The sequence below is a fragment of the Acinetobacter sp. WCHAc060006 genome, assembly GCF_004209135.1.
Classification (GTDB): domain Bacteria; phylum Pseudomonadota; class Gammaproteobacteria; order Pseudomonadales; family Moraxellaceae; genus Acinetobacter; species Acinetobacter cumulans.
Genome location: NZ_SGSS01000008.1, coordinates 1 through 57,671 on the forward strand (window position 1 = coordinate 1; position 57,671 = coordinate 57,671).

51 protein-coding genes and 1 pseudogene (1 of these 52 running past the window's edge) are annotated in these 57,671 nt (G+C 41.9%); 23 read left to right on the forward strand and 29 right to left on the reverse strand.

Going from position 1 to position 57,671, the window contains the following annotated elements; genetic code table 11:
• The first annotated feature begins 185 nt into the window (after window positions 1–185).
• The 6 genes from EXE29_RS06420 (at window position 186) to EXE29_RS06445 (ending at window position 4,784) form a co-directional block, all read left to right on the forward strand.
• On the forward strand, window positions 186–1,073 hold the full coding sequence (locus EXE29_RS06420) for an MlaA family lipoprotein (protein WP_106986204.1): 888 nt from the start codon (window positions 186–188) through the stop codon (window positions 1,071–1,073).
• A gap of 99 nt (window positions 1,074–1,172) precedes the next feature.
• Complete coding sequence (gene gigA / locus EXE29_RS06425; protein ID WP_106986205.1) at window positions 1,173–2,141, forward strand: RsbU family protein phosphatase GigA; 969 nt, start codon at window positions 1,173–1,175, stop codon at window positions 2,139–2,141.
• Window positions 2,142–2,253: 112 nt separating this feature from the next.
• Complete coding sequence (gene gigB / locus EXE29_RS06430) at window positions 2,254–2,775, forward strand: anti-anti-sigma factor GigB (protein WP_106986206.1); 522 nt, start codon at window positions 2,254–2,256, stop codon at window positions 2,773–2,775.
• A gap of 32 nt (window positions 2,776–2,807) precedes the next feature.
• The gene (locus EXE29_RS06435) at window positions 2,808–3,653 is read left to right on the forward strand and encodes a carbon-nitrogen hydrolase family protein (RefSeq protein WP_120364278.1); all 846 of its coding nucleotides are present in this window, start codon (window positions 2,808–2,810) and stop codon (window positions 3,651–3,653) included.
• A gap of 111 nt (window positions 3,654–3,764) precedes the next feature.
• Window positions 3,765–4,157, forward strand: a complete 393-nt coding sequence (locus EXE29_RS06440) for a DUF4951 domain-containing protein (protein ID WP_106986208.1) — start codon at window positions 3,765–3,767, stop codon at window positions 4,155–4,157.
• A 201-nt stretch (window positions 4,158–4,358) separates the two neighbouring features.
• Window positions 4,359–4,784 carry an organic hydroperoxide resistance protein gene (locus EXE29_RS06445; RefSeq protein ID WP_117008179.1) on the forward strand — a complete coding sequence of 142 codons (426 nt, stop codon included), beginning with the start codon at window positions 4,359–4,361 and terminating at the stop codon, window positions 4,782–4,784.
• Window positions 4,785–4,901: 117 nt separating this feature from the next.
• Here EXE29_RS06445 and EXE29_RS06450 read toward each other — a convergent pair whose 3' ends face one another.
• A complete protein-coding gene (locus tag EXE29_RS06450; protein WP_117008180.1) occupies window positions 4,902–5,600 on the reverse strand; it encodes a hypothetical protein in 699 nt (232 codons plus the stop codon).
• Between the two features lie 89 nt (window positions 5,601–5,689).
• On the opposite strand from EXE29_RS06450, the gene EXE29_RS06455 reads away from it, so the two are divergent.
• The 3 genes from EXE29_RS06455 to EXE29_RS06465 are packed head-to-tail and all read left to right on the forward strand — an operon-like array spanning window position 5,690 to window position 8,087.
• Entirely contained in the window at window positions 5,690–6,103 is a 414-nt protein-coding gene (locus EXE29_RS06455) for a DUF2345 domain-containing protein (RefSeq protein WP_228198724.1), read from the forward strand.
• Window positions 6,104–6,107: 4 nt separating this feature from the next.
• A complete protein-coding gene (locus tag EXE29_RS06460) occupies window positions 6,108–7,190 on the forward strand; it encodes a LysM peptidoglycan-binding domain-containing protein (protein WP_120364277.1) in 1,083 nt (360 codons plus the stop codon).
• A gap of 15 nt (window positions 7,191–7,205) precedes the next feature.
• Window positions 7,206–8,087, forward strand: coding sequence for a tetratricopeptide repeat protein (locus EXE29_RS06465; RefSeq protein ID WP_120364276.1), 882 nt, complete (start codon window positions 7,206–7,208; stop codon window positions 8,085–8,087).
• A 229-nt stretch (window positions 8,088–8,316) separates the two neighbouring features.
• Here the strand turns inward: EXE29_RS06465 and gspE are convergent, their stop codons facing one another.
• Window positions 8,317–9,804: a type II secretion system ATPase GspE gene (gene gspE, locus EXE29_RS06470; RefSeq protein ID WP_120364275.1), complete on the reverse strand. Its 1,488-nt coding sequence runs from the start codon at window positions 9,802–9,804 to the stop codon at window positions 8,317–8,319.
• Window positions 9,805–9,904: 100 nt separating this feature from the next.
• On the opposite strand from gspE, the gene EXE29_RS06475 reads away from it, so the two are divergent.
• On the forward strand, window positions 9,905–10,726 hold the full coding sequence (locus EXE29_RS06475; RefSeq protein WP_106986212.1) for a DUF432 domain-containing protein: 822 nt from the start codon (window positions 9,905–9,907) through the stop codon (window positions 10,724–10,726).
• A 9-nt stretch (window positions 10,727–10,735) separates the two neighbouring features.
• Window positions 10,736–11,659 (forward strand): mechanosensitive ion channel family protein, encoded by a 924-nt coding sequence (locus tag EXE29_RS06480; protein ID WP_106986213.1) that lies wholly within the window; start codon window positions 10,736–10,738, stop codon window positions 11,657–11,659.
• Window positions 11,660–11,752: 93 nt separating this feature from the next.
• Here the strand turns inward: EXE29_RS06480 and EXE29_RS06485 are convergent, their stop codons facing one another.
• Window positions 11,753–14,503, reverse strand: coding sequence for a DUF2339 domain-containing protein (locus tag EXE29_RS06485; RefSeq protein ID WP_120364274.1), 2,751 nt, complete (start codon window positions 14,501–14,503; stop codon window positions 11,753–11,755).
• A 161-nt stretch (window positions 14,504–14,664) separates the two neighbouring features.
• Here EXE29_RS06485 and polA point away from each other — a divergent pair, with 161 nt between their 5' ends.
• The gene (polA, locus tag EXE29_RS06490; protein ID WP_117007907.1) at window positions 14,665–17,430 is read left to right on the forward strand and encodes a DNA polymerase I; all 2,766 of its coding nucleotides are present in this window, start codon (window positions 14,665–14,667) and stop codon (window positions 17,428–17,430) included.
• A gap of 160 nt (window positions 17,431–17,590) precedes the next feature.
• Here polA and EXE29_RS06495 read toward each other — a convergent pair whose 3' ends face one another.
• Genes EXE29_RS06495 through ppx form a run of 5 tightly spaced genes read right to left on the reverse strand, consistent with a single transcriptional unit; the run spans window position 17,591 to window position 22,717 of the window.
• Window positions 17,591–18,160, reverse strand: a complete 570-nt coding sequence (locus tag EXE29_RS06495; RefSeq protein WP_106986216.1) for a YggT family protein — start codon at window positions 18,158–18,160, stop codon at window positions 17,591–17,593.
• A gap of 22 nt (window positions 18,161–18,182) precedes the next feature.
• Complete coding sequence (gene proC / locus EXE29_RS06500; protein ID WP_106986217.1) at window positions 18,183–19,013, reverse strand: pyrroline-5-carboxylate reductase; 831 nt, start codon at window positions 19,011–19,013, stop codon at window positions 18,183–18,185.
• Window positions 19,010–20,401, reverse strand: coding sequence for a tRNA lysidine(34) synthetase TilS (tilS, locus tag EXE29_RS06505; RefSeq protein WP_120364273.1), 1,392 nt, complete (start codon window positions 20,399–20,401; stop codon window positions 19,010–19,012). The genes proC and tilS overlap by 4 nt, the downstream gene beginning before the upstream one ends.
• Window positions 20,338–21,162, reverse strand: a complete 825-nt coding sequence (locus EXE29_RS06510; RefSeq protein ID WP_106986219.1) for an acetyl-CoA carboxylase carboxyltransferase subunit alpha — start codon at window positions 21,160–21,162, stop codon at window positions 20,338–20,340. Before EXE29_RS06510 ends, tilS begins: the two co-directional genes overlap by 64 nt.
• A gap of 34 nt (window positions 21,163–21,196) precedes the next feature.
• Window positions 21,197–22,717, reverse strand: a complete 1,521-nt coding sequence (ppx, locus tag EXE29_RS06515) for an exopolyphosphatase (RefSeq protein WP_106986220.1) — start codon at window positions 22,715–22,717, stop codon at window positions 21,197–21,199.
• Window positions 22,718–22,984: 267 nt separating this feature from the next.
• Between ppx and trxA the strand changes: the two genes are divergently transcribed.
• From trxA to EXE29_RS06530, 3 genes are all read left to right on the forward strand, one after another.
• A complete protein-coding gene (gene trxA, locus EXE29_RS06520) occupies window positions 22,985–23,311 on the forward strand; it encodes a thioredoxin (RefSeq protein WP_106986221.1) in 327 nt (108 codons plus the stop codon).
• A 329-nt stretch (window positions 23,312–23,640) separates the two neighbouring features.
• Complete coding sequence (rho, locus tag EXE29_RS06525; protein WP_106986222.1) at window positions 23,641–24,909, forward strand: transcription termination factor Rho; 1,269 nt, start codon at window positions 23,641–23,643, stop codon at window positions 24,907–24,909.
• Between the two features lie 408 nt (window positions 24,910–25,317).
• Window positions 25,318–25,563, forward strand: coding sequence for a hypothetical protein (locus tag EXE29_RS06530; RefSeq protein ID WP_106986223.1), 246 nt, complete (start codon window positions 25,318–25,320; stop codon window positions 25,561–25,563).
• Window positions 25,564–25,757: 194 nt separating this feature from the next.
• Here the strand turns inward: EXE29_RS06530 and EXE29_RS06535 are convergent, their stop codons facing one another.
• The 3 genes from EXE29_RS06535 to pheS all read right to left on the reverse strand — a co-directional run bounded on the left by EXE29_RS06535 (window position 25,758) and on the right by pheS (window position 29,554).
• A complete protein-coding gene (locus tag EXE29_RS06535) occupies window positions 25,758–26,054 on the reverse strand; it encodes an integration host factor subunit alpha (protein ID WP_004649746.1) in 297 nt (98 codons plus the stop codon).
• Entirely contained in the window at window positions 26,051–28,432 is a 2,382-nt protein-coding gene (gene pheT, locus EXE29_RS06540) for a phenylalanine--tRNA ligase subunit beta (RefSeq protein WP_120364272.1), read from the reverse strand. The genes EXE29_RS06535 and pheT overlap by 4 nt, the downstream gene beginning before the upstream one ends.
• Before the next feature lie 141 nt (window positions 28,433–28,573).
• Window positions 28,574–29,554, reverse strand: a complete 981-nt coding sequence (pheS, locus tag EXE29_RS06545; protein WP_106986225.1) for a phenylalanine--tRNA ligase subunit alpha — start codon at window positions 29,552–29,554, stop codon at window positions 28,574–28,576.
• 157 nt (window positions 29,555–29,711) lie between these two features.
• On the opposite strand from pheS, the gene EXE29_RS06550 reads away from it, so the two are divergent.
• Window positions 29,712–30,728, forward strand: coding sequence for a hypothetical protein (locus tag EXE29_RS06550; RefSeq protein ID WP_120364271.1), 1,017 nt, complete (start codon window positions 29,712–29,714; stop codon window positions 30,726–30,728).
• A gap of 76 nt (window positions 30,729–30,804) precedes the next feature.
• Here EXE29_RS06550 and EXE29_RS06555 read toward each other — a convergent pair whose 3' ends face one another.
• Window positions 30,805–31,017 (reverse strand): KOW motif-containing protein, encoded by a 213-nt coding sequence (locus EXE29_RS06555; RefSeq protein ID WP_106986240.1) that lies wholly within the window; start codon window positions 31,015–31,017, stop codon window positions 30,805–30,807.
• A gap of 122 nt (window positions 31,018–31,139) precedes the next feature.
• A pseudogene (locus tag EXE29_RS06560) lies at window positions 31,140–31,690 on the reverse strand (P-loop NTPase family protein).
• A 626-nt stretch (window positions 31,691–32,316) separates the two neighbouring features.
• Between EXE29_RS06560 and EXE29_RS06565 the strand changes: the two are divergent.
• Window positions 32,317–33,465 (forward strand): hypothetical protein, encoded by a 1,149-nt coding sequence (locus tag EXE29_RS06565; protein WP_120364270.1) that lies wholly within the window; start codon window positions 32,317–32,319, stop codon window positions 33,463–33,465.
• An 87-nt stretch (window positions 33,466–33,552) separates the two neighbouring features.
• Here the strand turns inward: EXE29_RS06565 and EXE29_RS06570 are convergent, their stop codons facing one another.
• From EXE29_RS06570 to rpmI, 4 genes are all read right to left on the reverse strand, one after another.
• A complete protein-coding gene (locus EXE29_RS06570) occupies window positions 33,553–35,229 on the reverse strand; it encodes a ShlB/FhaC/HecB family hemolysin secretion/activation protein (RefSeq protein WP_228198723.1) in 1,677 nt (558 codons plus the stop codon).
• Window positions 35,230–35,301: 72 nt separating this feature from the next.
• Window positions 35,302–40,842, reverse strand: coding sequence for a YDG domain-containing protein (locus EXE29_RS06575; RefSeq protein ID WP_120364269.1), 5,541 nt, complete (start codon window positions 40,840–40,842; stop codon window positions 35,302–35,304).
• 152 nt (window positions 40,843–40,994) lie between these two features.
• On the reverse strand, window positions 40,995–41,354 hold the full coding sequence (gene rplT, locus EXE29_RS06580) for a 50S ribosomal protein L20 (RefSeq protein ID WP_004723060.1): 360 nt from the start codon (window positions 41,352–41,354) through the stop codon (window positions 40,995–40,997).
• An 11-nt stretch (window positions 41,355–41,365) separates the two neighbouring features.
• Window positions 41,366–41,560, reverse strand: a complete 195-nt coding sequence (gene rpmI / locus EXE29_RS06585) for a 50S ribosomal protein L35 (protein WP_004804484.1) — start codon at window positions 41,558–41,560, stop codon at window positions 41,366–41,368.
• 231 nt (window positions 41,561–41,791) lie between these two features.
• On the opposite strand from rpmI, the gene EXE29_RS06590 reads away from it, so the two are divergent.
• Together EXE29_RS06590 and EXE29_RS06595 are read left to right on the forward strand one after the other, a co-directional pair.
• Entirely contained in the window at window positions 41,792–43,045 is a 1,254-nt protein-coding gene (locus tag EXE29_RS06590) for an MFS transporter (protein WP_106986232.1), read from the forward strand.
• Between the two features lie 100 nt (window positions 43,046–43,145).
• Complete coding sequence (locus tag EXE29_RS06595; protein WP_120364268.1) at window positions 43,146–43,883, forward strand: energy transducer TonB; 738 nt, start codon at window positions 43,146–43,148, stop codon at window positions 43,881–43,883.
• A 66-nt stretch (window positions 43,884–43,949) separates the two neighbouring features.
• On the opposite strand, the gene EXE29_RS06600 is transcribed toward EXE29_RS06595, so the two are convergent.
• The 5 genes from EXE29_RS06600 to thrS form a co-directional block, all read right to left on the reverse strand.
• Window positions 43,950–44,375 carry a YqaA family protein gene (locus EXE29_RS06600; protein WP_106986234.1) on the reverse strand — a complete coding sequence of 142 codons (426 nt, stop codon included), beginning with the start codon at window positions 44,373–44,375 and terminating at the stop codon, window positions 43,950–43,952.
• A gap of 28 nt (window positions 44,376–44,403) precedes the next feature.
• The gene (locus EXE29_RS06605; RefSeq protein ID WP_106986235.1) at window positions 44,404–44,688 is read right to left on the reverse strand and encodes a hypothetical protein; all 285 of its coding nucleotides are present in this window, start codon (window positions 44,686–44,688) and stop codon (window positions 44,404–44,406) included.
• A gap of 95 nt (window positions 44,689–44,783) precedes the next feature.
• On the reverse strand, window positions 44,784–45,401 hold the full coding sequence (locus tag EXE29_RS06610) for a glutathione S-transferase N-terminal domain-containing protein (RefSeq protein WP_106986236.1): 618 nt from the start codon (window positions 45,399–45,401) through the stop codon (window positions 44,784–44,786).
• A gap of 339 nt (window positions 45,402–45,740) precedes the next feature.
• Window positions 45,741–46,289 carry a translation initiation factor IF-3 gene (gene infC, locus EXE29_RS06615; protein ID WP_106986237.1) on the reverse strand — a complete coding sequence of 183 codons (549 nt, stop codon included), beginning with the start codon at window positions 46,287–46,289 and terminating at the stop codon, window positions 45,741–45,743.
• 5 nt (window positions 46,290–46,294) lie between these two features.
• A complete protein-coding gene (thrS, locus tag EXE29_RS06620; RefSeq protein ID WP_120364267.1) occupies window positions 46,295–48,217 on the reverse strand; it encodes a threonine--tRNA ligase in 1,923 nt (640 codons plus the stop codon).
• Between the two features lie 340 nt (window positions 48,218–48,557).
• Between thrS and EXE29_RS17620 the strand changes: the two genes are divergently transcribed.
• The 3 genes from EXE29_RS17620 (at window position 48,558) to EXE29_RS17630 (ending at window position 50,179) form a co-directional block, all read left to right on the forward strand.
• Entirely contained in the window at window positions 48,558–48,866 is a 309-nt protein-coding gene (locus tag EXE29_RS17620; RefSeq protein ID WP_213072629.1) for a Rieske (2Fe-2S) protein, read from the forward strand.
• 175 nt (window positions 48,867–49,041) lie between these two features.
• Complete coding sequence (locus EXE29_RS17625) at window positions 49,042–49,461, forward strand: glutamate synthase-related protein (RefSeq protein WP_213072628.1); 420 nt, start codon at window positions 49,042–49,044, stop codon at window positions 49,459–49,461.
• A complete protein-coding gene (locus tag EXE29_RS17630) occupies window positions 49,376–50,179 on the forward strand; it encodes an FMN-binding glutamate synthase family protein (protein WP_213072339.1) in 804 nt (267 codons plus the stop codon). Before EXE29_RS17625 ends, EXE29_RS17630 begins: the two co-directional genes overlap by 86 nt.
• 62 nt (window positions 50,180–50,241) lie before the next feature.
• On the opposite strand, the gene EXE29_RS06630 is transcribed toward EXE29_RS17630, so the two are convergent.
• Complete coding sequence (locus EXE29_RS06630; RefSeq protein WP_120364280.1) at window positions 50,242–51,396, reverse strand: alanine racemase; 1,155 nt, start codon at window positions 51,394–51,396, stop codon at window positions 50,242–50,244.
• Window position 51,397: 1 nt separating this feature from the next.
• Complete coding sequence (locus EXE29_RS06635; protein ID WP_120364266.1) at window positions 51,398–52,684, reverse strand: D-arabinono-1,4-lactone oxidase; 1,287 nt, start codon at window positions 52,682–52,684, stop codon at window positions 51,398–51,400.
• 423 nt (window positions 52,685–53,107) lie between these two features.
• Between EXE29_RS06635 and EXE29_RS06640 the strand changes: the two genes are divergently transcribed.
• A complete protein-coding gene (locus EXE29_RS06640) occupies window positions 53,108–54,748 on the forward strand; it encodes an acyl-CoA synthetase (protein WP_120364265.1) in 1,641 nt (546 codons plus the stop codon).
• Window positions 54,749–54,874: 126 nt separating this feature from the next.
• Here EXE29_RS06640 and yjgA read toward each other — a convergent pair whose 3' ends face one another.
• The 5 genes in view from yjgA to panB are tightly spaced (at most 25 nt apart) and all read right to left on the reverse strand, a layout consistent with a single transcriptional unit that may run on beyond the window.
• A complete protein-coding gene (gene yjgA, locus EXE29_RS06645) occupies window positions 54,875–55,408 on the reverse strand; it encodes a ribosome biogenesis factor YjgA (protein ID WP_106986111.1) in 534 nt (177 codons plus the stop codon).
• 2 nt (window positions 55,409–55,410) lie between these two features.
• Window positions 55,411–55,680, reverse strand: coding sequence for an HPr family phosphocarrier protein (locus EXE29_RS06650; RefSeq protein ID WP_026438354.1), 270 nt, complete (start codon window positions 55,678–55,680; stop codon window positions 55,411–55,413).
• The gene (rapZ, locus tag EXE29_RS06655) at window positions 55,677–56,528 is read right to left on the reverse strand and encodes an RNase adapter RapZ (protein ID WP_106986110.1); all 852 of its coding nucleotides are present in this window, start codon (window positions 56,526–56,528) and stop codon (window positions 55,677–55,679) included. Before rapZ ends, EXE29_RS06650 begins: the two co-directional genes overlap by 4 nt.
• 25 nt (window positions 56,529–56,553) lie before the next feature.
• Complete coding sequence (gene panC / locus EXE29_RS06660; RefSeq protein WP_106986109.1) at window positions 56,554–57,402, reverse strand: pantoate--beta-alanine ligase; 849 nt, start codon at window positions 57,400–57,402, stop codon at window positions 56,554–56,556.
• A 3-nt stretch (window positions 57,403–57,405) separates the two neighbouring features.
• Window positions 57,406–57,671, reverse strand: partial view of a 3-methyl-2-oxobutanoate hydroxymethyltransferase gene (gene panB, locus EXE29_RS06665; RefSeq protein WP_120364264.1) — the 3' portion only. 544 nt of this gene lie beyond the right edge of the window; only the last 266 of its 810 coding nucleotides appear in the window; its start codon lies beyond the right edge, outside the window — the gene reads right to left on this strand; its stop codon occupies window positions 57,406–57,408.

Genomic DNA, 57,671 nt, shown 5'->3' on the forward strand with positions numbered 1-57,671 from the left:
CCCTATTTTTTATTTTTTTTGAAAAATAACAGTTATACGTATGCTTTTTAGCCATTTTTCATTTTTTTGATTCATTTTTTAGGCAAATTTGCTTTAATGGTTCGATATTCAAGACTATTAAAGCGATTTTATTTATGATTGAGTCAGCTTTATTAAGCCAATAATAAATTTTGGGATCATTCTATATGCATCATTTTTCTTTTTTATCTGCAAGTTTGCTATTCACCCTTGCGATTTCACCTGCATTTGCAGCTGAGCCATCAGATGAATCTATCTCATCTACGACTTCGTCTAATTCGAAGTTTGCAACAAAATCTAGTGAAGTCGTAAAAAAACTCACTGTAAATGCTTCAGCATCACAAGCAGATGAAGAAAAAGATCCTTTTGAAGCATGGAACCGTAAGGTTTATCAGTTTAACGATGTATTAGATCGTAATGTTGCACGTCCTATTGCAGTGCAGTATTCAGAAAAAGTACCCGAGCCTGTTCGTGGCTCATATCGTCAATTTCGTAAAAACTTAAATGAGCCTTGGAATGCGGTGAATCAACTGGTTCAAGGTCGCCCGATGCATGCTGCTAAAAGCTTAGGCCGTTTTACCATTAATACACTAACCACTTTAGGCTTTGCAGACCCTGCACGTCGCTTACATTTAACAGCAGAAACCGAAGGCTTTGGCACAACTCTTGGTTATTATGGTGTGCCTACTGGACCTTATTTGGTTCTTCCTATATTAGGCCCAAGTACAATTCGTGAAACGGTAGGCTTTGCTGCTGATAGTTTTGCGCGCCCACAACGCTATATATTAGAAGACCATAAAGGTGTCTTTTGGGCTGAACAAGCCTTACGTGCTGTTGATAGTCGTGCGGAATTGCTCGATCTTGAAAAAGTCCTACAAGGTGATAAATATGCTCAAATTCGTGATATTTATCTACAACGCCTAAACTTTATTGTTGCTGAGAAAAAGGGCCTTGCAGATGAAAATATGTTTATTAGTGATGAAGGCGACGATCCAGAGGATGAATCTTCAGATCCAGTAGACACTGATTCTTCTGACGATCACGCCACAGAATAGTTTTAATTTAATTGCGGGGGATGATGATTTTCTCCTCCGCCCTGCGAATGCTTGTTATAGTATATTGCTCATGATACTTCAGGATCATCTTATTTCTTTATGTATTTCATTCAACCGACCCGTGATATTCCACATCTAGATCAGGTACTAGACACACTTCCCAGTGTTCAAATGATTCGCATTGAAGATCTCCATTTGTATGATCCGACTATTATTGCAATTGCTGATGTACAGGATTATCTAACACATCAGTGGACTTTGCCGACGATTGCGTTGGCATTAGAAGATGAAGGCTTGGCTTTGGCTGCCGCTTGGGAACAAGGTGCGCTGGCAGGTTGGATTTGGAGCAAACTCCCTTCAAACCCACAAAAAGCGCTTATTAAAATTGATGCCAAATACAAGCGTAATCAAGACAGTCGCGATCTACCTTCAGCGGCTGAATTACAAAAAAAATTACTGCCCAATCCTATTGAATTATTCAATTATAAAATCGAGACTTTATTTCAACCTTCTGCTTATTTATCTGGCGATTGGTATGATTACTGGAAAATTAGCGATAAAGAAATCATGTTTTATTTGGCAGATGTTTCCGGCCATGGGGTGACCAGTAGTCTATTAACCTCATGGATGGCTGCTTTCCACGGTCGTTCTAAAAATCCTCGTGAACTGATTAAAAAGCTTAACGGCATGCTGGTGCAAGAAAATATCGAAAAGCACATCACGATGATTGCGGGTATTTTAAATATTGAAACACATCATTTACGCTGGTCGAGTGCAGGCCACTACCCCCCTGCAATTTTATTTGAAAAAGACCAAGAACCTCGTATTTTAACCACCAGTAGTTTTCCATTAGGTTTAACAGAAGACTTAGAAGTGGAAGAGTTTGAATGCCAACTAAAACCGAATGCTCGGTTTATTATTTGTTCAGATGGCGCACTTGAACCCTTCGATGGTGGATTGAATGAACAATTGCGTCAATTGGTACATCACTTGCAAAATCAATCATTTCAAGCACCCGAGCACGTTGCCGATGATATTGCGATTCTAAGCTTGCGTCGAATCAATTAATTTATAAATCAAATATTTATCGTTTTTCACTATAGAATCATCCTTTCGGATACTTGAGTAAGCAGTGCCCCTATGGGATAATTTACTATCCTTCTCTGCAAATGGCATTTATATGTCAACAGGTCATGTTGAATATGCAAGCTTGAATGGAACGCATATTTTTAAGCTTATAGGCGAAGTGCGTGCCCAATCTTGCATTAGTTTAGACAAGCTGCTAAATAAAATTGAACAACAAGAGAATGTCGTTGGTGCGATCGTAGATTTAACCCAAACTACATTTATTGACAGTACAGTTTTAGGCATTTTGGCTAAGCTGGGCTTAAAGCTCAAACAAATCCATCACATTCAAGCAGTCATGCTTTCAACAAATTCAGATATTACCACGCTCGCCAACAGTATGGGGCTTGGGCAGGTATTTGTGATTTTGAATTATTGTGGCGATCCAAATGTATGTACACGTACATTAATGGAAGAAAATGTAACGCATAACAATATGCTTTGCACCGTATTAGATGCGCATAAAACATTGATGAAACTCAATGAAAGCAATCAAAATATGTTTGAGCCCTTAGTGAAACAATTGCAAAAAGAGCAAGATTCTATCGACCAAACTGCTGTACAACACAACGCGTAATCTCCCCCCTTTTTTTTCACATTGAGAACTCCATGACTTTTCTTTCTGTTGCTCAAATGAATTCACAAAATGATATAGAAGCAAACTTCTCTATCATTGAATCTTTGATTCAGCAAAGTAAAGCTCAGGGAGCAAGTCTCATTGTGTTTCCTGAAAATTTTATCTGCTTTGCTGCAGGTAAGCAGCGTGAAACCGCTGCGCAGTTTGAAGTTTTTCAACAACGCTTAGAACAGCTTGCACATCGCTATAGCATTTGGATTGTCGCAGGTACTTTACCTTGCCCATTTCGTCCAGATGGCTCAATTATTAAAGATGGTCGAGTACGGACAGTTAGCCTGTGCATTAGCCCAGAGCGTACAGAAGCACGTTATGACAAAATTCATTTATTTGATGTACAAGTGGGTGACGCTGTCGGTGGTTATCAAGAATCTAAGTTCTTTGAACCAGGCACAGATCCAGTGGTTGCAAAAACGCCGTTTGGTCATATTGGCCTGATGGTCTGCTATGACTTGCGCTTTCCAGAACTTGCACTCACACTGCGTGCGCAAGGCGCAAATATTTTAACAGCGCCCGCAGCCTTTACCTATACTACAGGTGAGATGCATTGGCAATTGTTATTACAAGCACGCGCAATGGATACGCAATGCCTAGTTTTGGGTGCTGCACAACAAGGTTGGCATGGTGAAAAACGCCAAACTTGGGGCCATGCAGGCGCGTCAGACAGTCGTGGCCAATTGCTTGATATGATCCAAACTGAAGGTGCATCCATCATCACCGTTCCATCGAATTTAGAAGAGCAAAATCAAGTTCGGGCATCTATGCCCCTATTGCAACATCGTGTTTTACTACAATATCCGACTAATTCGTATAGCGACTAATCTGCTTATTTAATTTAGCAAATAGCACGATTTAACATCATGTTGTACTGTAAATCCCTGCCAGCTTATTTATAATAATGATTCTTATTTATTAAAATTGGTTTTATTCCAATGTTTAAATCCGTTCTCCTTTCTGCTGTACTGCTTTCCGTTTCTGTTGCCTCTTTTGCTGAGATTCAAATTTCAGAAAAAGTACGACCAACCATTAAATCTTTGGTTAACCCAAATATTGACCGTTTAGCGATTCCACCTACACCTAACAATATGTCTTTGCCTGCATTTGGTCAGGGTATTATTGGTTGGGGAACTGGACCAGATGGTGCGGAAAAGCGCTTAAATAACATCAGTAAAGAAGACGTTGAAAAGCTAAAAACACAAGATGTCACTTTAGAAATGGTTCAGACTTGGCAAAAGTTTTATGAAAATGAAACTCAGCGTAATGCAGGCAATCCGACTGCCCCTTTCCGTGCGCAATTAATGAAAAAAATTGCAGGCCTTTGGTAAATAATGCCAAAAATGTTCATTGGTAGTTAAGACTATCAATGAACAACGCTTCCCTATTTGTAGCTTCATTTGATTCACCTCTTTTGCTTTTTCTATCTATTTTCCACTAAAGCCTACTTCAATATTTACAAAATCACTGCTTATTCCTGTGCGATTTTCAGACAGGATGAATACTCCCTTAAGAATATTTAGAGAATAACAATGAGTTTAGAAAAAGCAGTCTATACAGCACATGCAAAAGCAACTGGAGGACGTGATGGCCGAGCAACCTCATCCGACGGTATTTTAGATATTCAACTTAAAGTACCTAAAGAAATGGGCGGTGCTGGTGGCGGAACTAACCCTGAACAGCTCTTTGCTGCGGGCTATTCTGCATGCTTCTTAGGTGCAATGAAATTTGTGGCTAACCGTGATCATTTAAAAATCACACCTGATGTGTATGTGGAAGGTGATGTCAGCATTGGCCCTATTCCAACAGGTTTTGGCATTGAAGTGACTTTAAATATTCATTTGGAAGGTCTAGAACAAGCTGAGGCGCAAAAATTGGTTGATGCTGCGCATATTGTGTGCCCTTACTCAAATGCGACACGTGGCAATATTGATGTGACGTTGAATGTGATTGTTTGATTTAAAAAATTCAAATTTTGAGGTGAAGCCGATTTTTATAATCGGCTCTAAAAACAACTAATTGGAAATAATAAATTATATAAAAAATATTAATCATTTCATATGATTACCATAATTTCAAATAGAACCTAAATTAGAGGAAATTTCTTTGAAGTCTAGGGCTGTCTTTTGGGTATTCGGAATATGGCCAGTGAGGTATTCATCCTTTGTCTGGAAAAAGAAATCAAAGCTCTGACTCATTAATGGATCGTGTTGGCTTTGTTTTTGGTAGATTGGGGCTAGGCGATTAATGTAGTAATTGATCCAGTCCGCTTTGTGGGTAAAGGCTACATAATCTTTTAGATCTCGATGGAGGTTGTGTAGATCCTCGGAAATTGCATCAATGTTAGGATGATACAACCAAACTGTAATATCCATCGTAGGAATAGCACTAAGTTCATACGGTTGTGAAGGGCCAAATCGTTGGATGACGTAAAGTTGTGCACCACGTTCGCTATAACAGGAACAGAGTAACTTAGTATTTTCAACTTGAAAGTAGTCTGTGCCAATTTCTAGTTCTCTAATTTGTCTTGAAATATCCAGGCATAGAGGGAGTTTATTATGGTCTAAATGAGCCAGTTGCCTAAATAGTTCAATGGATCGGCTAATGACATAACTTTCACCAGTACCTGTGATAATCCCTTGATCCCACGTGTAAATTTTAGCAGCTTTTTCAGAACTGAATTGCATTTCACCTGTTTCTTTTATTACAACTCGCTTATTGTCTGCTGCGATAATGATGCTATCATTTAATTGTATGGCTACTATAAAGGTCATATTTCATATAAAGTATTGATTAAATAAAATTTTATATCAATCCAATTAAATTTGGATTTTTATAATTAATAAAAAAAATAGGTAAACCTATGGCTGGCGGTTCTCAGATTATCATTAATAAAGATGGTATTAAAATTATAACTCCTGCAAAGTTTGAGGTAAAAGCTGGACAACATCTTTTTAAAGGAGGTGCTCACGTTCAATCTGTAATGCCTAGTTTTAGCAGTTTGGCTATGAATAAAGATAACTATTCTTTTACAAATCGAATAGATGTTTTTGATGTGTTTAAAGACTTCGAATTTTCAGAAGTTAAGTATAGGGCTTTATTAAAAGATCAAAAAATATATAAATCAGGGGTACTAGATGAACATGGTCGAACAGAACGCTTTGCCAGTATTGATAATAAACAAGAAGAATTACAAGTTGTAATAGATGATCCTGATTATGAATGGGTGATTACTGATGAAGACTTCCAAGAAGAAGTAAAAAATAAGGAAGATTAATAATATGAAATTTAATGTTTTTTTTAAAGACAGAAAAGGCCATGCTGTAGATGGGTTAAACTATAAGATATCAGTTATCAATGATGGAAATAGAAAAACAAAACGACTGTTAGTTACATCTGTTACCAGAGATGGTAAGGGTAAAGGGGACTCAATAGTTGGTCTAGAAAAATTAGTATTTGAAGTCATGGGGTTTCCTACGCCTTATAAAGAATGGACAGAAATAGGTTTTTTTTCTTATAACAAAAGAATGGATTCAAAAGAGATCCGAACGATAACAATAGAAGCTCCTTCAATAATTATTAATACTAAAACTTTCCAAAAACAAGAAAAAGCGGGAAGTTATGAACGAAGAACTCGTATTTTAAATAAAAATTTAGATAAAAATATTTACTTATATCCGAGTATTATCAAACATACCGTTAAAGCTGGAGAAAATTTAGGATCTATTGCTAAACAACATAGTGTATCTGTTAATGATATTAGTATTAGAAACAAAGGAATTAATATTAATTCTTTAAAAGTTGGACAAGTCATTATAATTAAAGATGAAATTGATGCAAAAAAACAAGAATTACAAGATCATAAAGAATATAAAAAATATATAAAAGATAAATTTGAAATATCTAAAAATAATTCAAAAGTTGTAGTCAAAATTGAAGGAAATATGAAAGGGACACAGCTTATGTATGTTAATTTTTCAGGAGCAATAGCTGCAGTAATTGGTGCTGGAGCAAGTATACAAGTAGGTGTTGCTAGAACTCCTTCTGGAAAATGGGGGATATTTGTTGCACCTGGGGTTTCAGCTGTACAAGGAACACCATCATTATCTATAGAAGGTGGGTATTTGATTAGTGAAGCAGCAAGCTTAGATGATTTAAAAGGGCTTGGGTATAGTGTAAATGCCAATTCATATTTTCTATTAGGTGGTTCTGCTGTCGTTGGCGCGGGGCTTACTCCTGATGCTTTATTTGATGGAAAGTTTGATGAGGGAACTACCCCAATGGCTGGTGCAGAAACAGGTATTGGAGGTGGTTTTAATATACAACATAATCTTAGCTATACATTCGTAATTCCTTTAAATTAGATTTGGAAATGCACAATGAAATTTTCATTAGTAGTAAGTTTATTTATATCTTTTATCATTAGTGGTTGTGAGGCTAAAAGTGAAAATTACAGCCAAGAAAAAGATAAAGTGCAGATATTAGAGTTCAAAGAAATAGCTGATGGAAATGATGAAATTAAACAAAAATCACTGTTCCAAAAAATCCAAAAAAATGCTGAAAATGGAGATTCTACTGCTCAAAATCTATTAGGAGTAGTATATGAAAATGGATATCTAGGTCAAAATGAAGATATTGAAAATGCTATAACTTGGTATAAAAAATCTGCTGAAAATGGTAATGGAATAGCTGAAAATAATATTGGTAATCTTTATTATCGAGGACAAGGAGTTGAAAAAAATGATGAGTTGGCATATGAATTTTACAACAAATCTATGCAAAAAAAGGTACCAGAAGCTATAAATTCAATAGGGTTAATGTATTTTAATGGTTCTTATGTTGCTAGCGATAAAAATAAGGCTTGTGGATATTTTAAAGAATCTGCTGATTTGGGCTATTATCTAGGTGAATCTAACGTAGCTAACTGTTATTTAAATGGTTGGAATGGACTTAAGGATAAAAATAAATACTTTCAATATTCTTTGAAAGCTGCTGAGAAAAACTATGCTCCATCACAATTTAATGTCGCAGTAATGTATATGAAAGGCGAAATTATTGAAAAATCGATTTCTAAAGCTATATATTGGTATGAAAAAGCTTTACAGCAAAATGATCCTAGAGCAGCCTATAATTTAGCATCATTATACGAAGAAGGTAATGGAGTCCCAAAAGACTTAGATAAAGCATATAGATATTATGAATTAGCGGCAGAGATGGGCCTAGATGTTGCAAAGATAAAGATGTCTGAATTAAAAAATTAAGGCTTCATACAATTAACACAATACACGTTATACGAAATACTTTTGATTTCTTAATAAATTTCAATATTTTGTATTGATATAAAAGCCTAACTCAGTTGAGTTAGGCTTTTTAAATGATTTATCCCGTTCGACGATTAATGCTCAATCAATGTTCCATGATTTTAATTAGGCAGATTCAACAGTACGCGCTGTTATCAGTAATAAAAAAACAAAGTGAATGTTTCCTTCATTACTCCTCTGCTTCATTTGTCACACGAAGCACTTCTTCCAGCGTTGTTTTACCTTCTAGTACTTTACGTAAACCATCATCACGAATTGAACCCGCATCACGACGTGCATAGTTTTCCAACTCATATTCCGCAGCATTACCATGAATTAAACGGCGCATTTGCTCATCTACAGGCACAATTTCATAAATTGCAGTACGTCCATTAAAACCTGTATGTGAACAATGATCACAGCCCTTAGGCTTAGGCAGTTTTAGCACAGTATCATGCTGAATATTTGCAAATAATTTAGTTTCAAAATCGTCAGCATCATGCCACGTTGCACAGTGCGAACACAAAGTGCGTACCAAACGCTGTGCAATCACACCAATGAGCGAGCTGGACAATAAAAATGGCTCAATGCCCATATCTTTTAAACGAGTTACGGCGCCAATGGCCGTATTGGTATGCAGTGTAGATAACACCAAGTGACCTGTGAGCGATGCTTGTACCGCAATTTCTGCCGTTTCCAAATCACGGATCTCACCCACCATCACCACATCAGGATCTTGACGGAGCATGGCTTTTAAAGCGCGAGCAAAGGTCATATCAACTTTGGTATTCACCTGTGTCTGACCAATGCCTTCTAATTGATATTCAATCGGGTCTTCAGCCGTCAGAATATTTTTAGAGCCATCGTTTAAGTCGGACAGCGCAGCATATAAGGTTGTGGTTTTACCTGAACCCGTCGGTCCAGTTACCAAAATAATGCCATGCGGACGGTGAACTAGAACTTTTAGCCGTTCATAGTCGTTGTTCATGAGACCCAAATGCGTCATGTTCAAACGACCCGCTTGCTTATCTAACAAACGCATCACTACGCGCTCACCATAAGATGACGGCAAGGTAGATACACGTACATCCACTTCACGACCTGCCAAGCGTAATGAAATACGACCATCTTGTGGAATACGTTTTTCGGCAATATCCAGCTTTGCCATGACTTTAATACGTGATACCAGCAAAGGTGCGAGTTCACGGCGCGGTTGTACAATTTCACGCAGTTGACCATCCACACGTAAACGTACAGAGAGTTTCTTCTCAAAAGATTCAATATGAATATCCGATGCACCAACGCGAATCGCCTCGGACAACAATGCATTAATCAAACGTACAATTGGCGCATCATCTTCCTGATCCATCAGATCTTCTGCTTCAGGTACAGAGTCCGCAAGACTGAGCAAATCGGGATGATCCTCCAAACCTGCAGCGACTTGTTGTGATTCCCCTGTATCACCTGCAAAGCTTGAGCTAAGGAGTTGATTAAACTCTTGCTCAGTGCATAGTTGATAACTGGCTGAATGCCCCAGAAAACGACGCGCTTCTTGTAACGCCAAGAGCGGTGTATTGTCACGACGAATAATAAATGCTTGGTCACCCTCATAACGAAGCAATACGCCATGACGCTTGGCAAAACTATATGGTATTTGTAATTGTTTAAGTACTTGCATCACAGTTTATAATGATGAATAAAAGTAATTTGAGTGTACTCTAAGCACATGACAGCGTGAAGTATGTTTTACAGCTTTTAATGATATAAGGAAAATACCATTGTCTTTCGTCAGTGACGTACTGGAAACAGAAACATCCAAAGTAAAATGGTGGGGTGAGCATCACTTTGAGCTGAACCGACCGAAATCATGGCAGTTTGGCTCGTTATTATTTCGCTTAACCCGTGGTTTACAAGAGTGGCGAATGGAATATCACCGCCCTAGCGTACAGTTTGACTATGAGCAGCAGTGGCATCGTATTGATGATCCTGAGTTTGCATTTCCTGCACCTGTGCATATTGAACGTTATATGTTTAAAAATACGCATGAAAAAATTCAAATCATGCCGCGCTTGGCCAATCGTTCTGTCGTTATCCGCCCTGTCGATCCGATCTATATTCCAGCGGGTCAGCGCGGTACGCTTTATATCAGTACACCATTATGGGTTGCGGGCTTTGTTGAGGGGCAAAAAGACCCTTTGTTTGATATCCCCGTGATTTTACCCAAAGATACGTGGTTTGGCCCCAATAAGCGTACAGGTGAAATCTGCTATGCCACAGCTGTGGATGGTCGCACTGAACTCCATCAATTGAAGATTCGTGCTTTTCGTGCAGTCACCCCTATTGAATTTCACAATACCAGCCACGAACAACTGCGCTTTGATCGAATGAATGTACCTGTACCTGCCTTACCTTTATTTTATAGCGAAAGCACAGGTCGATTATGGACATCGCAAATCAAAGTTATTCATGAAGGGCCTGATCGACCACCACGTGTGCGCATTGAAAACCGTACGCCACCACATGCAGGTGAAGTGATGTATGTGCACCCACCACGCGAACCTGCGGGTGCATTATTTAATATGTTCGATTCACTGTTCTAGGAGTGATGGATGCCCAATACCAATATTCCAGCAGAAGTGACCAGCAGTCTGACCAGTATTGTTAAAAATATTAATACCGATCGACTCACAGAAATTGTGGTTGCCATTATCCTAGCGCTATTAGGTTTTTTAATAGCACGCTTTGTTTCCAATACGTTTATTCGCACGATTGGAACACGATTTAATGAACACCAACGCTTAGTTTGGCGACGCGGTATTTTCTATTTTATTTTTATGATCTTTGTGATGGCCAGTCTCAAAGAAGCCGGCTTCAAACTCAGCGTCTTTTTAGGGGCGGCTGGTATTTTAACGGTGGCCTTGGGTTTTGCATCGCAAACTTCTGCATCCAACCTCATCAGTGGTATCTTTTTAATTGGCGAAGGTTCATTTGAAATTGGCGATACCATTCAAATTACGTTAATTCGTGGCCATACCATTGAAGGTGAAGTCATTTCGATTGATTTACTCTCTGTAAAATTGCTGACTCAAGACAATGTCTATGTTCGCCTGCCCAATGAACAGCTCATCCGTGCACCCGTGCATAACCTGTCGAAGTTTCCGATACGGCGCATCCCAATTACCCTAGCCATTAACTTCCATGAAGATATTATTAAAGTTCGTGAAGTTTTGCTGGATGTTGCCAATAAATATCCTTTGGTATTGGCCGACCCGAAACCCGCAGTCACCGTTACAGCATTTCGTGAGTCGTCTATTGAGTTATTGTTTGCCGTATGGTGCCAGCAAGAAAACTTCCTGAAAGTTCGTGATGAAATGCAGGAACGCATTCGAAATGGTTTTGTCGACAATCAAATTGAAATTCCTGTACCCAAAATGGGCTTTGTTGACCGCCCTTCCGCACAAGCTTTGCATAATGAAGAAATTGATAGCTATGCCAATGCAGAAGAATTAAAACGTGAGCCAGACTTAAAATAAGCCATGTTTAGTCATGTTCATCTACGAAAAAAAGGGAGTCAATCAATCGGCTCCCTTTTTAATTTGAATGTCATTCACACTACATATTGATATTTATGAATGCTCACGCGGGTGCGTTTCATTGGATATCTCAGGCATAGGTGCAATATAGGCAATGATTAACATGACAAAACCCGCACCCAAGAAGGAAATCACTCGCGTTAAGGTGCCAATATGAGACAAATCAAACAGCACCAACTTTAAAGTGACCAATACTAAAATACTGCCACCAAAGAACCACAACGAACGCAACTGACGCCGACTTGCCAGCAACATACAAATAAAGGCCAAACTCACCCAGAGCAGGGTAAAACTCAGCTGTATGGTCGCATCTTGCCACATTTGCCATTGGTTATATGGTGTATCCAAGTAATGATGTAATGCACGTAGCACCACATAACTACTCAGCCAAAGTAGCCCGAGTACCATCACAATGGCACCTAGGCTTTTTTCTAACCCTGCTTTCATTTGTTGGTTCAACATCCAAATGAAACCTGCCAACATCGCAATACTCACTAAATCGAATGGATTCAGTATTGGCAGTAGATAAAACTGAAAAGCTTGCTGGCTAAACAGTTGTGACAAGATCACCCAAAGCAACATTAACACCAAACTACTACGCGCTTGCCAGAACATTGGCCAATCGGACTGGCGCCACGCACACCATAAGGCAAAACACAGCGGTAAAATCACCACACTAATAAACGGCATACTCGGTACAAGCGTTAAACTACTCAGCGCCAAGCTCAACAACACACCTAAACTCACCCACTCTTTTTCTGCTTTTAGCCCTAGTAAAGGTCGGAGCCACAATAAGGTTAAAAATAAGCCTGTGGTCGCCACCAATATACGGTCAGAATCAGAAGGCCATAACAATGCCCCTTGATGACTCACATCAATCACCATATAAAATGCGACCACATACAAGGGAATCAGCCCCACCCATTTCGGCAAGAGCCACGACCACGTTGCACCACGTCTCAACAACAACTCATTCACCAGCACATAGCCCAAACTCAGTATCAACAGTATCCATGTCACTTGGTTTTTACTGTCGATGACATCCAGCAATAGCACAAACAATGCAATGGTCGCAAATAGCATCTGCAAACAGAAGAAGCTGATGGTGCCACTACTCAATTGCTGTTGAAACTTAGGCACAGCATTGGCAATACAAACCGTAGTGAGATAACTCAATGCCAAAATCCAGTACACAGGACTTGGAAAAACATTTTGCACAGAGAAGTAATACACGCCTGAGCAACTCGCCATAACCAACAGGCCCATGCCCACATAGTGGCTAATACGCGCCTGACGATACAGCGCATACATAAAGATGAGTGCCCCTTCAATCGCCCAACCTGCAACACTCCAATGCTCGGTCAGTAAAATAGGTGGGACGAAGGCCAAAAAAATCAGCATGAGGCTAAAATAGCTCTGCGTGATTTGCTCAATCACCTGATAGCGTTTTGCAAGCAGATAAAGCAGTGCATAAATTACCGCAAAGACTAAACTGAAGGTCGCCTGCCAGCCATTTTCATCAAAATACATCAAATATAAAAAGCCATAGCTGGCAATGGGAGTACCAAAAATTAAGGCCAAATCTAAAATTGGTTTAAGCTGAAATTGGCCCAAATTCTCTTTAGCCAGCAATTGGCTATAGCGAAATCCTAACCAAATAAAAATTGAAGCATGGGCAAAAATCAGCAGGCTTAAACTAGTGCGTTCGGCATCCACACCACGGTAAAAAGCATAAGCGCCACCTACTACCAGCGTCATTAAAAAAGCAATTTGATTAAGAAACTTCCACGGTCGAAGTGTGCTTAACACTGCAACTGCAATATTAATCACCAAGTAATAGCTCACAAACTCGACTGCGCTCGCACTGCGTACTGGTAAAGTAAAGGGTGCAATATAAGCAATGACCATCGCCATCAAAGCAAGTTCGATGCTTTGTTGTTTTAAACTCAGCCATACCGTTGTCATGAGAATGCCTGCAAAGCAACAACTGGCCAGCGCCAAAGTAGGAATGATCTGGTTATAGTAAGCAAAAGACAACGTCAGTGATAAACTGGCAAGCCCTAAACCTTCTAATGCAAGCGTAAAGCTACGATTTGTACGTTGCAATCTATAGCCTAACGCCGTGACTGCGATACTCACGCCTGCCACCAGCAACAGTTTGACGGCAAGACTCAATTGCCAATGCTCTGTTGCAAAGCGAAGTAACAGCACAATGCCGACCACCAAAACCGCAATAGCAACTTTCAGAACGGGATTTCCCTTAAACAACCACTGTTGTAGCTGATCGCTTAAACGCAAATGATTTCCTGTCGAAGCAGATTGGGCACGCTCAGCCAATGGCTCAGTGCTATGCTCCAGGGTAGAACTCGGCTGAAATTCCGCAGTCGCTGTGGACCGTACCAAAACTTGCGCCTGCTGTTGGATTTGATACTGCGTCTGTAACAGTTGCCGTTCTATACGCTTTAACCAACGCAGAAAAAAGAAAATCCATGCGCTTAGACCCAGCCCTGTCAAAATATGAAATTCAGCAATCCCCCCCACCAAGGCCACAATCGAAGCAATATATAACGGTGCTTTGGAGGTACTCTGTCGTGCTAATCCAATCTGTTGTCTAAGTTGATCGGTCGGTTGCTGTAAATCATCGACATAGTGCATGACACTAACGCCAAAAGCTAAAATACACAGTGCACTCACAACTTTTAAATCAGCAAACCACAGCCCAACAGCAACGATGATGAGCACCATCAACCACATCATTCGAATATCACTCTGCCCTTTCAGCATACGGTCTTCGCTCTATTTATTTAAGATGATCATAGCGCACCTCGACAGCAATATTTTGGATGTTTATCAGATATTCGGTAACCCACATAAAACATCAAGCATCAGCGCAGGTTGAAAAAATCACGTACAATAAAAGCGTTTTTTGGATAAGGAATTACTCAATGCCACCATTTGTCTTGGTCGATGGCTCTTACTTTTTATTTCGTGCCTTTCACGCAGTGCCACCGTTAACCACGTCAACAGGTCTGCATACCAATGCAGTCCGTGGTGCGATTTCTGCTATTCAAAAACTCATGCGTCGTATTGGGCCAACTCACATGGCGGTGATTTTCGATACACCTGAGCCAACATTCCGTCATGAATTGTCACCAATTTATAAAGGCGACCGCCCAAGCATGCCTGAGGAGCTGTCTCAACAAATCCCTTACTTACATGCGCTCATCAAAGCACTAGGTATTCCCTTACACATGCTACCGGGTGCCGAAGCAGATGACATTATTGGCACCTTGGCAAAACGTGCTGAAGCTTTAGGCCATCAAGTCCTAATCTCCACTGGCGATAAAGATATGGCACAGTTGGTCACAGACAAAGTGACTTTAGAAGACAGCTTCAAAGAACGTCCTTTAGATGTCGATGGCGTATTTGAAAAGTTTGGGGTATGGCCAAATCAAATTATTGATTACCTGACCCTCATGGGCGATGCCTCTGACGGCATTATGGGTGTACCAGGTGTGGGGGCAAAAACTGCAGCCAAGCTCTTAACCGAATATGGTTCAATTGGTGGCATTTTAGAAAATGTCGATAAAATTAAAGGCAAAGTCGGTCAAAACATCAAAGACAGTGTTGAAGGCATTGCACTTGATCACCAATTGGCAAGCATTGTGATTGATCTAGATTTAAGTTTTAGTTATGACGATCTAAAACTACAAGATCCAAATGTTGAAGCGCTGCGTACTTTATATACGGAACTCGAATTCCGTAACCAGTTACAATCTTTAGACCATCCCAATAATCCAAATAGCGTTACCTATAAACAAAACTCTAAGGCGATTATTCAAGATACGCACACTGCAGCAAAAGTCGTGGCAGAAGATCAAGCCACCCTCACCAGTACAGATGATGTTTTAGGCGAAGCCCAATACCATACCGTGCTGAGCCAAGCCGATTGGGACAATTTATTTAAACGTCTGAGCACAGAAAAGCGTTTTGCTTTTGACACCGAAACCACAAGTTTAGATTACCGTGTGGCGCAAATTGTCGGCTTCTCTGTTGCTTTTGATGCACAAGATGCCTATTACGTGCCACTCGCACATGACTATGAAGGTGCACCAGCACAATTAGACCACAATACTGTCCTTGCGCAAATCAAACCTATTTTAGAAGATGCATCAGTCCAAAAAATTGGTCATCACCTCAAATACGATGCACATATTTTAGAAAATCACGGCATTGTGCTACAGGGCTGGTACTTCGACACCATGTTGGCATCGTATGTACTTAACTCTGTGGCTACACGCCACGGTATGGATGATGTTGCACGTTTGTATTTAAGCCACTTAACAACGACTTATGAACAAGTCGCAGGTAAAGGCGCAAAACAAAAAACCTTCAATCAAATCGAGATCGAAACGGCTGCGCATTATGCTGCTGAAGATGCGCATGTGACTTATCGTTTATACGAAGTTTTAGATGCCAAACTACAACAGCATCCAGAACTGGTGAATATTCTGCACAATGTCGAAATGCCCGTGGCACGTGTACTGACCATGATGGAAGAAAACGGCATTGAGCTCAACATGGCGTTTTTGGATCAACTGGGTGTTGAATTTGCCAACACCATGCAGAATCTAGAAAATCAGATCACAGAACTGGCGGGCCAATCCTTCAATGTCAGCTCACCCAAACAAGTCGGTGAAATCCTGTTTGATAAATTAGGTCTTAAAGGCGGTAAAAAGACCTCTACAGGTCAGTACAGCACCAGCGAAAGCGTATTGGAAAAAATCGAACATCCAATTACTGACCTAATTTTGGAATACCGTGGCCTGTCTAAGTTAAAAAGTACTTATACAGACGGCTTACTCAAACAAGTGAATGATGATACACACCGCGTACATACCAGCTACCATCAGGCGCTGACTGCTACAGGTCGCTTATCTTCAACCGATCCTAACCTGCAAAATATTCCAGTGCGTGAAGACATTGGTCGCCAAATCCGTAAAGCGTTTATTGCGCCGAAAGGTCGCATTCTGCTGGCAGCCGATTACTCGCAAATTGAATTACGCTTAATGGCGCACTTCTCACAAGACCATGCCTTGGTAGATGCATTTAATCACGGCCAAGACGTTCACCGTCGTACAGCGGCTGAAGTTTTGGGTATTCCTTTAGACGAAGTGACCAGCAATCAACGTCGCCAAGCCAAAGCGGTGAACTTCGGTCTGCTCTACGGCATGTCTGAATTTGGCCTAACTCGCCAGCTTGGCTTTAGTCGTGAAGAATCGCGCAACTATATTGGTAAATACTTCCAGCGTTATCCTGGCGTATTAGACTATATGGAACGCACACGCCAAGTTGCCCGTGAGCAAGGCTTTGTCGAAACTATTTTAGGCCGTCGCTTGTATACGCCAGACATCAATGCCAGCAATAAAATGGTAAAACAAGGTGCTGAACGTGCAGCGATTAATGCCCCTCTTCAAGGCTCAGCAGCGGACATCATAAAAATGGCGATGATTGAAGTAGAAAAAATGCTACCTAAAGATCAGGCCAAAATGCTTCTACAAGTGCACGATGAATTGGTATTTGAAGTTGATGAAGCGATTGCGGATGAGCTTGCACTAAAACTGGCAGAAGTTATGCAATCTGTATTACAACTCTCTGTACCTTTAGTGGTTGAAGTTGGCAAAGGCAATAACTGGGACGAAGCGCATTAATACACACTTCATTTTCCCTCTCCTCTCAGGAGAGGAGAATCTCAGAATACATTCTGAGTTCACAAGGAAAAATGCTCGTAAGCTAAAGCCCTCACAAAAAATAAAGACCTAAAAAAGGACTCCTCGGAGTCCTTTTTTTATTGCACGAATACCAACAAGCTTAAAGACCTGTTAATAGCGCAATCGCAACTTCTTTCATAATGGTTTCTACAACCAAAAGCGCTAAAATCGCTAAAATTGGAGACAAGTCAATCATGCCCATATTCGGCATAATTTTACGAAATGGCGCAAGTAAAGGCTCTGCCAACTCTTGAATCACTTCGATATAAGGTGAACGTGACTGCGTAAACATCACCACCCAACTCAAAATAATCGTCGCAAAAATCAAATAACGACAGAAACGGATCAAGTCCTGAATCATGGTAACAAAGGTCATAATCAGCAAATGCACAGGACTATTCAGTGAAGCCCCAGACAAATGCATCAAACCAAACATTTTTAAAATATACAAAATGATCAGCAAAACCAAAGCCGCCGTGTTCACACGACCTTTTGCCACTGTTGGAAAAATTCGACTGAACACATCAACAATCTTGGTCGCTTTTGCAGTCGACAATACAACAGGGTTGTAAGGGCTTACCGCCGCCAACTGCATTAAAAACCGGAAGAATACGAGCAAAATTGCGACGTTAATGATAATGCCAAAAATTAGCGCAGAACTTGCACCCATACTTGAACGTTCCTAAATTAAATTACTTAATGCTGTCGCTGAGTTCTTGCGCCAGCTGTTGGCTACGCTTTTGCGCGGCAGCCAAGGCTGCTTGAATATTTTGTGAGATATGCGCGTGATCAAATACTTCAATCGCCGCTTGCGTCGTGCCATTTGGCGACGTCACATTTTTACGCAATTCTGCTGGGCTATTTGCACTGGTAATGGCCATTTGCGCCGCACCCAATGCTGTTTGTAAAGTTAAGGCTGTCGCTACTTTTTCATCTAGCCCTAAATTTTTACCTGCACGAATCATGCTTTCCATCATATAGAAGAAATATGCTGGACCAGAACCCGACACCGCAGTAACGGCATCAATCTGCGCTTCAGTGCTCACCCAAATGGTTAAACCTGTAGAAGCTAGCACTTGGCTTGCCAATTCACGATCTTCTGCCGATACGTTGGCTTCTGCATATAAACCATGTGCACCTGTTTGAACCAATGCTGGTGTATTTGGCATGACACGTACAATACGCGTCGTATCTAATAATGCACCAATGGTTGCCAAGTCAGCACCTGCCACAATTGAAATCACCAGTTTACCATCCAACAAGCCTTTTAAAGGTTGTAAAACACTGGCCAACACTTGTGGTTTTACTGCAAATAATACAATGTCAGCATCGCGAATGGCTGCAATGTTGTCTGTAGTAACGTGTAACTCTTTACTTGCCAAATGTTCACGGACTTTATCTACAGGATCTGAAACAGTAATACGTGTCGGCGGTAAGCCACGTGCAATCAAGCCTCCAATTAGGGCTTGTGCCATATTACCACCACCAATAAAAGTGATATTACTGTTTAATACTGCGCTCATGATTCCAATCCGCTTGTGATATTTTCAACTGTAGAAATTACGTTTGGTCGCCACCCACCTATTACACAATAAGATGAAACAGCCAACCAAAAACCTTTGGGCGTAAAGACGCCTAGCATAACATTATCTATGCTTAATATTTGTATAGTATGACGTTGCCAAGGAAATATTTGTGCCTGTTGAATGGCCTTTTTTAATGGCCACGACCCAACACGGCCCTGCAAATGGATTTTTTCGCCGCCTTGCCGCGGTGTGAGCATCAAAGGCTTATTCAATAGCGCTGGCGACAAACCCATGGCCTGCACATGCCTATTTTCCTGTACTTGAAACTTTCCCGAGAGCACAGTAAACACTTGATGCAAATCTAAGCTTAGGGTGCTTGGCACAGTCTGCTCTTGTGCAGATGCAAGATACTCGGCCTTAGCTAAACGATACATCCAACCAGCAAAACGCACATAATAAAAACCATTCCAATGCAACGCTGCCTGTGCATCCGCTTTGGCCAGTATGACTTCATTAACTAATCGTTGCACCATTTCAAATGCTGGGCGGTACTGTGCCAGACCTTTCATCCACGCAGATAAAAGCTGACGCTGTCTAGCTTGAGGTAAAGCCAAAAGTGTTTCTAAGCACAATGCTTGGGCGGAACCACAGGCTTTTAAATCAGTTTCCAACACCGATGCCAAAATTTCTTCCGCATCTTGCATTAAATAACTCGTACGACTTAAAGCTTGTTGCATTTTAGGATAACGCGACTCAAGCAAGGGCCACAATATTTCACGGCACCATGCACGATCATAATGCGTGTCTAAATTGGTAGGATCTTCAATGTTTTTTACATTTAATTGATGGGCCCATTGGCAAATTTGCTCACGAGATACATCCAAGAGTGGACGCCAAATGGTCATTTCTTCGCGCACATCAACGGCCTGCATGGCTGCTAAACCATGAATGCCTGCACCTGACAATAGTCTGAGCATCAGCGTTTCAGCTTGATCTTGTTGGTGATGTGCCAGCACCAATACTTCATTGGGCGCTAAATGTTGCAGATAGGCATCATATCGAGCTTGGCGGGCTTGGTTTTCTAAATTACCCGTTGCAACCTCAACAGCTTGCACAATGCATGGAATGTTGCGTTGTTGGCATTGCTCAGCTACAAATTCCCCCCAGCTTGCGCTTTGCGACTGAAGCTGGTGGTCTATATAAATGGCACGTGTGTGATTTGGGCACAGCTCAGACATTAAATGCAGCAATAGCATGGAATCCATGCCACCACTGCATCCAATTAAAAACCGAGTCTGTGCTGAAAAAGCTTGGCTTTGACTTAAGAAGCCAGTCCTAAATTGCTGCTGCCAAATTTCATTAAACGTTGGTAACGTGCTTCGCATCGTTCAGTTGCATCCATTGGCTGAAGTTCAGCCAAAGCCTCTTTCAAGACTACTTTTAAATTTTGCATGACTTGTTCAGGATGCACATGTGCACCTTCACCTTCGTCAACCACATATTCCACAATACCCATTTTTTGGAGCTTGTCTGCAGTCAGTGCAAGTGCTTCACTTGCTTGTTCCGCCTTGTCTGCAGTTTTCCATAAAATTGAGGCACAACCTTCAGGTGAAATTACTGAATAAATACTGTGTGAAAGCATCGCCACACGGTCAGCAACACCAATACCGAGTGCGCCACCTGAACCACCCTCACCCAATACTGTTGCAATCACAGGAACTTTCAGGCTCGACATTTGCGCAAGACTCGTTGCAATTGCCTCAGCTTGACCACGTTCTTCTGCACCCACACCTGGGTAAGCACCCATCGTGTCAATAAAGGTAAATACAGGTAAACCAAAACGCTCTGCCATTGACATCAAACGCTGTGCTTTACGGTAACCTTCAGGGTTACTCATGCCAAAGTTATGTTGCAATTTTTCACGTGTGCTACGACCGCGATGTTGACCTACCACCATTACAGGTTGGCCATCTAAACGAGCCAAGCCACCGAGCATAGCGCCATCATCACCAAATAAACGGTCACCATGTAGCGCATCAAACTCAGTGAAAATTTCACTTACATAGTCCAAAAATTGTGGACGCTCTGGATGACGTGCAATTTTAACCGTTGTCCAAGCTTTAGATTGAGCAGCTTTATTTTTCATAGGTCGACCATTATCCCTAAATTAACCTGATCTGTTAATCGATAAATTGTTCCGACTGAATATTCAATTCAATATCCCAATGCTTGAATTGCACTTGTTCATCATGCAAATCTGCTACAAGCAGTGGCCATTGTTTGGCATCACCAGAAACGCTAAGTTGCCATTGTTGCGCATTGAGGGCGACTAATTCAATGGCAGGAAGCATCTCATCGCTACGACTATGATTAAGTAAAACGGCGAGTCGAAGTAACAAACACAAGTTTAGGAGTTTTGTGCCGCCCACTTTCATCACATCTACACGTGCATCGCTACGTAGCTTACGACGATGATGTGCCACCAAATGTGACAAATGATTTTGATCAATTTGTGAGAAACCTGGAATGTCTGAATGTTGCAATAAATATGCACCATGACGATGGTAACCACTGTGGCTAATCGCTAAACCGATTTCGTGCAAATAGCCTGCACGACGCAGTAAATCACTGTCATCATTAGTTAATTCGAGCTTTTCTGCCACACCCTCAAACAACTGTTGTGCCGTTGCAACAACGCGTTCTGCCTGTTTTACATCGGCATTATAACGGCCCATTAAAGCATGAACCGAACGATCACGAATGTCTTCATGCTGGAAACGCCCTAAGAGGTCGTACATCACCCCTTCGCGTAATGCGCCATCCGAATAGACTAATTTTTCAAGTTTTAACACATCAAATACTGCAAATAAAATGGCAATACCTGCTGGCAAAACTGCTCGACGGTCTTCTTTTAAACCATCAAACTCCATATCCGTTACATGAGAATATTTGAGTAATTTATCTTTTAGTTTTTCTAAGCCTTCACGCGTCAGCTCTTCTTGCTCATTACTCCAGCCCATATTTACTGTAATTTGACGGCAAGCTTTAATCGTACCGCTTGAACCGACTACAGTATCCCAGCCAGCAGCTTTATAAGTAGTCGCAAGGCCTGAAATTTCTTTGCGTGCTGCGGTAACTGCTTTATCAAAGGCTTTTTGGCTAATTTCGCCATCACTAAAATAGGCTTTGGTAAATGCTACACAACCCATTTGTACCGATTCTGTATGAATTGGCTCAAACTCTTCACCAATAATAAGCTCTGTAGAGCCACCACCAATATCAATCACCAAACGGCGACCACTATTAGCCATGGTGTGTGAAACACCCAAATAAATCAGACGTGCTTCTTCACGACCTGCAATAATTTCTATCGGCTTAGGTAAAATTTCAGCCGCTTTTTGAATAAATTCTTGTCCATTTTTTGCTTGGCGGAGTGCATTGGTAGCCACAATACGTAAACGTTTTGGCTGTACAGACCCCAAACGACCTACAAAACGGGCCAAACATGCCAGACCACGTTGCTGAGCGGCTTCAGTTAAATTTTTATTTTCATCCAAACCTGCTGCCAGCTGTACTTTTTCTGACATTGATGCGACTTTTTTTACTTCGCCATGATCAACACGTGCAATCGCAAGATGGAAGCTATTCGACCCCATATCGATCGCAGCGAGAAGTTCTTCATCAATCAAAAAATCAGACATGATTTCAAATAAACCTATACAGAATTGTGCTTAGAGTAATTCACAACCATGCAATTTAAAAGCCATTTATGTGCATGAAGTAAAAGTGCCATATTTTAGAGCTTAATGTGACAATTGCATGACACGATTGCAACTATCGTCAGCATCAATTAGACAAAATTCAATTTATCTACGAAAATTAAGCAATCCCCCTACATTGTTAAAGGCGGCTATGTAATACTAATAATTATAGAGTCACCTTTAAAAAATTATTCTGGAGCAAAATCCATGTCAGCGAATATCGTAAACACAACTGATGCAAACTTTGAAGCAGACGTATTACAATCTGACGTACCTGTACTTGTAGATTTCTGGGCTGGCTGGTGTGCGCCATGTAAAGCAATTGCACCAGTATTAGAAGTTCTTTCTACTGAATTCGAAGGCAAAGTTAAAATCGTTAAAGTTGACGTGACATCTTGCGAAGCAACTGCAGTGAACTACAACATCCGTAACATTCCTGCTTTGCTTATGTTTAAAAATGGTGAAGTTGTTGCGACTCAAGTTGGCGCTGCACCAAAATCTAAATTAACTGCATTCATTGAAGAAAACATCTAATCTTCAATTAAAGTTAAAAAAATTAAAAAATACGCGACCTTGTGTGGCGTATTTTTTTTGCTGATAAATTGACAAAAAATCGAATCTCTCTTATATTGCATGCTCAAGAAATAAAGGATCTTAAATCCTCTCAGTTTCTTATGAGACTCAACACATAAGATGCCGCTCGGCTAAGAATTTGTTATTCACATTTCTCTTCTAACAATGAATCAGACCTCTGAATTGTGATTGTACATATTCAATTGCTTTCGTTTTATTGTATCCCTGCGGCCTAATGTTGCTCCCTTTCTAACCTGTATCTCAGAATTTTAGATTCTATCTGACCACCTATGAATTTAACCGAACTCAAGAAAAAACCGATTGGCGAACTCATCAAGATTGCCGAGTTTATGGGCCTTGAAGGAATGGCGCGTAACCGTAAGCAAGACATTATTTTTGCCATCTTAAAGCGCCATGCAATGAATGGCGAAGAGATCTTTGGTGATGGCGTTTTGGAAATTCTGTCAGATGGCTTCGGCTTTTTACGCTCAGCGGCTGGCTCATATTTAGCGGGTCCTGATGACATTTATGTCAGCCCTTCACAAATTCGTCGTTTTAACCTGCGTACTGGCGATACCATTACCGGCACAATCCGACCACCGAAAGAAGGCGAACGCTATTTTGCCCTTCTTAAAGTAAACCAAATTAACTACGACACGCCTGAAAACTCTCGTAACAAGATTTTATTTGAAAACTTAACGCCATTATTCCCAACTGAGCAATTGGTTATGGAATTGGGTAACGGTACAACTGAAGATTTAACTGCACGTGTGGTTGACCTTGTTGCTCCAATTGGTAAAGGTCAGCGTTCGATTATTGTTGCACCGCCTAAAGCGGGTAAAACGATGTTATTACAAAACATCGCGCAATCCATTGTTCGTAACAACCCTGAATGCTTCTTGATTGTCCTTCTGATTGACGAACGTCCTGAAGAAGTAACAGAAATGGAACGTACAGTTCGCGGTGAAGTGGTTGCATCAACATTTGATGAATCACCTGCGCGTCACGTACAAGTTGCTGAAATGGTCATTGAGAAAGCCAAACGTTTGGTTGAGCATAAGAAAGACGTTGTGATCTTACTTGACTCGATTACACGTTTAGCACGTGCTTACAACACCGTGATTCCTTCTTCTGGTAAGGTGCTCACAGGTGGTGTAGACGCACATGCGCTTGAACGTCCAAAACGCTTCTTTGGTGCTGCCCGTAATATTGAAGAAGGTGGTTCACTCACCATTATCTCAACTGCATTGATTGAAACAGGCAGTAAGATGGATGAAGTGATCTACGAAGAATTCAAAGGTACAGGTAACCAAGAAATTACCCTTGATCGTCGTATTGCAGAAAAACGTGTGTTCCCTGCAATGAACATCAAGAAATCTGGTACACGCCGTGAAGAGCGTTTAATGTCTGAAGACAACCTACGTAAAGTATGGATTCTACGTAAGCTACTGCATACGCAAGACGAACTTGCTGCGATGGAATTCCTACTTGATCGTATGAAAGAAACCAAAACGAATGATGATTTCTTCGACCAAATGAAGCGTAAAGCGACAAACTAATCGATGTAAATTTTAAAAGGCCATCTATAACGATGGCCTTTTTATTTGGTTGACTTTGTTTACATAAATACACAATCCACTCAGCCATTTGTAAAGTTTTTTTCAAGTGAATGATTATAAAAATAATTTTATTAAAAACCCTATTGTTTTTAGGGGGTTATTTAGCATTTATCCAATATATTTCTTTTCTTTGATTGTTATTTTCTGTTAAAAAAAGCCACTTTTTAACCAATTTTTTAAGTTTTTTGCCTGTGAAGCAGTAGCATTTCAAAATACTCAGTGATAGCATATTCGCATACCAGTTACACTGCTCTGCATTGTTCATACCTAATAAAAATTAGGCATAATAAAAGCAAATAACAGTGCTAACTAAGGTTTTTTTTAATCTCATATTTAGAGAGTGATGCCATGTTATTCAAAAAAATCGCTGTTGCTGCTGCAGTTGCTACTACTTTAGCTTTCGTTGGTTGTGCTAAAAAAACTGAAGAAGCTCCTGCTGCTGCTGCTTCTGAAGCTGTAGTTGCTGCTTCTGAAGCTTCTGCTGCTGCTGACGCTGCTGCTGTTGAAGCTTCTGCTGCTGCTTCTGAAGCTACTGCTGCTGCTTCTGAAGCTGTTGCTGCTACTTCTGAAGCTGCTGCTTCTGAAGCTAAATAATCTAAACGATTATAAAGCACAAAAAGAGAGCCATTTGGCTCTCTTTTTTATTACAACAACAAATCTCAAAACACAATAAACAGAAAGATCAGTACACAATTAGCTTTCACCAGAACGACTGCCCTAGCATCTCTTCCCATATAGATCGATTAAGATCCTCTATCTTGCTATGAATGGACAATAAAAAAAGCAGATCAATCGATCTGCTCATTTCCAACGCGTTGACGGAATTTTTGTCCCGCACGGAAGGTTACTACACGGCGTGCAGAAATCGGAATTTCTTCACCCGTTTTCGGGTTACGGCCTGGGCGCTGACGCTTATCACGTAGCTCAAAGTTACCGAAACCTGAAAGTTTGACTTGCTCGCCTGAGATTAGCGCTTGGCTAATCTCATCGAAGAATAACTCGACCATTTGTTTCGCTTCACGACGGTTTAAACTCGTGAGCTCACTTAAATGATCAGCCATTTCTGCTTTTGTTAGTGCTGTCATGAAGCCCTCAATGTCGCCTGGTAAGTGTTTTCTAACACTTGGAGAATATTATCCATACCGGATTTGATCTCAGCATCTTCAAGAGTACGTGATGGGTGCTGCCAAAGTAATGCAAATGCCAATGAGCGCTTGCCTTCTTCAACACCTTGACCAGTGTACACATCGAACAACCAAGTAGAGTCTAAAAGCTCACCACCCGTTTTTCCGATAAGTTGCTGAATTTCGCTAACATTAATCTTATCACTAATTAAAAGCGCAATATCACGTCTTACCGACGGAAAACGTGATAATTCTGTAAAATTAGATACATAAGTTTGCAAAACAGCCTGTTGATCGAGTTCTGCAACCCAAGTCGTACTTAAATCCAATTCATCTTCTAAAGATGGGTGTAAGCGACCTAAGTAACCAATCGACTTTCCATTAACCAAAATTTCTGCAGATTGACCAGGATGTAACCATGCACGCTCAGAACGTACATATTCCACCTCTAAACGACCTGCTGCTAAAACTTCTTCAACATCGCCTTTAAAGTCAAAGAAATCCATTGGCGCTGCTTTACCATGCCAAGATTCAACATTACGTGGGCCTGTCGCAATCATCGCAAATGTTGGGATTTGTTTTAGATCATGAATAGATGCTGCATCTTGATAGTCAAAGCGCAAACCAAGCTCATAGAAACGTACACGGCTTTGCTGACGATTCACGTTGTATTGCACACATGGAATCAGACTTGAAAGCAAGGTAGAGCGCATCACTGCCAAATCACTTGAAATTGGGTTTGCCAATGCCAATGGATTCACTGCTGGATTCAACTGCTTTTCAAGCTTCAAATCTGCAAAGCTAAAGCTGATTGCTTCTTGGTAACCTAAAGCCACCACAGTTTGACGTAATTGAGCAAGCTCGAATTGGTCTTGATATTTTGCCAATTTCACATCAATAACAGGCAGACTGATTTGAATATTGTCGTAGCCATGAATACGCGCGACTTCTTCAATCAGGTCTTGATAAATGGCCATATCATAACGATGTGATGGTGGCACAACAGTCCATTCACCTGCAGCATTTACAGTGACATCACAGCCTAAACGCGTTAACGCATCTGCAATAAATTCGCCATCTACTTTATAACCAAGTAGTTGATCAACCTGCGCTTGTTTTAATTCAATCGCTTCACGTGTAGGCAATACATTGGCTTGCTCTGCTACAGTGATTGGACCAAAGTCACCACCAGCAAGTTCAGCAATGAGCTGAGATGCGCGGTGCATGGCAATCATTGGTAATTCAAAATCTACACCACGTTCATAGCGCTGAGATGCATCTGTATGCAAACCAAAGCTACGCGCACGACCTGCAATCGCAAGTGGTGCAAAGAATGCTGATTCTAAGAAAATTTCTTTGGTTTCATCTGTTACTGATGAAGACAAACCACCCATGATGCCTGCGATTGCCAATGCTTTTTCATCATCTGCAATGACCATCACTTTTTCGTTCAGCTCAACTTCTTGCTCATTTAAAAGCGTTAACTTTTCAGCAACAGTTGCTTGACGAACGTGTACAGCACCTTGAACTTTACCGCCATCAAATGCATGTAGTGGTTGGCCCAACTCCATCAATACATAGTTGGTAATGTCGACCAAAATGCTATGCTGACGAATACCTGAACGAGCAAGCGCACGCTCCATCCATTCAGGTGTTGGTGCTTTGGTATTAACGTTTTTAATGACACGACCTAAATAACGAGGACAACCTTCAGTTGTAACTACAACTTTTTTCTCATCCGCAATGGTTGCAGCCACTTCTTTAATTTCAGGTGCAGTCACAGCCAATTGGTTAATCACACCAATTTCACGTGCAATACCACGGATACTGAAACAGTCACCACGGTTTGGTGTAATGCTAATATCAATCACGTGATCATCTAGGTCTAGATATTCACGAATATCCATGCCCACAGGCGCATCTGCAGGAAGCTCTAACAGACCATCGATTTTGTCTTCTAAATCAATTTCTGACGCACCGCACAGCATGCCTTGTGATTCAACACCACGAAGTTTGCCTTTTTTGATTTTAAAATCACCTGGAAGTACAGCACCAATGGTTGCAACTGGTGCTTTCATGCCTTCACGTACGTTGGGCGCGCCACATACAATTTGTAAAGGCTCAGCTGTACCAATATTTACTGTGGTTACACGTAAACGGTCTGCATCTGGATGTTGTACAACTGTCAAAACTTCACCCACTACAACACCTGTAAAAGGCTTTGCTGCTGGATCCATATCGTCGACTTCTAAACCAAGCATCGTCAGCTGGTCAGATAAAGTATTGCTATCAATGGCTGGATTAACCCATGTACGCAACCAATTTTCGCTAATTTTCATAAATTCATTTCCTTAATCTCCCCTAGCCCCTCTTTTAAATAGAGGGGAAGCACATCTGCCCTTTAAGGCAGCAAAGTCCCCCTTTTACAAAGGGGGATTTAGGGGGATTTCAATAATTTTCAAATAACTGTTTAAATTCGTTTAAGCAAATTGGCGTAAGAAACGCACGTCATTTTGGTAGAACATACGTAAGTCATTGATGCCATAACGCAACATTGCAAAACGTTCTACACCTAGACCAAATGCAAAGCCTTTGTATTTGTCTGGATCAATACCTGCTGAACGTAATACGTTTGGATGCACCATACCGCAACCCAATACTTCTAACCATTTGCCACGCTCATCCATAATGTCCACTTCAGCACTAGGCTCAGTGAATGGGAAATAAGATGGACGGAAACGTACTTTTAAATCTTTTTCAAAGAATTCATTTAAAAGATTAACCAACAAGCCTTTTAATTCTGCAAAGCTGGTGTTTTCAGCAACGTATAAACCTTCAATTTGGTGGAACATTGGTGAATGCGTTTGGTCAGAGTCACAGCGGTATACACGACCCGGACATACAATGCGAATCGGTGGCTGTTGTGTTTCCATGGTACGGATTTGCACACCAGAGGTATGCGTACGAAGCAAGTGATTCACATCAAAATAGAATGTGTCATGCATTGCACGTGCTGGGTGATGACCAGGAATATTGAGGGCTTCAAAGTTGTGATAGTCATCTTCCACTTCTGGGCCTGTTGCAACAGTAAAACCAGCTTTGGTAAAGAACTGACAAATACGCTCTTGCACCTGTGTTACCGGGTGAATACTACCAATCGCTTGGCCGCGACCTGGTAAAGTAATATCAATTGTTTCGCTTGCCAGTTTTTGTTCTAGCGCCGCTTTTTGTAATTGAGTTTGGCGTTCAGTTAAAGCCGCGTTAATCGCTTCACGCACAGCGTGAATAGCTGCACCGTGAACCTTACGCTCTTCAGGGTCCATTTTACCCAGTGCTTTAGATTGTTCCGCGAGCTGGCTTTTTTTACCCGTAAACTGCACTCGAACTTGATCAAGTGTAGCAAGGTCATCTGCTGCTGCAATCGCAGCGAGCGCTTCAGTGGTCAGGGCTTCCAGTGACATAGTAACTCTCAAAGCAACAATTTAGAAAAATATAAAAACCCCATATTCTAACAGTTTTTGAACGCGATGATGAAGCGCATTCATAAGTAAAAATTGCAATAGCATCAAGAATTAAAAAAAGTATAAGATAGGCGCATTATCAATGAGATCTTTCATTATGGCGCTCGATCAAATTTGGAAACAGCAACTGACACTGGTTACTTATGGAAATGAGTTTTTAGCACAAAATCTAAGTTTTCAACGCTGGGTACAGCATGCTATTTTCGATCAGCACCATTTTGTGTTTCGTGACTTAATGTCACAACATTTGTTGGCACAGCATTTTCAAATTTGGTTAGAAGGCTTAAAAAAACAAGGTGTTCAGCGTATTAGTCTGCACCGCTCTGCACTATTGAATGACGAACAAAATCCTAATGCCAATGTTGAGCTTCTACCTATTGCGCACTTTATTGTGAGCCATGATGCCCATAAAAAGCAGGCTTGGATCTTTGGTAAAGAGTTAGCAGAATGGTACACCGCAGACAATGATTATGAAGCGCCTGCATCTCAACGATCTACATTACGTCTTGAGACATTTTGGCGCTTTGACTTAAATAATGCTTTAGCCAAACGAATAGATAGCGACTTACAACAACCCAATTGGGATGATATTCAGCTTTATACTGACAATGAATTATTTGATAGCAAATTTGCCAAAGGTTTTGTTGAACCAACTGAGCTAGATAGCCCTTATTATGGGCTGAATCACGAGCAACTGCAGAATGATGTAAGCGCGCTGTCTTTATTGCCGACAGATTATCAAGCGGATTATGCACATCAGACCTTACTTCGCTTAGATGCACTGAATACTTTTATTCAAGACAAAATTCAGCATCCATACAACGCTGAAGGTGAAGCACTACCAGCAGAAGAACAGCTGAATATGCGTCATTTTTCGCAAAAGTTAGATGATCTTCGCAGTAAGTTTATTGTCAAAGTTGCCAACCACTATAAAACTGCACGTTTGACTGCAAAAGCGGTGCCTTCACCTTTTGACAGCAGCGATGCGCCAAAGGCCGGCAAAACCTATGCAAAACCGGCTGCCGATGACAGCAAAAACAATAAAAACGGGGTTTTTGCGCTGATTATGGTGACAATTGTTATCTGTCTCTGCGCCTATTATTTTGGTCTTTAAACTGAGCCCAGCCATACTCAGCCCGGTATCCCCGCCAGCTTGCTAAAAGCATCCGTCAGGATGCTTTTTCAGCCGGTTAAGCGGTAATCAAATAATTAAACGGCCTGATTTCAATCTGCACTTTATGCTCTCCAGCATGCTGATTAATATAATGATTGACTGATACAACCTCACCTTCCAGCTGCGCATCCGGCCCATACATAATTTTGACAGATTCGCCTTTACGCGGAATCATCTGCAATTCAAGCGTGATCGTACCCTGCCCCATTCCTCTGATTTCAGCCAGCATATTCTTATCCTTGTGTTTTTTGCTCTCTACATTAGGCATGGCGCAAAGCGCGTTATAAAGATTAGTTCTGTAACTGGGCTGCACTTTTTATTGATTAAACATCTAAACTTAAATATCTAAACTCAAACATCAAAAACATAAGCGTCCAGTTGTTCTAAAAACGCATCGACTGCAGTTGGTGATTCTAATCGAATCCATTGAATATGCTGATATTCCGGCGCTTTCATCATCTGCTGATATTTTTCCCGATTCTTTTTATGGGTCTTAATCATCCACCAAACGATAGAATCACGGCCAAACATCCGCCATAAGCTTTCCTGATTATTTGAATCCAGCCAAAGATCTTGTTTGGACTTGGCCCGAGAAATTGCGCGCTTTACAGAGCGGTATAAATTGACTGGAAACGGCAGATCCAGCCAAATTACTGTATTTATTTCCGACCATTTCACCGGAATCGCCCGGGTATAGTTTCCATCGATGACATAACCATTTTTCGCTTTGGCAATTTCAGCTTCGATACGCGCAAAAAAGATTTCGTCAGGGCACTCCTGCCAGTCATCCAGCCAAAACAGGTTATCCAGTTCAATATAATGCAGCGCTAATTTTTCCGCCAAAGCTCTGGAAAAGTTGATTTTCCCGTGGCTGAAGTACCGACTACGTTTATTCTTTTCATTGTCATGATGATCCGCTTGAGTCCGGTGAACCTCTATCAAGATAACAGCATTCCATCCGGCAGGTTAACTTTTATTCTGCGCTGCCGTCAGATGCACTTTCATCGGCATCAATAGAATCCGGTTCAATTGCAGCCTCAAACCCCACTGTGCGCAGACGGTATTGATCCCATCATTTTGCCCTTAGCATTCATTTATGCCTGCTTCCCTCCTGATCTGCACGCCGTATAAAAAACAGAACATCAAGCCGCGCCCAGCTGAATGATTTGGGCCTGCCCGCGGTTATGATGAGCGCGCGCCATAAGACTGCCTTCCCGCACTGAGCGCAAAGCGGCAAGTATATGCGCGGGTTTTCATCTGAGCATTTAAATACATTAAGCAGCTGCACGGCAGCATGACCAAAACCAAACATTGAAATCACGGCATAACGCGCAAACTTCCGTCCGGGACGCGGCACCAGCCCAGCCCAGCCCAGCCCAGCCCAGCCCAGCCCAGCCCAGCCCAGCCCAGCCCAGCCTATTCATTTTCAGATAAAATGCAGCGCTGAGCATCGATCAAATATTCAAAATTTAAATATAATAACCAAATACTTAAATATAAAATTTCAACATAATTATTATGAGGCTTTATGAAAACAGAATTTGCCATTTACGCTAAAAAACCGCTGATTTCATGGCCAACAAGTTTAATGCTTATTTTACTGGGCATTGTGATGATCATTGTTATACCTTTTTTCAAATGGTTTAGAGATCAGGCTCAACCGCTTAACCTCAGCATAGTGATTGAATACCTGCAATACACCCTGAAAAATTTCCCGATTTACGAGCTGCAAGCTGATCATACTCAGCTGATACTGATCTACATCGTATCTGTAATTGTCATTGATTACTTAAAAACGCAGATTAAACTAGTCATTACGCCTGATAAAATTTATTACCGCTTGTGGAAAATGCCTCTCAGCACATTCATTCAGCGGCAGGAGGTAGAATACTGTCAATTTGCCATTCTTGGTATAACCCGCCCAAAATGGATCTCATGGATGCAGCGTCCCATTTTTCAGACTGCCAACAAAGCGAATCCACAGCTTTTATTCTTCCCCCTTAAAAATGTTCAATCTCAATTGCACCTTGCATGCTTAAGTGAACATGAAAAAGGGCAGCTGATTCAAATACTCAAACAATATTATAATTTTCAGGATGATATTGCGGCGCTGACGCTTTCGCAAGAAGATCTGCAAAATTTAATTCTTCAAACCAAGATCAGCCCGCGGATCGCCTACCTGCTTATCGGCAGCGTTCCTATTGGTATTTTGGGCTTATATTTAAACGCGCAAGCCCAGTTCTTTTATATTTCCAATTATCCGGTTTTGCTGTGTTTGGCCATTATTTTTCTGCTGATTTTCATTCCAAGCGTATTATGGATACAAAAAGATATTCCCAAAATAGCGTTTACAGGAAGCATGCTGTCCAGTACATTTTTAACGCTGAGCCTGAGCTTTTTTCTGATGCCGGTATTGCATAGTTATTATGCTTTGCATTTTGGCACTCATAAAATGACCGGTGCGCAATTGCTCTCAATGGATGCAGACGGCCAAAAATGGCGCTTATTAGACAATCAGCAAACTTTTTATATTTTACCCAAAACACCCTTTTACAACCCGAACCTTAAAACCCATGAAATTTATGAATTTCCCATTTATTATCATTGGCATAACTATCATTTCCAGCATAGCGAGCTTGCCCTGGTTCAGCTCAAAACCAAAACAAAGCCCGGGTAATATCCGCCCGCCCGGCATAAGAATTTTAAGCAAAAAAGACCGCTAAAAGCGGTCTTTTTTGCATTCTAGTATTTACTTTGTACGGCATTAAAATACTTTCTGCCAGCTGAGCCAGATTTGGTGATCATCACGCTGTGAGATCTGCATCGGTTTATCCCCCAGCGCAAATCCGGCATCTGCCTGTAAAGTGCCCAGCAGATCATTGCTCCATGCGATGCCTGCCCCAGCAGAACGCAGCGAAATAGTATTTTTTTCAGTGAGGCTGTCCCATACAGAAGCATTCAGCTTCAGTTTAGCTGCATCAAAAAAAAGTTTGCCGTTAAGCTTATTGCTGGCGCTTGACCACAAATCCTGACGCAGTTCAATCGATGCAGTCAGTCCTTCTGATCCTGAAATTGCGCTGTTTTTATAGCCTCGCATAAAACTTGGACCGCCGACATAAAATGCTTCTGAACTGTCTAAATTATCCGGGCTATAGAAACCTGTAGCCGAAAGATAGAGCTGACTGCTGCTGCCTAATTTTTGCAGGCGTGATGCGTTCATTTGAGCTGATAAAAAATTGCCGTCAGTTTTCCGCGTTAATGCATCAATTGCTTTTGTATCTGCAGATTGAAGATCAAGTTTGCCAAAATTCAGCGCTGTATAGAGCGTATTGATGCCGGCTCCGAAAAGGCTGTCGGTACTGCTGTGATTTAAATTCAGCTGCAGCGCATCGACACGGCGGTGATTTTCATACTGCGCTGAGCGGATATCATCTTCAATCTGCTTACGGCTCAGTGCCAGCCCAAAGGCGGTTTGACTGCGCATGCTTTGCTGGAGCCAAAGCGAAGCCTCTTCCGCTGAACCCTCATAGCCTAAATTTTTAAGCTCCTCACGCAATTCATATTTCAAATATGAATAGCTGGCGCCCAACTGTGTGCCATAGCCATTAATAAATGCGCTGTATCCTGCTTTGCCGTAATTCACACCTTTGCCGCTGCTGAGCACATCCAGCGACAGCTGGTCACCCAATCCTGCAATGCTGTTGATACGCACACCTGCTGAAGCTCGAGCTTCCCCTGTATATTTACTTCCAGCATTATCTGCGCCTGCATAAGCCTGAATTTTTTGCGCCGGCGTCAGCAGGAGACTTAATTCTGTTTCACCTAGAGCGCTGCCCGGTGTTAAGGCCGCTTCACTTTTTACACCATGCAGCTGATTAAATCTGACTGAAAGCGTATCTAAACTGCTGTCGCGCAAAATCTGCCGCGACTGTAAAGGCGTTTCAATTTGCCTAATTAGCCAAGGCAGCGTATTGGTCTGATTGCTGACCTTTACGCCATTCACGGCCGTTTCTATAATCTGAATCTGCACCTCGCCATTGTTAAGATTTTGCACAGGCAAAAATGCATAACTGAAGCTGTAGCCATGAGATGCATAATAGTCACTTATTCGGTCAGCCGCCTGCTGAAGACCTGCTAAGTTTTGCGTTTTGCCTTCAAGATCCGCAATTTCTTTTTTCAGTATGGATTCAGTAAACTGCGTATTCCCGCTTATATTAAATTGCTTTACAAATATAGTCTGACTGCCTTGAATTGTGCCATTTGGCTGGACCGGAACAGGTAAAGGCTTTGATTCAGGCTCCTTCATCTGCGGCTGCATCTGCTGCTGCAGCAGCTGTCCAGCATTTGGAATCGTTTCTGCAAAACACATGGTTACTGCTGCCTGCAGCATCAAGAATAGTGCAGATTTTTTTAAACTTCTGCTCATCAGATCTTTATTCACTTTTACATTCCCCCATATACGGCGTTTTTTCAACGATGCCGCATCTATTTTTATTCAGCTTATTCTGCTTTATTAGCGCATATTGCCAATAATCGAGCTTCGGCTGTCCTGCAGTTTCTTAACAAAATTTGTCATTTGCTCAAAAGCTTCATTGCGCTTATTTGACAGACTCTGCAAGCGCAGCATATCCATCTGCTGACTATTGGATAACGAATCTATTTGGGATTTTGTATTGTTTATAGAAGCGGATAATACGCTTTTACTGATTTTATTATCCGCAATGAGGGCAGTGACTGAAACACCAGCCTTAGCCGCGGCTTCCAGCCACTTCTTATACTCTGGACTATTTACAATATTTGGCCCTAGCATCAGATGAGTTTCATCCTTCTTAAATAACGCCAATAAGCCGTTGCTTGCTGCCAATACATCATTGAGCTTAGCAATTTGATCATTTGTTGCCTGCACAGCATTAATCTGAGCCGCAAGCTGGTTTTCAAGTAATTCTGCTCTTCGCGATTGCACCTCTAAAAGCGCGGTTTCAATATCAAGCCCCTGAAGATTAATACCAGCATAGCTGCTGCCAGTAAGGCTGATACTATTGCCAATTGCGCCGATACCTGCTGCAGAACTGCTTCCCCCTGCAAAACTGCCTCCTCCTGCAGCAGGGAGTTTAATATTGCCCTGCGCTGTAAATTTCAGGTCTCCTAAGCTGTAGTTGGAAGCATCCGGCCCAGTCAGTACAGCATCATAAAGATGTACTGTTTTTTGATTTCCTGGCTTATTGTCTTCAAACCGGCCTTTGGCATTCAGCACCAATTGATCCCCGCCAATCTTCCCGCCCAATACTGCATTTTGCGTATTGATAGAGGCATAGAAAGTGCCATCATCTGAAGTTGTAATTTTATCCGCCACAATCACGCCTGAAATGCTCGAAATGATTCTGCTGTATATGTCAGCCTGTAAATTTAATGACGGATTGATCAGCTCATAATTTGAAGCGTCTTTGCCAGCCAGCTGCAGGCTCAGCCATACATTTTTATTTTCACCAGCATTTTTATCTTCAAATTGCCCCTGCGCATTAATATGCAGGTCATCCAAGCCCACTTTGCCTTTCAGCACACTCATCCCTGTATTAATATCGGCATAAGCTATTCCGTCATAGGTTTTGCTTTGTGCAGATAAGCCCTGAACCTCTGTAATCAAGGCTTTGGAGATATTCGCCGTCCCTTCAAAGCCTGCCAGCGCTGTATCTTTCAGCTTGTAGTTCAGCGCATCTTTGCCTATGAGCACCAGACTGTCGAGCGAAACCTTTTTGCCAGTTCCTGCATTTTTATCTTCGAAAGCGCCATTGACCAAAATACCCAGATCATCACCGCTGATTTGCCCATCGAAGCTGAGGCCGCGGGTATCAAACCCTGCTTTGACCGTACCGTCATAGACTTTATCCGCTGCCTTCAGGCCGCTGATGCTACTGATTTCCGCCTGCTGTATATTCGCTGTTAAAAACAGATTTTGAGCATAGAGCTGATAATTTTTCGCATCCGCCCCAATAAGCGCAAGATCAGAAAGAATAACTTGCCTGTCTGCGCCTGCATCTTTAACGGCAAAGGCGCTGCTGCCGATATTCAGAGAAACTGAATCTCCAAAAACCACCCCATTTAAAACGGCGCTGTTCTGGCCGATTACTGCATTTACTGTGCCATCATAGACTTTGTCCTGCGCTTGAAGTCCTGAAATGCCTTGAATAACCGCCTTCTCAATCACGCCATTCAGCCAGGGCGCATTTGCCGACAGCTGATAATTGGCTGCATCGGCGCCATGAATCTGCAGGCCTTCCAGCTTGGCAATTTTAGCACCTGCATCTTTGCTGCCAAAACTTGCTCCCTCAGCATAAAGAATCACATTATCGCCTTGGATCATGTCTGCTGACATTGCATATTGACTGTAGAGCGGCGCAGACAGTTTTCCATCATAGGTTTTGATAATCGTCCCAAAGCCGCTGTTATCTGAAATAACTTTCTGCGTGATATTCGCAGAAGCTGTGTACGGTGTATTTTTCAGCTGATAATTTTGAGCATCGGCCCCAGTCAGCACCAGATCTGAAATATAAACTGTTTTATTCTGTCCCGCATTCTTATCTGAAAATATGGCTTTTCCTCCGCTCAAGGCAACAAAATCGGAAGCAATTTTGCCATTCAGCTGCGCACGCCAGAGTTCAGCCTCTGCAGCATCTGTACCGTCATACACTTTGTCTTTTGCCAGCAGCTGGCTTACCGTCAAATCCGCTTTTTCAATATCCGCCGACAACACTGACGAATGTCCTTCCAGCTTATAATTCGACGCATCTGCACCAGTTAAATTCAGGCTGCCGATATAGACGGTTTTACCCTCTCCTGCATTTTTATCTGCAAAGCTTGCAGTACCGGATGCACTCAGTTCATCGCCTTGAACTTTGCCAGAAAGAACAGCACTGGATGCATCCAGCAGCGCATTGACCGTGCCGTCATAAGTTTTATTCAATGCTTTTAAACCGCTGTCTATGCGGATTTCAGCCTGATGGATGTCTGCTGCTGCGGTTAAGCCGTTTTGCAGCAGCGTGCTTGACAGCGCATAGTTGCCTGCATCCGCACCGCTCAGCTGCAAATTGCTGACTTGCGCGGACTTTGCCGAACCGGCATTTTTGTCGATAAAGCTTGCACTGCCGGTTAGAGAAATGCTGTCATTTTCAACCTTTCCGAAGAGCATTGCATCTGCAGCATTCAGTGATGCATTCACTGTGCCGTCATAGGTTTTGCTCAAGACTTCTATCCCGCTGATACTATCGATGACTTTTTGAAAAATAAACGCTGACGACGTCAGATTAGATGCAAGCTCATAATTCTGCGCATCAGCGCCATTCAAGGTGACATTGTACAAGCTCACCGTTTTGCTGCTGCCTGCATTTTTGTCGGAGAACTGCGCACTTCCAATTGAAACTGAGACCTGATCTGCCCCAAACAGCCCTGCCGCAACAGCATTTGCATTCACTTGTGCAGTCAGCAGCCCATCGTAGATTTTATCTGCAACCGCATTGCTGATCTGATAGATCTGCGCTTTGCTTAACGTGATATCGCCTTGAGAAAAGATCAAATCGTAGCCGTTTTGTACTGAATACAGCCCAGCCAGCTGAGAATGGCCTAATCCCGCATTTTTAATGCCTCCGGTATAAACAGCAGATCCGAGAATTTTTGAAGCATCTGCCCAATCATCCAACACCGTATAGCTGCTGCTGTTTTGCATCTGGCCATTATATGCGCCACTGTAGTCATCCGCTTTTACTGTCAGAGGTGTTAAAAATGCTTTGAGCAAAGGTGCAGTCTGCCCTTCATAAATCCGCCAAGCGCCATTCATTCCAGCCCTGTCTGCAACAGACCAGCCCAAAACTGAATAGGCCGCGCTATTTTTTTCCTGTCCAGCCATAAATGCAGCAATTGCACCTGAGCTGTCCCAAACCTGCTGTGAACCATCAGCATTCAACGCATAAGCTTCTTTGATAACGGTACTGTACACTTCACCAGCAAGCGCCCCTGACATATTATCCGCCTGCACATTGACATCTGCATAAGCGCGTTCAATGCTGCTGAAATAGGATGAGCCAACCAAGCCGCCGGCATAGTTCTGCGCTGCAACTTTGCCAGTAACGAAACTGTTGCTGATATGAGTACTCGATATGCTGCCGGCCAAACCGCCAATATTGTCATCTCCTGAGACATTAACATTCATCAAACCGATATTGCGGATATCCGCATCTAGCGTCTTGCCAAACATCCCCCAGTTACTGCCTTGACCCTGGCCGCGCTGCACAGCATGAACAGTCAAATTTTCAATGATATGACCTAAACCGTCAAAACGGCCAGTGAATGAGCGGTTGCCACTGTTTGGGCCAGTACCTTCAATCAGCGTACCGACAGGCGAAAAATTGGCAAGCGCAGCCGCATCAATATTGCTGCCTAAAGCATAATTGCCGCTGAGATCATCCTGCATGTTCTGCACAGCATGGATATCCGTCAAAACATGAAAAGCCTTAAAATTCTGTACATCAGAACCGCGCTGAATGCTGAAATTCAAGCCCTGCTGCAAATGCACCGGCGCTTGAATATAATAATCTGCATAGATAGGCTTCATCATCTGTTCATCAGCATCAAAGATCTCACTAATGCTGCCGTCAGCACTTTGCTGACCGTATTTCAAATGCAGCTGACCGCCTGCACCTTTGCCGGCATCAATGACATGATTGATGTAAATATCATTATAAGCATCCAGTGTCAGCGCTTTTCCGCTGTCCCATGCAACAGCGTCTTCAATGATAATATCGCCTTTTCCGGACGTATCCGTATTTACCGCGCCGGATGCTGAAGCCTGCGTCAGGCCCGTTTGCACAATCACATCCGTCGTCTTTAACGCAGCGCTTAATGCAGCGCCGGTTATATGGCCATTCTGCCCGACTTTAAAATCCACAGGATCAATCAGCCACTGTCCCTGTTTTGCGCCATGTTCCGCCTCTGTGCTGACTTTAGCCGCATCAGAAACATGAACCGCCGCAGCCGAAGTTTCGATAAACCCGCCATTCTGACCATTTTTGCCTTCAGCAGCCAATGTTCCAGAAATATTGCTTTGCCCATTCGACATATCGCCTAATAGCACAATTTCGCCCTTCGCATTTGTCTCAAGACGGTTAGCTTGGATATAGCCGCTATGGTTGACAACCGCTCGGCCCAGCTGCTTTTCTGCAGCAGCCGTTAAATGCACAGTTCCATTATCTGCAATAATGGCGCCGCCATTGTCGACCAGCGCCTGCAACGCGCCCTGATCAATGTCATAGCTGGCTAGTTTTCCATTTTGCAGCGTAATGCGCACTTTTTCCGCTGCGGTCAGTTCCACACGGCCATTTGGTGCAGTAATTTCACCGGTATTTTTAACGGCTGAAGCAATCAGCGCAACCGTGCCTCCATGCGCAGCAGTGATTTTCCCATGGTTTTCAACAGACGCTGCTTTGCCATCGCCGGAAAAACTGAATTTTCCCTGAAACAAATCCTGATCTTGCAAATCTAAAGTAGAAGCTACAATCCCTCCGGCATTGACCTGCGCTGTTTTGGAAAATAGCACGCCATTTGGATTAATCAAAAAGACTTGGCCATTGGCATTCAGCCTGCCCATGATTTGGCTGCCATTACTGTCCAACACCCTGTTCACTGCAATAGAGGAATTATTTGGCTGAACAAAGTTAACCTCTGCCTGACTGCCGATATTGAATGTATTCCAGCTTGCTGATAAATTCTGACTTTGCTGCAGTACATTCAGCGTGTTGCCAGACTGTTTAAATTCTGCGCTGCCTGCAATCACCTGCTGGCCTGTTGGCAATGCAATATCACTGATCGCTGCGGATACACTGAAAGACAATAATGAAAGTGCCGGCAATACCAGCAAGCTGAGATAATTTGAATAGATTTTAGACGATGCCTTATTTTTTTTAACGGCAGCACACGATGCGCCTGCTGCATTTTTTGCAAGTTCAGATACTGCCTGCCAGCAAGATTTATTCTTATTCCAAATGATTCTATATATTTTGTTCATTTTTCACCCAATAGCAAAGCTAAATGAAGCTATTAGAACATTAAACAAAAAACAGTCATATCACTTAAATTTGGGATATTTTTCCATTCATCCTAAAATTAGGCCCAAAAAAAAGACCGCTAAAAGCGGTCTTTTTTTATCATCTAAGATGATTAAGCAGCCAATGCGCCTTTAGCTTTTTCAGCTAAAGCTGCAAATGCAACTGAATCATGCATAGCGATGTCAGCAAGTACGCGACGGTCGATGATCACTTGAGCTTTTTTCAAGCCATCGATCATACGGCTGTACGACAAACCGTTTTGACGAGCACCAGCATTGATACGCGCAATCCATAGAGCACGGAATTGACGTTTCTTTTGACGGCGGTCACGGTAAGCGTATTGACCCGCTTTGATTACTGCTTGAAACGCAACACGATAAACACGTGAACGCGCGCCGTAGTAACCTTTAGCACGAGCTAGAATTTTTTTATGACGGCGATGAGCCTGTACACCACGTTTTACACGAGCCATTTAAAATCTCCTTAGATGTATGGGCACATAGCACGAACTGAAGCAACGTCACTTACGTGAACCATTACACAGCCGCGTAATTGACGAATACGCTTAGCAGATTTTTTGGTCAAAATGTGGCGCTTGAACGCTTGTTTGCGTTTGAAACCGTTTGCAGTCGCTTTAAAGCGTTTAGCTGCACCACGGCGAGTTTTCATCTTAGGCATAACAACCTCTTTTGAACACCTGTTCGGCACGTTCGCACCATTGCGATTACGCCCTGCAGGTAAGGGAGCGAGTATTCTAAAGCATCTTTGTTCAAAACAAAAGCACCATCGAAAATTAAAATCTACCTCTGAGGAGCTTAGTTTTATTTTCTATAAGCTTTACATGATGAAATATCAACCAAGCATAAACTGCGACTTATAATTTTCGCATCTTCTCTCCAGTTGCCTGTTATGACACCTGCACATGATGCATTCGCAGCCTTACGCTATCGTGATTTCTCAATTATCACCCTCAACCAATTTAGCTTGACCTTAGCCATTTTAATTCAAGAAATTATTGTGGCTTATTCCCTCTATCAAATTACCAAAGACCCACTCACCTTGGGCCTAATTGGTTTAGCAGAAGCGATTCCATTTATCAGCCTTTCCTTGTGGGGCGGTTATTTTGCTGACCGCTTTAATAAGCAATTAATTATGAAGATTTGCTTATTTTTTGCCATCCCCATGCCGCTCATTTTATGGTGGTTGTTTCACTTATATGGACAAGCAACGATTGGCGTACAAACGCTGTCATGGGGTATTTATGCCGTCATTTTTGGCCTAGGCACCATTCGTGGTTTTTATAATCCCTCTGCTACGTCATTAAAACCATTTTTAATTCCACGTGAACTGTACGCCAATGGTGCAACATGGACCACGATTGGTTGGCAAAGTGGCGTTATTTTAGGGCCAATGTTAGGCGGTTTTATGTTGGCCTTCTGGGGACGTGAAAACAGCTTACTTAGCGTTGCAGGCCTATTAGTACTGTGTTTTGTGCTGATTAACTTACTGCAAAAGCGTCAGTTTCCAAAAATTGAAACTGACAAACTTTGGAATAGCTTAGGCGATGGATTTCGCTTTATCTGGAAAACCAAAATTGTGCTATGGGCCATTTCACTGGATCTAGTCTCAGTGCTGTTTGGTGGTGTGATTGCACTTTTGCCCATCTTTGCAGAAGATATTTTAAAAGTTGGTCCAGAAGGCCTTGGCTATCTGCGCGCAGCACCTTCAATCGGTGCATTAATAACGATGATTGCACTCACCAAGTTTCCACCCACACAAAATGCATGGCGCAATATGTTATTAGCAGTTGCGGGCTTTGGCTTCTTCACCTTGTTATTTGCCTATTCAAACGTATTGTGGCTGTCTTTATTTGCACTCGCTATGACAGGCGCTTGCGATAGTATTTCAGTTGTCATTCGCCAAACCATTTTACAAATCTATCCGCCAGAAAATATGCGTGGTCGTGTCGCCGCTGTAAACGGTATGTTTGTCTCTTCAAGCAATGAGTTAGGCGCTTTTGAATCAGGTTTAGCCGCAAAATACATGGGGACAATTATGGCAACTGTGTTTGGCGGCTGTATGACCCTCGCTGTTGTTGTGATCAGTTGGTCAAAAACCAAAGATTTATTTGGACTAGACATCACCAAGGGTACAGAAAAATAGCGAAAACAGTGGATTTAGACTTGCCAGTATTTCTAATTCAGGAAATACTGCGCTTCAATATTGACCAATCATCACATTGCGTGATTAAAGCCTTTAACTTATGAAAAAAATTCTGTGCTTATCTACTTTAATGTGCCTCCCACTGACGGCTTACAGTGCAGCTACGAAACAAGTCCATCAGCTTCCTGCACAAACGATTGACGTTTCACCGACATCGCACTTAACCACCCGCTTACAATGGTCTAAGTTTCCAGAGCCGAATTACAGCATTGAAGATTTAAAAAACGAAAATCGTGCAGCAATCATTCGTGTAGTGGCCAATACCAAAGGCGATGTAACCAATGCCACGGTTGAAGAAAGCACAGGGCTTAAAGCTCTCGATCAGATTTTAATTCAAGCCGTTGAAGATGCTCAGGTCAAACCTCATCTAAAAAATGGTCGTGCCGTATCACAAATAGGTTATCAAGCCTTTAACCTCAAGCTCAGCAACAAAGAAACTGTGTGTGACTACCAGTTCGATTCAAAAGTTTGGCTCGCTCAAAGCGAAGCAAAAAAAACTGCTTTTCAATATGTAGCGCAACCAAAGCTGAGTCTTAACTCAAGTCAGCTCAATGGTCATAACCGCCAAGTTAAATTTAGCTTTGCCACAGACAAGCACGGCAACGTTAAAAAAGTAAAAATTAAACAAGGTTCTGGTATTTATGCACTGGATCAAAATATTGTACAAGCCGTATCAGACAGTAAAATTAGCGTAAAACGCAATGCGCGTACATTATGGATGTATAAGCAATCCCACTTTAAGGACCAAATTGAATTTAAGCTCAATGCTTGCAAATAATGTCCACACTAAGGCTCATCTCATTTGATGGGCCTTTTTTTATGCCGACTTCAATCATGCACAACGTTAAAATACATTAATAAAAATCAAATAAACGCAAAGATAACGCCCAATTTTTGCCACGCTTACCAGCACTAAAAACCGCCAAAAATTTTCTTTTAATAGACCAGCAATTAAGGTAATTGGATCGCCAATGATTGGTGTCCAACTGAGCAACAATGACCAATAGCCATATTTTTGATAGAAGTCCTGAGCCTGTTGCATTTTCTGGGCAGATACAGGAAACCATTTTTTATTTTTAAATTGTTCTATCTTTAGGCCCAAATACCAATTAACACAGGAACCTAAAATATTACCCACGCTTGCTATGGCAATGAGCCACCCAACTGCATAACTGTGCTGTATCAACAAGCCTAACAAAACCGCCTCAGACTGCAAAGGCAACAGTGTGGCTGCCCCAAAGGCGCAAAGGAATAACAAAAACAAACTCATGCTGTGCTATTCCTCTGTCTGGTTGTTATTACAAACCTAATCGCTGTTTGGTCTTACGGTATTCCCAAATCGACCACAAAACCATAACGCCAATAATGAAAGCGCGCGACCAACCATAACGTGTAGTTAGCGGTTGAATCACTTCTTTTAATCTGACTTGATCATGTGTTTGCAATGCATTAGCGACCGTTTGAATATGCACAGCCTCGGCAATAAACAAGACTAAAGACAGCACAATAGCTGCAATAATGGCAAAATAAACCCGCGAATTGGCTTCCACAATGCGTGTCAGATTTAAGAAAAATTCTTTCATGTATTCATCCAATAAAAAACCACCGCAGAAGTGGTGGTTTTATGATTTTCAAACATCTTAGCATAACTGCTTAAAACAATGCCTTGTTATTGCCATCAGACTTTTATAGCCAATGCTTTCTGCACCGCAGGGCGCGCCGTTAAGCGCTCGACATACTCTTTCACTTGTGGATAATCTTCTAACTGAATCCCCTGCCACTCATGACGCAAAATCCAAGGCAGTATCGCCATATCTGCAATCGAGTAGCCGCCAGCTACATATTTTTGCCCAATTAATTGATGATTTAAAACTTTGTATAAGCGCTTAGTTTCATTCACATAACGCTCAGTTGCATACGGAATACGCTCCGGCGCAAAACGACTAAAATGGTGATTTTGACCCAACATTGGACCAAAGCCACCCATTTGCCACATCAGCCACTGCTCAACTTCAACACGCTCAAATTCATCTTCAGGATAATACAGTCCAGTTTTACGGCCAAGGTACTGTAAAATAGCACCCGACTCAAATACGGAGATGGCTTCACCACGTGGCCCGTTTTGATCCACAATCGCTGGTATTTTGTTGTTTGGCGAGATTTTTAAAAAATCAGGCTGAAATTGATCATCCTCTAAAATATTAATTGGGAAAATTTGATATTCCAAGCCCATTTCTTCTAATGCAATGGTGATTTTATGGCCATTGGGCGTCCCCCAATAATACAGATCAATCATATACTTATCCTGTCAATGTTCTGATTTTTAATATCAACTGTCTTGATTTATGTGCTGTTTATAGCATGCATTACGCTTTTAAACCTTAACTTAAACTGAAACTCAGCATAAAAATATAGCGAAAAAGATAACAAATTAAGCAATGTTTTTCTCAAAATCCGATTATTCGCCAAATACATCTATTTCAATTTTTTATACTGCCCTTAACCCTGATTATGTAGATACCATTAAGCATGCTTAAAGTGTAGCTTTCATGTCTTTTATTTAGATCAGCACTTCAATCCTATTATTTCAATAAAAAAAGCCCTGCAATTGCAGGGCTTTTTTTCAAAATGTAGATTACTTACGTTTTTTAGGACCAAGTAACATACCCATTTGACGACCTTCCATTTTTGGGGTCTGCTCAACAACACCCACATCAACCACGTCTGCTTCAATTTTTTGTAATTGAGCCAAACCAAGTTGTTGGTGTGCCATTTCACGACCACGGAAACGCAACGTAATTTTTACTTTGTTGCCTTCCTCAAGGAACTTGATGATTGCACGTAGTTTTACGTTGTAATCACCAACATCAGTACCTGGGCGTAACTTGATTTCTTTCACCTGTACTTGATGTTGTTTTTTCTTTGCTTCTTTCTGCTTTTGCTTAAGATCAAACAAATGCTTGTTAAAGTCCATGATTTTGCAGACTGGTGGCTCAGCATTTGCAACGATCTCAACAAGGTCAAGATCAGCAGCTTCTGCTGCGCGCAAAGCTTCATTTAGAGATACAATCCCTTTTTGCTCGCCATTTTCGTCTACAAGACGGACTTCTTTTGCACGAATTTCATCATTCAACGCAGGACGGTTTGATTTACTACCCTGTTGATTACGGTCAGGCTGTTTAATCGCTTTTACTCCACAATGTACCGGCCACGTTCGGCTACGGCTGCTTTCACTAAGTCAACGAAAGCATCGATTGACATAGTGCCCAAATTTGTTCCAGAGCGGGTACGTACGTTTACTGTACCTTCTTCTACTTCACGGTCCCCAAGTACCAGTAAGTAAGGAATACGCTCTAATGTACGTTCACGAATCTTAAAGCCGATTTTCTCATTTCTCAAGTCAGAAATGGCACGAATACCGTTTTCTTTAAGTTTCTCGACGACTGACCCACATGCTTCTGCTTGTGAATCTGTAATGTTCATTACACATGCTTGGATTGGTGACAACCAAGGTGGCATGAAACCAGCATAGTGTTCAATAAGTATACCAATAAAACGTTCGAAACTGCCAAGAATTGCACGGTGCAACATTACAGGCTGATCACGATCGTTGTCTTCGGTTACATAAGAAGCGTCTAAACGTTCTGGCAAGTTGAAGTCACATTGAATTGTACCGCACTGCCATACACGGCCTAAGCAGTCTTTTAATGAGAATTCAATTTTCGGACCGTAGAATGCACCTTCACCTGGTTGAAGTTCCCACTCTAAGCCAGCAGCATCTAAAGCATCTGCCAAAGATTTTTCTGCCATGTCCCAAAGTTTGTCATCACCCACACGTTTTTCTGGACGTGTAGACAATTTCATTTGCACTTCTTCGAAGCCAAAATCTTTATAAACATCTAAAGTCAGTTTAATAAAGTCTGCAACCTCAGTACCAATTTGTTCTTTAGTACAGAAAATATGCGCATCATCTTGGGTAAAGCCACGTACACGCATAATGCCGTGCAATGAGCCCGATGGTTCGTTACGGTGACATGAACCAAACTCAGCCAAACGAACAGGAAGATCACGGTAAGATTTTAAACCTTGGTTAAATACTTGCACGTGACATGGGCAGTTCATCGGTTTTACAGCATAGTTACGATTCTCTGAATGCGTCGTAAACATGTTGTCTGCATAGTTTGCAGCATGGCCTGATTTTTCCCAAAGCGTGAAATCCACCACTTGTGGTGTACGAATTTCTTCGTAGCCATTGGCTTGTTGAACTTTACGCATGTACTGCTCAAGTACTTGGTAAATAGTCCAACCGTTCGGATGCCAGAACACCATGCCCGGTGCTTCTTCTTGCATGTGGAACAAATCAAGTGCTTTACCAATTTTACGGTGATCGCGTTTTTCAGCTTCTTCAATACGTTTGATATATGCAGCAAGCTGTTTTTTGTCTGCCCACGCTGTACCGTAAATACGTTGTAGTTGTTCGTTTTTCGCATCACCACGCCAGTAAGCGCCTGACATTTTAGTCAGTTTGAATGCTTTTAAGAATTTAGTATTCGGTACGTGCGGACCACGGCACATATCCAAATAGTCTTGATGGTAGTACAAGCCCATTTCTGTTTCGTCAGGCATGTCTTCAATCAGACGTAATTTATAATCTTCGCCACGTGCAGTGAATTCTTTAATCACTTCATCACGCGGTGTCATTTTTTTAATAACGTCATAATCTTGATCGATGAGCTTTTTCATGCGCTCTTCGATGGCAGCCATATCTTCTGGTGTGAATGGTTTTTCACTGAAGATGTCGTAATAGAAGCCATCTTCGATGACTGGACCAATTACCATTTTTGCTTGTGGGAACAATTGCTTAACTGCATGACCTACAAGGTGAGCGCAAGAGTGACGAATGATATGAACACCATCTTCGTCTTTAGGCGTGATAATTTGCAAGCTTGCGTCTGCTGTAATTAAGTCAGATGCGTCAACCAATTGACCGTTTACACGACCAGCAACTGTATTTTTTGCAAGACCAGGACCGATGCTTTGAGCAACTTCCATCACAGATACGGCGTGATCAAATTCTTTTTGATCGCCATTTGGCAAAGTGATAATTGGCATAAAAAATCCTTAAGGAGTGATGCCCCGTACAATAGAGCATATCACCGCGAGATTATGATCGAGGGAAACCCTCAAAAGATAAAAACGGTGGATAAATAAAATTCGATCTAAATTTTACACGTCTTGGCCCGTTTAATAAACCGTTAATGCTGATTTATCCACAGATGTCTATATTTCCTAAAACATGTGTTCTTACAATTAGCCACTCTATAATCAAATCATTCCATATTAAGCTTAGCTTGAAAATCCAATTTTGATGGTCTTGGACATCACTTAGAGTTTTCAAAAATAATTTATCTGATTAGCAAAATTATTCACTGAATAAAATTAGGCAGGTATGATGCAAGCACATTCTTTAATTTCTTGGACAGAACTTTCCACATTAAAGCCCGCTTATGCTTTAGCGGCGAATGTCGATTTAATCGTTCTTCGCTTACCCGAAGATGACCCAGAAAATGTGGTCGTCATGTACGGTCATTGCCAGCACCGTGGTGCATTGATGGCGGATGCACATATTCAAGGTGATAAAATTGTCTGTGGCCTACATGGCTCGCACTATATTTATAAAACAGGAATTAACCCTCGTTACCTCAATAAAAACCTACAAAAGTTTAAAGCATGGGTAGAGAACGATCAGGTTTTTTGTTGATTTAGAGGAAATTACAGCTTGGGAAAAACGCAATCCGCAACAATATAAACGCGATCAATACCAAGGTTTATATGCAGATTCTGCACCTGCACCAGAAGAGCCACACAATAAATTTATTTTAGAGCTTGCGCGTAATGGCCTAAAAAACTTTGGGCATCATGGCCCGACGGCTGCGATGGGAGTCCCTTTTGATAAGCTGCCCAAATGGGAAGATATTCAACTGGTGACTGCACAGCTGTGGAAAGTGCCTCTACTTGATGATGCACCCGTTGCAACAAAAGTGGTGATTGGTCCAAATGCCAAAAAGCCCTTGGTTTTAGATATTCCACTCTTTGTGTCTGATATGAGTTTTGGCGCCTTATCACAAGAAGCAAAAACAGCACTTGCAATGGGCGCTGAGCTGGCAGGTACAGGGATTTGCTCGGGCGAAGGCGGTATGCTCGCCGATGAGCAAGCTGCCAACTCGCGCTATTTTTATGAACTAGCCTCAGGTCGTTTTGGCTATGACATTGAAAAAGTTAAAAAATGCCAAGCTTTTCATTTTAAAGGCGGGCAAGCCGCCAAAACGGGCACAGGTACATTTACCTGGTCATAAAGTAGTAGGTAAAATTGCCGAAGTGCGTAATCTACCTGAAGGCGAAGCCGCAATTTCTCCAGCGACCTTCCCTGACTGGACGGGGCTGTCTCAATATAAAGACTTTGCAAATTATATCCGCGAAGAAACTGGTGGCATTCCAATTGGCTTTAAGCTGTCTGCTCAGCATATTGAAAAAGACATCGATGCAGCCATCGCGGTTGGTGTCGATTACATTATTTTAGATGGCCGTGGTGGGGGTACAGGTGCAGCACCCACGCTGTTCCGTGACAATATCTCCGTTCCGACCATTCCAGCACTGGCAGGTGCACGTCGACACCTAGATCGCTTGGGTCGCCGAGATATCAGCTTAGTGATTACAGGTGGTTTACGTGTGCCTGCCGACTTTATTAAAGCTTTGGCTTTAGGTGCAGATGCAATTGCAGTGTCTAACTCTGCGATGCAAGCCATTGGCTGTTTGGGTATGCGCGCATGTCAATCCAATGATTGCTCAGTCGGTATTGCCACACAGCAAGATCATTTACGTGCACGACTTGAAATTGAAAAATCTGCACAGCAATTGGCAAATTTCTTTCATGCATCTATTGAACTCATGCAAGTCATGGCGCGGGCATGTGGCCATCATCATCTAAATCAATTTTGTAAAGATGACCTCACTACATGGAAAAAAGAAATGTCTGAACTGACTGGCATTCATTATGGCGGGTTTCAGAATTAAAAACATCGCGATGAACATGCTGTAAAAGCAATACTTAAAATGCCAAAACAGATGGTGCACACTTAGTCTCTAAATGTGCACCACGTGGCATGTAGTTGCCTATTACGAATTACACACAGTGCCGCAAACTGCGCGATGATCGCCTCACTTTGACTGGGGCGAATAAACACATAATCATCGACCTGTATTTGGCAGCCTGAAGGTAGTTGCAACATTTCCTGATTGCTACTTCGACCATATAAACTATGTGGTTTTGCACCCAATGGGTACTCACATTTCCCCCGCCAATATCCGCCGTAAATAAATACCGCCTGTTGTTTGCGAAATACGCGTGACAAGAATGATAGTTCAGGTAATTGCACGTGAGGAATCACTTTTAAAACTGGTGCTGCAATCCACAGCGCAGGACGAAATGCCTTTAATGAACTTAACTCAAAATCCAGCGGTTTGACTAAAGCAGATCCCACCGCCAAATCATTACAAACCGTAGCTTGCTGATGTAAGCCAAAGCTGGCACTGCCTGCACCATTCAAGCACACGTCCTTTAATTCAGCTTCAGAAAAATACTGGCGTAGGCATTGTATAAAAAACTGATACCGTTGCTGTGTACGTTGAAAAATAGCTTCTGGCTTAAACCAAGGCTGAGGCAACTTGCTCACATGCGCATCGTAGCCCATTAAGCCGCTGAGCTTCAAATACGGCGCATTCGCCTGAATCAATGCCAATGCCTGTGCAAAGTTGGTTTCGTCTGCAAAGCCACCTCGGTGCAAGCCTATATCAATTTCCAAACTTACCCTAAGTTGAATCTGTCTTGACTGCGCAAACTGCAAATATTGGTTTAAGCGCTCAACTGAGTCGATGAGCCATTGTATATTTTGCGATTCAAAAAGCTGTTGATCCGATCTTTGTAAAGCTTGGATCGGCATAGGCTTGCCCAATAAAATATCACCCTGCGGAAATAGAGTTTGAATCTGTTTTAAATGTGGAAAATGGAACAGCATAAAGCGTTGGCTCGGCAATCGCTGGCTAATGTATTGCAACAACTCAGGACTTGCCAAAGACTTAACAACAATGCGCATCTGACATTGAGCATTCAATTGAGCTTGTAATGCAGCAAGGTTAGCATCTAAACGATCGAGATCTAACAGCAACTGTGCTTGCCCCGTTCCTGCTTGTATCAACTCACGATTCAGTGCTTCAAAGTACGCAACAGACATATCAATCACTACGTCCCCAAAATAAATGTTCCAGATGCGAATTGATCCACTTTTTCTCAGGATCTAACTGTTGCCGCAAATGCATAAAATCATCCCATTTCGGATACAAGGTACTTAACACATCTCCTCCTAGCGTGTGCAATTTCCCCCAATGTGGTCGTCCACCATATTTTTGAAAGATTGGCTCTGCCAATTTAAAAATACTGACATAATCTTGCCGATAGTACTGATGTATCGAAATTGAAATCGAGTCCTGCTGATAAAATGGGCTCAGCCAAATGTCATCGGCTTTGACATAACGAAATTCAATTGGAAAAAACATCGGGACTTTGTGCTTTTTTAAACAGTACATTAGCTCTTCTAAGCAAGCGAGTCCTTCTTTAACTGGCAACTGATATTCCATTTCGTTAAAGCGTGTTTCACGTACAGCGGGAAAGATCCGACTGGACCAATCAATTGCGGTACTCGGTCGTACCAATAGACTCACCAATTTCTGCAATGCTGGATTTAAAACAGGACATGACTTGGTGAGTTCAGAACAGATTCGTAAAAATACATCTTCATCTAAAATTTGTTCTGTTTTTGGTTGTACGGGTTCATTGGTTTCGTCTAAAGTTTTTAAAATGACATTCGGCGAATGAATAAATGCCCAAAACTCGATATGCCGATGTTGTGATTTCCATTGCTCAATATGTTGGAGCACTTCTGTAAATGGGCAACTGCGGATCTGCTCTTTGAGCTTATACATGGGACGATTTTGTAATTTAATTTTAGTCATGAGCCCCAAGCTTCCAAAAGCAACGCGACCTGCTTGATATATCTCACGATGGTGCAATGTATCACACCAAATTAAATCGCCATCTGCCGTAATCAACTCAAAGCCTTCTACATAGGCAGATAGACATTGCAAATCGATCCCCGTGCCATGCGTTCCTGTCGCAATTGCACCCGCCAATGTCTTTTGATCTATATCCCCCTGATTCATGAGCGCCTGATTATAGGCAGCCAGTTTTTCACCTAAATCATATAAATGCGTACCTGCCTGCACCACACTTTGGCAATGCTGATCATCATGTGAGACCACACCTTTAAAGTAATCTAGGCTCAAAAGTACGTCATTGGTTTGGGCCAAGCCACTAAATGAATGCCCTGCACCGATCACTCGAATTTTGGGGTGTGTACGTATCACATTTTGTAATACCTCTAAGCTGTTCGGACGCAGTACTTTTGGATAGGCTTGTTGCGAACCTGACCAGTTCGACCAAAACTCGGATTGCATATTTATCATTGTTATATCCTCAGTCTGTGCGCTAAGCACAATGCTGAATTGCTCTTCTTATTTTTTTAAAGTGTGCAATGCAATATTGACCCTTCCTATATGTATATGGCTCAATTTATAAACAAAAGTCAATCTACTTTAAGTTCTTGCTTAGCTATAAAAACGAAAAAGGCACAGCTATGCTGTTATTGAACGCTACCTTGTTGAATATGCTTCATTAAAAATCTCACACACAGGTATGCTCTTTCTCATGCTTCAGGACCCCAAAAGCTGTCTAAATCACCTCATCTATCTATACCCAAAAAAAGATCAATGCACTCGACTTTAAGCATACAATAGAGTAAATACTCGACTAAAGAATAAATGCAACAATCCACAATTCTGAATATTGTGTAAGCAGGAAATTAGAATAAATAAATTTGGAGTTTTGACATGGTCAGTCCTTATGATGAATTGCCTCGTACACCGGCAAACTTCGTTGCATTATCACCTTTGCGCTATTTAGAACGGGCTGCATATATTTATCCAGACCAAGATGCGATTATTCATGGTGATCGTCATATCAGCTGGCGTCAAACGTATCAGCGCTGTCGTCAGTTTGCCCACCAATTACAGCAATTGGGCATTCAAAAAAATGACACTGTGTCGGTTTTACTTCCAAATATTCCAGCGATGATCGAAGCACACTTTGCAGTGCCTATGGCAGGTGCGGTTTTAAATACCCTTAATACCCGCTTAGATGCAAAGACCATTGCTTTCATGCTTGAACATGCTGAAACCAAAGTTCTTTTGGTTGATCCTGAATTTACCAGCGTAGCACAAGAGGCCTTAGCCCTGATCAATAAAGAGATCTACCTTATTGATGTCGCTGATGTTGAATATGAAGGCACCAGCCAACGCATTGGTCAAATTGAATATGAAGACTGGATTGCACAAGGCAATAGCAATTTCGAATGGGACCTCCCTGGCGATGAATGGGATGCGATTAGTCTGAGTTATACCTCAGGCACCACAGGCAATCCAAAAGGCGTGGTTTATCATCACCGTGGTGCTTATATTAACGCGGCCAGCAATATCATTGCCTGTGGTATGAAGCCACGTGCGACTTACCTTTGGACGCTACCACTGTTCCATTGTAATGGCTGGTGCTTTGGCTGGACCATGGCAGCCAATGGCGGAACCAATATCTGTTTACGTAAAGTTGATCCTGAGCTAATTTTCAAATTAATCGCTGAACATAAAGTGGATTATTTCTGCGGTGCGCCAATCGTACTTTCAATGTTGATCAATACCCCAGAAGAGAAAAAGACTTCATTCGATCATCGTGTAGAAGTGATGGTGGCTGGTGCAGCACCTCCAGCAGCCATTATTGAAGGCATGCGTGGTATTGGCATCAATGTGACTCATGTTTATGGCCTTACAGAAACCTATGGTCCTTCTGCACTGTGTGCTTCACAAGCAGGCTGGTCAGAACTTTCAATTCAAGAACAAGCACAGCTACACTCGCGTCAAGGCGTGCCGTATCCACTTCAGGATGGCATGAAAGTGCTTGATCCAGAAACGATGCTCCCTGTAAAAAATGATGGCCAGACCATGGGTGAAATCATGTTCCGTGGCAACATTGTGATGAAAGGCTATTTGAAAAACCCCGAAGCTACAGCAGAAGCTTTTGCTGGTGGCTGGTTCCATACTGGTGATTTGGCAGTCTGCCAACCCGATGGCTATGCAAAAATTACCGATCGCTCTAAAGATGTGATTATTTCAGGTGGAGAAAATATTTCATCGCTTGAAGTTGAAGAAGTCCTGTACCAGCACCCAGCAGTACTCACTGCGGCTGTCGTTGCGAAACCAGATCCACGTTGGCAAGAAGTCCCTTGTGCCTTCATTGAGCTCAAGGTCGGCAAAGAAGCCACTCCTGAGGAAATTATTGAATTCTGTAAGCAACACCTTGCACGCTTTAAAGTCCCTAAAGATGTGGTGATTACAGAAATTCCAAAAACCTCGACAGGTAAGTTACAAAAATTTGTCCTTCGTGACTGGGCAAAAGAACGTGCCACAGGTGAGTTCAGCTAAGCATTCAGTTAAAACAGAAAAACGACCGCTATGGGTCGTTTTTCTTTATGCACAGATAGAATCAATAGACATACTACTCATAGATTCAAAAAAAACAGCTCTTATGAGCCGTTTTTAATTACAACATTAATTGTCTGAAATTAATGCAACTTGCTGTACATAGTTGAATAATTTGAGTCTAGACGCTGCAATTTCTTCTTCCGTTGCATTCTTTGCGATATCACGATGAACACGTAAAGCATGCTGACGTAGAGTATGGCGCTCTGTCGCATTATAAGTTTTAGAAAAGTCATTAATGACTGGATCACCATCTTTAATAATGCGATCAACCCAACGATTCAACTGCGCAGTTTTTTTCAAACCTTGCTTCGGTGTTAAATACGATAAAATGACACTTTCATCTTCATTACGCATTAACTTGCCAATACGCGAGCATTGACGGCGACGCGCTTCATGCGATGAAATTGCTTGAATATCAAGAAGCGCTTCAATCAAGCGCTCATCCACTGGAAGATTTTTGATTTGTTTAGGACTCAGCTCTGCAAGCTGTTCACCCAAAGCGGCCATACGCTGTACAGCCTTCTTTTGTTCGGTTTTGCTTGCACGTCCTTCTAGAGATTCAAAATCATCTTCAGTAAAACGAGTTGGTCGACGTGCCACGATTAATCTGCCTCATAAAATTTTGCTGCGAATAATGCTTGAATATCAGACAAAGCTTTTTCTTCATCTGCACCATCAATCACTAAGCGCAAAGTTGTGCCTTTACCAGCACCGAGCATGAGCAAAGACATAATGTTTTTTGCGTCTACTAATTTATCACCTTTACCAATCTGAATCGATGAGCGAAATTTAGTGGTGACTTCAATGAGTTTTCCAGACGCACGCGCATGTAAACCTAGTTTGTTTATTACGTCAACAGTTGTGTCTATCATGACCAGTGCTTCATTTCTCTATGTAAGACCTGAACAGACCATTTTGCCTCAAGGGCTCTCTTGAGTCTATCCACAATATAAACCGAACGATGTTGTCCACCCGTACAACCGATAGAAACCGTCATATAATGGCGGTGTCCTTCTGCAAAAGCAGGCAACCACTTTTCTAAAAATTGATAAATATCAGTAAACATTTCATTGGTTTGTGCACTGCTTTCTAAGAATTTTTGTACAGGTACATCTAAACCAGAAAATTTTCTTAACTCTAAATCCCAATGCGGGTTAGGTAAATGCCGAACATCAAACACATAGTCCGCATCTAAAGGGATGCCATGTTTAAAACCAAAAGACTGTAAAATAACAATTAATTGGTCAGCTTGCCCTAATTTAGATAAAAGCACATGCTTTAAATCATGTACGCTTTTATCTGTGGTGTCGATATGTACTGTCGCACGAAATTGAATCGGCAACAACAAATCTTTTTCTTGTTGAATACATTCATTCAAACTATTAAAACGGCTGGATAATGGATGAGGACGACGCGATGCACTAAAGCGTGCTATCAGTTCCTGATCACGCGTAGTCAAATAAATCACATCCACGGCACCATGCTTTTGCAATAATGAAAAAACATGGTCAAACTCTTGCATATCTTGGCGTGTACTTCGAACATCCACCCCTAAGGCCAGTTGCTCGAGATTATTTTCCTGATCTAATTTTTCAACAATTTCAGGCAACAGCGCGAGAGGCAAATTATCAATACAGTAATACCCCAAATCTTCCAGCACCTGCAAAGCAGATGACTTTCCTGATCCTGACTGGCCTGTAACGATTAAAATTCGTTTCATCGCGCGTGCTGTCCTTTCATGCAAATTAAGATGCAGTAAACTTAACCTGTAAATTATCAATTAAGCGTGTTTTGCCAATTTTGGCTGCTACAAACAAGACGACGTCTTGATTAAAGCTATCGACTTTTTGAAGTTCTGGGCTACGTGCTTCCACATAATCCACCACAAAACCAGCATCCGTTAATGTTGCTCGAATTGTATTTAAAGCATCTGACAACGCAGTGCCTGACGTGAGTTGTTGTGCTGCCGTTTGTAAGCTTTGGTAAATAACTGGAGCAATTTCACGGTGCTCAGGGCTTAAGTAACCATTACGTGAGCTGAGTGCCAAACCATCTGCAGCGCGTGTAATCGGCACACCAATCACTTCTAAAGGAATATTTAAATCACGCACAAACTGACGAATCACAGCCAGTTGTTGATAGTCTTTTTGACCAAAAAATGCAAAATTGGGTTGCACCATGTTAAAGAGTTTGGTCACAACTACTGCAACACCATCAAAATGACCTGGGCGCTGTGCACCACATAAATCATCTGTAATGTTATTCACTGAAATATTGGTTAGACGCGGTTGATTGCCATACATTTGCTCTACAGTTGGCGCAAAAACGATGTCACAACCCACATCAGCTAAAAGTTGCTGATCGCGTTCTAAAGTACGTGGATAATTATCAAAATCTTCATTTGGCCCAAACTGAATTGGGTTGACAAAGATACTCACCACCACCACATCACAGAGTTTACGCGCTTCACGTACAAGGTTTAAATGCCCTTCGTGCAAATTACCCATAGTTGGAACAAAGCCAATAATTTTACGTGCTGCTTTTGCAGGACTCAGCGATGCAGTCAAGCCTTGAATCGTGGTTTCAGTTTTCATCTTTTATAACTCAATTTGGAAAGTTTGTTCTTTTGCAGGGAAAGATCCATCGAGCACTGCGGCATGGTAAGCCTTAAATGCATCTAAAATAGCCGTCTCACCTGACTGTTCTTTCATAAAGTTACGTACAAATTTCGCAACATGGCTAAATGTAAGCCCGAGCATATCTTGCTGTACCAACACTTGGCCATCCGTATCTGCCCCAGCACCAATACCAATCACAGGTGTTTGCGGGAACAATTCACTAATTTCTTTACCGACTTGTGCTG

Coding starts and splice junctions, on each gene's coding strand:
- EXE29_RS06420 (WP_106986204.1), top strand. CDS start 186: ATGCATCATTTTTCTTTTTTATCTGCAAGTTTGCTATTCACCCTTGCG.
- gigA (WP_106986205.1), top strand. CDS start 1,173: ATGTATTTCATTCAACCGACCCGTGATATTCCACATCTAGATCAGGTA.
- gigB (WP_106986206.1), top strand. CDS start 2,254: ATGTCAACAGGTCATGTTGAATATGCAAGCTTGAATGGAACGCATATT.
- EXE29_RS06435 (WP_120364278.1), top strand. CDS start 2,808: ATGACTTTTCTTTCTGTTGCTCAAATGAATTCACAAAATGATATAGAA.
- EXE29_RS06440 (WP_106986208.1), top strand. CDS start 3,765: ATGTTTAAATCCGTTCTCCTTTCTGCTGTACTGCTTTCCGTTTCTGTT.
- EXE29_RS06445 (WP_117008179.1), top strand. CDS start 4,359: ATGAGTTTAGAAAAAGCAGTCTATACAGCACATGCAAAAGCAACTGGA.
- EXE29_RS06450 (WP_117008180.1), bottom strand. CDS start 5,600: ATGACCTTTATAGTAGCCATACAATTAAATGATAGCATCATTATCGCA.
- EXE29_RS06455 (WP_228198724.1), top strand. CDS start 5,690: ATGGCTGGCGGTTCTCAGATTATCATTAATAAAGATGGTATTAAAATT.
- EXE29_RS06460 (WP_120364277.1), top strand. CDS start 6,108: ATGAAATTTAATGTTTTTTTTAAAGACAGAAAAGGCCATGCTGTAGAT.
- EXE29_RS06465 (WP_120364276.1), top strand. CDS start 7,206: ATGAAATTTTCATTAGTAGTAAGTTTATTTATATCTTTTATCATTAGT.
- gspE (WP_120364275.1), bottom strand. CDS start 9,804: ATGCAAGTACTTAAACAATTACAAATACCATATAGTTTTGCCAAGCGT.
- EXE29_RS06480 (WP_106986213.1), top strand. CDS start 10,736: ATGCCCAATACCAATATTCCAGCAGAAGTGACCAGCAGTCTGACCAGT.
- EXE29_RS06485 (WP_120364274.1), bottom strand. CDS start 14,503: ATGCTGAAAGGGCAGAGTGATATTCGAATGATGTGGTTGATGGTGCTC.
- polA (WP_117007907.1), top strand. CDS start 14,665: ATGCCACCATTTGTCTTGGTCGATGGCTCTTACTTTTTATTTCGTGCC.
- EXE29_RS06495 (WP_106986216.1), bottom strand. CDS start 18,160: ATGGGTGCAAGTTCTGCGCTAATTTTTGGCATTATCATTAACGTCGCA.
- proC (WP_106986217.1), bottom strand. CDS start 19,013: ATGAGCGCAGTATTAAACAGTAATATCACTTTTATTGGTGGTGGTAAT.
- tilS (WP_120364273.1), bottom strand. CDS start 20,401: ATGCGAAGCACGTTACCAACGTTTAATGAAATTTGGCAGCAGCAATTT.
- EXE29_RS06510 (WP_106986219.1), bottom strand. CDS start 21,162: ATGAAAAATAAAGCTGCTCAATCTAAAGCTTGGACAACGGTTAAAATT.
- ppx (WP_106986220.1), bottom strand. CDS start 22,717: ATGTCTGATTTTTTGATTGATGAAGAACTTCTCGCTGCGATCGATATG.
- trxA (WP_106986221.1), top strand. CDS start 22,985: ATGTCAGCGAATATCGTAAACACAACTGATGCAAACTTTGAAGCAGAC.
- rho (WP_106986222.1), top strand. CDS start 23,641: ATGAATTTAACCGAACTCAAGAAAAAACCGATTGGCGAACTCATCAAG.
- EXE29_RS06530 (WP_106986223.1), top strand. CDS start 25,318: ATGTTATTCAAAAAAATCGCTGTTGCTGCTGCAGTTGCTACTACTTTA.
- EXE29_RS06535 (WP_004649746.1), bottom strand. CDS start 26,054: ATGACAGCACTAACAAAAGCAGAAATGGCTGATCATTTAAGTGAGCTC.
- pheT (WP_120364272.1), bottom strand. CDS start 28,432: ATGAAAATTAGCGAAAATTGGTTGCGTACATGGGTTAATCCAGCCATT.
- pheS (WP_106986225.1), bottom strand. CDS start 29,554: ATGTCACTGGAAGCCCTGACCACTGAAGCGCTCGCTGCGATTGCAGCA.
- EXE29_RS06550 (WP_120364271.1), top strand. CDS start 29,712: ATGGCGCTCGATCAAATTTGGAAACAGCAACTGACACTGGTTACTTAT.
- EXE29_RS06555 (WP_106986240.1), bottom strand. CDS start 31,017: ATGCTGGCTGAAATCAGAGGAATGGGGCAGGGTACGATCACGCTTGAA.
- EXE29_RS06565 (WP_120364270.1), top strand. CDS start 32,317: ATGAAAACAGAATTTGCCATTTACGCTAAAAAACCGCTGATTTCATGG.
- EXE29_RS06575 (WP_120364269.1), bottom strand. CDS start 40,842: ATGAACAAAATATATAGAATCATTTGGAATAAGAATAAATCTTGCTGG.
- rplT (WP_004723060.1), bottom strand. CDS start 41,354: ATGGCTCGTGTAAAACGTGGTGTACAGGCTCATCGCCGTCATAAAAAA.
- rpmI (WP_004804484.1), bottom strand. CDS start 41,560: ATGCCTAAGATGAAAACTCGCCGTGGTGCAGCTAAACGCTTTAAAGCG.
- EXE29_RS06590 (WP_106986232.1), top strand. CDS start 41,792: ATGACACCTGCACATGATGCATTCGCAGCCTTACGCTATCGTGATTTC.
- EXE29_RS06595 (WP_120364268.1), top strand. CDS start 43,146: ATGAAAAAAATTCTGTGCTTATCTACTTTAATGTGCCTCCCACTGACG.
- EXE29_RS06600 (WP_106986234.1), bottom strand. CDS start 44,375: ATGAGTTTGTTTTTGTTATTCCTTTGCGCCTTTGGGGCAGCCACACTG.
- EXE29_RS06605 (WP_106986235.1), bottom strand. CDS start 44,688: ATGAAAGAATTTTTCTTAAATCTGACACGCATTGTGGAAGCCAATTCG.
- EXE29_RS06610 (WP_106986236.1), bottom strand. CDS start 45,401: ATGATTGATCTGTATTATTGGGGGACGCCCAATGGCCATAAAATCACC.
- thrS (WP_120364267.1), bottom strand. CDS start 48,217: ATGCCAATTATCACTTTGCCAAATGGCGATCAAAAAGAATTTGATCAC.
- EXE29_RS17620 (WP_213072629.1), top strand. CDS start 48,558: ATGCAAGCACATTCTTTAATTTCTTGGACAGAACTTTCCACATTAAAG.
- EXE29_RS17625 (WP_213072628.1), top strand. CDS start 49,042: ATGGGAGTCCCTTTTGATAAGCTGCCCAAATGGGAAGATATTCAACTG.
- EXE29_RS06630 (WP_120364280.1), bottom strand. CDS start 51,396: ATGTCTGTTGCGTACTTTGAAGCACTGAATCGTGAGTTGATACAAGCA.
- EXE29_RS06635 (WP_120364266.1), bottom strand. CDS start 52,684: ATGATAAATATGCAATCCGAGTTTTGGTCGAACTGGTCAGGTTCGCAA.
- EXE29_RS06640 (WP_120364265.1), top strand. CDS start 53,108: ATGGTCAGTCCTTATGATGAATTGCCTCGTACACCGGCAAACTTCGTT.
- EXE29_RS06650 (WP_026438354.1), bottom strand. CDS start 55,680: ATGATAGACACAACTGTTGACGTAATAAACAAACTAGGTTTACATGCG.
- rapZ (WP_106986110.1), bottom strand. CDS start 56,528: ATGAAACGAATTTTAATCGTTACAGGCCAGTCAGGATCAGGAAAGTCA.
- panC (WP_106986109.1), bottom strand. CDS start 57,402: ATGAAAACTGAAACCACGATTCAAGGCTTGACTGCATCGCTGAGTCCT.